Annotated in this window: 57 protein-coding genes (2 of these 57 running past the window's edge); 30 read left to right on the top strand and 27 right to left on the bottom strand. The window is 70.5% G+C overall.

Translation table 11 applies throughout. The annotated features are described in order from the left end of the window. Together ABEA34_RS20865 and ABEA34_RS20860 are read right to left on the bottom strand one after the other, a co-directional pair. Positions 1-493: the beginning of an acyl-CoA dehydrogenase family protein gene (locus tag ABEA34_RS20865; RefSeq protein WP_345523561.1), read on the bottom strand. It extends 620 nt beyond the left edge of the window; the window shows 493 of its 1,113 coding nt (coding positions 1-493); the start codon lies at positions 491-493; its stop codon lies beyond the left edge, outside the window. 4 nt (positions 494-497) lie between these two features. Then, on the bottom strand, positions 498-1,802 hold the full coding sequence (locus ABEA34_RS20860) for an acyl-CoA dehydrogenase family protein (protein WP_345523560.1): 1,305 nt from the start codon (positions 1,800-1,802) through the stop codon (positions 498-500). Between ABEA34_RS20860 and ABEA34_RS20855 the strand changes: the two genes are divergently transcribed. The 4 genes from ABEA34_RS20855 (at position 1,801) to ABEA34_RS20840 (ending at position 5,185) form a co-directional block, all read left to right on the top strand. Continuing rightward, positions 1,801-2,991, top strand: a complete 1,191-nt coding sequence (locus tag ABEA34_RS20855) for a 3-ketosteroid-9-alpha-monooxygenase, oxygenase component (RefSeq protein ID WP_345523559.1) — start codon at positions 1,801-1,803, stop codon at positions 2,989-2,991. The two genes, ABEA34_RS20860 and ABEA34_RS20855, sit on opposite strands and share 2 nt — an antisense overlap. Positions 2,992-2,994: 3 nt before the next feature. Continuing rightward, positions 2,995-3,288, top strand: coding sequence for a hypothetical protein (locus ABEA34_RS20850; protein WP_345523558.1), 294 nt, complete (start codon positions 2,995-2,997; stop codon positions 3,286-3,288). 5 nt (positions 3,289-3,293) lie between these two features. Next, positions 3,294-4,394, top strand: a complete 1,101-nt coding sequence (locus ABEA34_RS20845; protein WP_345523557.1) for a 2Fe-2S iron-sulfur cluster-binding protein — start codon at positions 3,294-3,296, stop codon at positions 4,392-4,394. Between the two features lie 140 nt (positions 4,395-4,534). Continuing rightward, positions 4,535-5,185, top strand: a complete 651-nt coding sequence (locus ABEA34_RS20840) for a hypothetical protein (protein WP_345523556.1) — start codon at positions 4,535-4,537, stop codon at positions 5,183-5,185. 119 nt (positions 5,186-5,304) lie between these two features. Here ABEA34_RS20840 and ABEA34_RS20835 read toward each other — a convergent pair whose 3' ends face one another. Together ABEA34_RS20835 and ABEA34_RS20830 are read right to left on the bottom strand one after the other, a co-directional pair. Then, a complete protein-coding gene (locus ABEA34_RS20835) occupies positions 5,305-5,979 on the bottom strand; it encodes an MBL fold metallo-hydrolase (protein WP_345523555.1) in 675 nt (224 codons plus the stop codon). A gap of 3 nt (positions 5,980-5,982) precedes the next feature. Beyond that, positions 5,983-6,693, bottom strand: coding sequence for a maleylpyruvate isomerase family mycothiol-dependent enzyme (locus ABEA34_RS20830; RefSeq protein ID WP_345523554.1), 711 nt, complete (start codon positions 6,691-6,693; stop codon positions 5,983-5,985). A 143-nt stretch (positions 6,694-6,836) separates the two neighbouring features. On the opposite strand from ABEA34_RS20830, the gene uvrA reads away from it, so the two are divergent. The 3 genes from uvrA (at position 6,837) to ABEA34_RS20815 (ending at position 10,923) form a co-directional block, all read left to right on the top strand. Beyond that, positions 6,837-9,893 carry an excinuclease ABC subunit UvrA gene (gene uvrA / locus ABEA34_RS20825; RefSeq protein WP_345523552.1) on the top strand — a complete coding sequence of 1,019 codons (3,057 nt, stop codon included), beginning with the start codon at positions 6,837-6,839 and terminating at the stop codon, positions 9,891-9,893. 100 nt (positions 9,894-9,993) lie between these two features. After that, positions 9,994-10,410: a Rieske (2Fe-2S) protein gene (locus ABEA34_RS20820; protein ID WP_345523550.1), complete on the top strand. Its 417-nt coding sequence runs from the start codon at positions 9,994-9,996 to the stop codon at positions 10,408-10,410. 27 nt (positions 10,411-10,437) lie between these two features. Then, positions 10,438-10,923, top strand: coding sequence for a Rieske (2Fe-2S) protein (locus ABEA34_RS20815; protein ID WP_345523548.1), 486 nt, complete (start codon positions 10,438-10,440; stop codon positions 10,921-10,923). Here ABEA34_RS20815 and ABEA34_RS20810 read toward each other — a convergent pair. After that, positions 10,916-12,217 (bottom strand): tetratricopeptide repeat protein, encoded by a 1,302-nt coding sequence (locus ABEA34_RS20810; protein ID WP_345523546.1) that lies wholly within the window; start codon positions 12,215-12,217, stop codon positions 10,916-10,918. The genes ABEA34_RS20815 and ABEA34_RS20810 overlap by 8 nt on opposite strands. An 83-nt stretch (positions 12,218-12,300) precedes the next feature. On the opposite strand from ABEA34_RS20810, the gene uvrC reads away from it, so the two are divergent. The 9 genes from uvrC to ABEA34_RS20765 all read left to right on the top strand — a co-directional run bounded on the left by uvrC (position 12,301) and on the right by ABEA34_RS20765 (position 20,985). Continuing rightward, positions 12,301-14,289 (top strand): excinuclease ABC subunit UvrC, encoded by a 1,989-nt coding sequence (gene uvrC / locus ABEA34_RS20805; RefSeq protein WP_345523544.1) that lies wholly within the window; start codon positions 12,301-12,303, stop codon positions 14,287-14,289. 3 nt (positions 14,290-14,292) lie between these two features. After that, on the top strand, positions 14,293-15,171 hold the full coding sequence (gene rapZ / locus ABEA34_RS20800; RefSeq protein ID WP_345523542.1) for an RNase adapter RapZ: 879 nt from the start codon (positions 14,293-14,295) through the stop codon (positions 15,169-15,171). A gap of 8 nt (positions 15,172-15,179) precedes the next feature. After that, positions 15,180-16,157, top strand: coding sequence for a gluconeogenesis factor YvcK family protein (locus tag ABEA34_RS20795; RefSeq protein ID WP_345523540.1), 978 nt, complete (start codon positions 15,180-15,182; stop codon positions 16,155-16,157). A 48-nt stretch (positions 16,158-16,205) separates the two neighbouring features. Further along, a complete protein-coding gene (gene whiA / locus ABEA34_RS20790; RefSeq protein ID WP_345523538.1) occupies positions 16,206-17,192 on the top strand; it encodes a DNA-binding protein WhiA in 987 nt (328 codons plus the stop codon). A 131-nt stretch (positions 17,193-17,323) separates the two neighbouring features. Then, a complete protein-coding gene (gene gap / locus ABEA34_RS20785; protein WP_345523537.1) occupies positions 17,324-18,319 on the top strand; it encodes a type I glyceraldehyde-3-phosphate dehydrogenase in 996 nt (331 codons plus the stop codon). A 2-nt stretch (positions 18,320-18,321) separates the two neighbouring features. Then, entirely contained in the window at positions 18,322-19,521 is a 1,200-nt protein-coding gene (locus tag ABEA34_RS20780) for a phosphoglycerate kinase (RefSeq protein ID WP_345523536.1), read from the top strand. Further along, a complete protein-coding gene (gene tpiA, locus ABEA34_RS20775) occupies positions 19,521-20,318 on the top strand; it encodes a triose-phosphate isomerase (RefSeq protein WP_345523535.1) in 798 nt (265 codons plus the stop codon). The genes ABEA34_RS20780 and tpiA overlap by 1 nt, the downstream gene beginning before the upstream one ends. A 30-nt stretch (positions 20,319-20,348) precedes the next feature. Continuing rightward, on the top strand, positions 20,349-20,579 hold the full coding sequence (gene secG / locus ABEA34_RS20770; RefSeq protein WP_345523534.1) for a preprotein translocase subunit SecG: 231 nt from the start codon (positions 20,349-20,351) through the stop codon (positions 20,577-20,579). Between the two features lie 46 nt (positions 20,580-20,625). Beyond that, positions 20,626-20,985 carry an RNA polymerase-binding protein RbpA gene (locus tag ABEA34_RS20765; protein WP_345523533.1) on the top strand — a complete coding sequence of 120 codons (360 nt, stop codon included), beginning with the start codon at positions 20,626-20,628 and terminating at the stop codon, positions 20,983-20,985. A gap of 127 nt (positions 20,986-21,112) precedes the next feature. Here the strand turns inward: ABEA34_RS20765 and pgl are convergent, their stop codons facing one another. The 6 genes from pgl to tkt all read right to left on the bottom strand — a co-directional run bounded on the left by pgl (position 21,113) and on the right by tkt (position 29,190). After that, entirely contained in the window at positions 21,113-21,835 is a 723-nt protein-coding gene (pgl, locus tag ABEA34_RS20760) for a 6-phosphogluconolactonase (protein WP_345523532.1), read from the bottom strand. Further along, entirely contained in the window at positions 21,835-22,743 is a 909-nt protein-coding gene (locus tag ABEA34_RS20755) for a glucose-6-phosphate dehydrogenase assembly protein OpcA (RefSeq protein ID WP_345523531.1), read from the bottom strand. Before ABEA34_RS20755 ends, pgl begins: the two co-directional genes overlap by 1 nt. Beyond that, complete coding sequence (gene zwf / locus ABEA34_RS20750) at positions 22,743-24,284, bottom strand: glucose-6-phosphate dehydrogenase (RefSeq protein ID WP_345523530.1); 1,542 nt, start codon at positions 24,282-24,284, stop codon at positions 22,743-22,745. Before zwf ends, ABEA34_RS20755 begins: the two co-directional genes overlap by 1 nt. Positions 24,285-24,351: 67 nt before the next feature. Then, the gene (gene pgi, locus ABEA34_RS20745; RefSeq protein WP_345523529.1) at positions 24,352-26,007 is read right to left on the bottom strand and encodes a glucose-6-phosphate isomerase; all 1,656 of its coding nucleotides are present in this window, start codon (positions 26,005-26,007) and stop codon (positions 24,352-24,354) included. Next, complete coding sequence (gene tal, locus ABEA34_RS20740; RefSeq protein WP_345523528.1) at positions 26,004-27,110, bottom strand: transaldolase; 1,107 nt, start codon at positions 27,108-27,110, stop codon at positions 26,004-26,006. The genes pgi and tal overlap by 4 nt, the downstream gene beginning before the upstream one ends. Before the next feature lie 49 nt (positions 27,111-27,159). Next, complete coding sequence (gene tkt / locus ABEA34_RS20735) at positions 27,160-29,190, bottom strand: transketolase (RefSeq protein WP_425576902.1); 2,031 nt, start codon at positions 29,188-29,190, stop codon at positions 27,160-27,162. A 181-nt stretch (positions 29,191-29,371) separates the two neighbouring features. Between tkt and ABEA34_RS20730 the strand changes: the two genes are divergently transcribed. Both ABEA34_RS20730 and ABEA34_RS20725 read left to right on the top strand, forming a co-directional pair. Beyond that, complete coding sequence (locus tag ABEA34_RS20730) at positions 29,372-30,316, top strand: heme o synthase (RefSeq protein ID WP_345523526.1); 945 nt, start codon at positions 29,372-29,374, stop codon at positions 30,314-30,316. Positions 30,317-30,500: 184 nt separating this feature from the next. Beyond that, entirely contained in the window at positions 30,501-31,370 is an 870-nt protein-coding gene (locus tag ABEA34_RS20725; RefSeq protein WP_345523524.1) for an MEDS domain-containing protein, read from the top strand. 23 nt (positions 31,371-31,393) lie between these two features. Here ABEA34_RS20725 and ABEA34_RS20720 read toward each other — a convergent pair whose 3' ends face one another. The 10 genes from ABEA34_RS20720 to dnaK form a co-directional block, all read right to left on the bottom strand. Next, positions 31,394-32,029, bottom strand: coding sequence for a histidine kinase dimerization/phospho-acceptor domain-containing protein (locus tag ABEA34_RS20720; RefSeq protein WP_345523522.1), 636 nt, complete (start codon positions 32,027-32,029; stop codon positions 31,394-31,396). A gap of 90 nt (positions 32,030-32,119) precedes the next feature. Beyond that, positions 32,120-33,079 carry an AraC family transcriptional regulator gene (locus tag ABEA34_RS20715; protein ID WP_345523520.1) on the bottom strand — a complete coding sequence of 320 codons (960 nt, stop codon included), beginning with the start codon at positions 33,077-33,079 and terminating at the stop codon, positions 32,120-32,122. 32 nt (positions 33,080-33,111) lie between these two features. Further along, complete coding sequence (locus tag ABEA34_RS20710) at positions 33,112-34,779, bottom strand: FAD-dependent oxidoreductase (RefSeq protein WP_345523518.1); 1,668 nt, start codon at positions 34,777-34,779, stop codon at positions 33,112-33,114. Beyond that, positions 34,757-35,035 carry a UBP-type zinc finger domain-containing protein gene (locus ABEA34_RS20705; protein ID WP_345523517.1) on the bottom strand — a complete coding sequence of 93 codons (279 nt, stop codon included), beginning with the start codon at positions 35,033-35,035 and terminating at the stop codon, positions 34,757-34,759. Before ABEA34_RS20705 ends, ABEA34_RS20710 begins: the two co-directional genes overlap by 23 nt. Then, a complete protein-coding gene (gene trxA / locus ABEA34_RS20700) occupies positions 35,032-35,484 on the bottom strand; it encodes a thioredoxin (protein WP_345523516.1) in 453 nt (150 codons plus the stop codon). The genes ABEA34_RS20705 and trxA overlap by 4 nt, the downstream gene beginning before the upstream one ends. Then, entirely contained in the window at positions 35,481-38,117 is a 2,637-nt protein-coding gene (gene clpB / locus ABEA34_RS20695; protein WP_345523514.1) for an ATP-dependent chaperone ClpB, read from the bottom strand. Before clpB ends, trxA begins: the two co-directional genes overlap by 4 nt. After that, positions 38,108-38,428: a chaperone modulator CbpM gene (locus ABEA34_RS20690; RefSeq protein ID WP_345523512.1), complete on the bottom strand. Its 321-nt coding sequence runs from the start codon at positions 38,426-38,428 to the stop codon at positions 38,108-38,110. Before ABEA34_RS20690 ends, clpB begins: the two co-directional genes overlap by 10 nt. Further along, entirely contained in the window at positions 38,425-39,387 is a 963-nt protein-coding gene (locus ABEA34_RS20685) for a DnaJ C-terminal domain-containing protein (RefSeq protein ID WP_345523510.1), read from the bottom strand. Before ABEA34_RS20685 ends, ABEA34_RS20690 begins: the two co-directional genes overlap by 4 nt. Further along, a complete protein-coding gene (locus ABEA34_RS20680) occupies positions 39,387-39,893 on the bottom strand; it encodes a nucleotide exchange factor GrpE (protein ID WP_345523508.1) in 507 nt (168 codons plus the stop codon). The genes ABEA34_RS20685 and ABEA34_RS20680 overlap by 1 nt, the downstream gene beginning before the upstream one ends. Positions 39,894-39,898: 5 nt before the next feature. After that, entirely contained in the window at positions 39,899-41,794 is a 1,896-nt protein-coding gene (dnaK, locus tag ABEA34_RS20675) for a molecular chaperone DnaK (protein WP_345523506.1), read from the bottom strand. Positions 41,795-42,055: 261 nt separating this feature from the next. Here dnaK and ABEA34_RS20670 point away from each other — a divergent pair, with 261 nt between their 5' ends. Both ABEA34_RS20670 and ABEA34_RS20665 read left to right on the top strand, forming a co-directional pair. Further along, positions 42,056-42,355, top strand: coding sequence for a putative quinol monooxygenase (locus tag ABEA34_RS20670; protein ID WP_345523504.1), 300 nt, complete (start codon positions 42,056-42,058; stop codon positions 42,353-42,355). Positions 42,356-42,393: 38 nt separating this feature from the next. Then, positions 42,394-42,972, top strand: coding sequence for an NADPH-dependent FMN reductase (locus tag ABEA34_RS20665; RefSeq protein ID WP_345523502.1), 579 nt, complete (start codon positions 42,394-42,396; stop codon positions 42,970-42,972). A gap of 40 nt (positions 42,973-43,012) precedes the next feature. On the opposite strand, the gene ABEA34_RS20660 is transcribed toward ABEA34_RS20665, so the two are convergent. The 4 genes from ABEA34_RS20660 to ABEA34_RS20645 form a co-directional block, all read right to left on the bottom strand. After that, positions 43,013-43,648 carry a hypothetical protein gene (locus ABEA34_RS20660; protein ID WP_345523500.1) on the bottom strand — a complete coding sequence of 212 codons (636 nt, stop codon included), beginning with the start codon at positions 43,646-43,648 and terminating at the stop codon, positions 43,013-43,015. 402 nt (positions 43,649-44,050) lie between these two features. Then, positions 44,051-44,929, bottom strand: coding sequence for a COX15/CtaA family protein (locus tag ABEA34_RS20655; RefSeq protein ID WP_345523498.1), 879 nt, complete (start codon positions 44,927-44,929; stop codon positions 44,051-44,053). Continuing rightward, positions 44,929-45,699, bottom strand: a complete 771-nt coding sequence (locus ABEA34_RS20650) for an ABC transporter permease (RefSeq protein ID WP_345523497.1) — start codon at positions 45,697-45,699, stop codon at positions 44,929-44,931. The genes ABEA34_RS20655 and ABEA34_RS20650 overlap by 1 nt, the downstream gene beginning before the upstream one ends. Continuing rightward, on the bottom strand, positions 45,696-46,505 hold the full coding sequence (locus ABEA34_RS20645; RefSeq protein ID WP_345523770.1) for an ABC transporter ATP-binding protein: 810 nt from the start codon (positions 46,503-46,505) through the stop codon (positions 45,696-45,698). The genes ABEA34_RS20650 and ABEA34_RS20645 overlap by 4 nt, the downstream gene beginning before the upstream one ends. 157 nt (positions 46,506-46,662) lie before the next feature. Here ABEA34_RS20645 and ABEA34_RS20640 point away from each other — a divergent pair, with 157 nt between their 5' ends. The 9 genes from ABEA34_RS20640 (at position 46,663) to ABEA34_RS20600 (ending at position 53,892) form a co-directional block, all read left to right on the top strand. Further along, positions 46,663-47,373 (top strand): helix-turn-helix transcriptional regulator, encoded by a 711-nt coding sequence (locus tag ABEA34_RS20640; RefSeq protein WP_345523495.1) that lies wholly within the window; start codon positions 46,663-46,665, stop codon positions 47,371-47,373. Beyond that, entirely contained in the window at positions 47,373-48,791 is a 1,419-nt protein-coding gene (sufB, locus tag ABEA34_RS20635; protein ID WP_345523493.1) for a Fe-S cluster assembly protein SufB, read from the top strand. The genes ABEA34_RS20640 and sufB overlap by 1 nt, the downstream gene beginning before the upstream one ends. Before the next feature lie 142 nt (positions 48,792-48,933). Next, on the top strand, positions 48,934-50,085 hold the full coding sequence (sufD, locus tag ABEA34_RS20630; RefSeq protein ID WP_345523492.1) for a Fe-S cluster assembly protein SufD: 1,152 nt from the start codon (positions 48,934-48,936) through the stop codon (positions 50,083-50,085). Next, the gene (locus ABEA34_RS20625) at positions 50,082-50,417 is read left to right on the top strand and encodes a non-heme iron oxygenase ferredoxin subunit (RefSeq protein WP_345523491.1); all 336 of its coding nucleotides are present in this window, start codon (positions 50,082-50,084) and stop codon (positions 50,415-50,417) included. Before sufD ends, ABEA34_RS20625 begins: the two co-directional genes overlap by 4 nt. After that, positions 50,414-51,172: a Fe-S cluster assembly ATPase SufC gene (sufC, locus tag ABEA34_RS20620; protein ID WP_345523489.1), complete on the top strand. Its 759-nt coding sequence runs from the start codon at positions 50,414-50,416 to the stop codon at positions 51,170-51,172. Before ABEA34_RS20625 ends, sufC begins: the two co-directional genes overlap by 4 nt. 1 nt (position 51,173) lies before the next feature. After that, entirely contained in the window at positions 51,174-52,424 is a 1,251-nt protein-coding gene (locus ABEA34_RS20615) for a cysteine desulfurase (RefSeq protein ID WP_345523488.1), read from the top strand. A gap of 3 nt (positions 52,425-52,427) precedes the next feature. Continuing rightward, the gene (gene sufU / locus ABEA34_RS20610) at positions 52,428-52,880 is read left to right on the top strand and encodes a Fe-S cluster assembly sulfur transfer protein SufU (protein WP_345523487.1); all 453 of its coding nucleotides are present in this window, start codon (positions 52,428-52,430) and stop codon (positions 52,878-52,880) included. Next, positions 52,873-53,244 carry a metal-sulfur cluster assembly factor gene (locus tag ABEA34_RS20605; protein ID WP_345523486.1) on the top strand — a complete coding sequence of 124 codons (372 nt, stop codon included), beginning with the start codon at positions 52,873-52,875 and terminating at the stop codon, positions 53,242-53,244. Before sufU ends, ABEA34_RS20605 begins: the two co-directional genes overlap by 8 nt. Before the next feature lie 21 nt (positions 53,245-53,265). Then, the gene (locus ABEA34_RS20600; protein WP_345523485.1) at positions 53,266-53,892 is read left to right on the top strand and encodes an acVLRF1 family peptidyl-tRNA hydrolase; all 627 of its coding nucleotides are present in this window, start codon (positions 53,266-53,268) and stop codon (positions 53,890-53,892) included. On the opposite strand, the gene ABEA34_RS20595 is transcribed toward ABEA34_RS20600, so the two are convergent. Beyond that, a complete protein-coding gene (locus ABEA34_RS20595) occupies positions 53,880-54,461 on the bottom strand; it encodes a hypothetical protein (protein ID WP_345523484.1) in 582 nt (193 codons plus the stop codon). The genes ABEA34_RS20600 and ABEA34_RS20595 overlap by 13 nt on opposite strands. Before the next feature lie 161 nt (positions 54,462-54,622). Between ABEA34_RS20595 and ABEA34_RS20590 the strand changes: the two genes are divergently transcribed. After that, complete coding sequence (locus ABEA34_RS20590) at positions 54,623-55,531, top strand: phosphotransferase (protein ID WP_345523482.1); 909 nt, start codon at positions 54,623-54,625, stop codon at positions 55,529-55,531. Positions 55,532-55,623: 92 nt separating this feature from the next. Here ABEA34_RS20590 and ypfJ read toward each other — a convergent pair whose 3' ends face one another. Further along, positions 55,624-55,740 carry the 3' end of a KPN_02809 family neutral zinc metallopeptidase gene (ypfJ, locus tag ABEA34_RS20585; protein ID WP_345523480.1) on the bottom strand. 792 nt of this gene lie beyond the right edge of the window, so the window shows 117 of its 909 coding nt (coding positions 793-909); the start codon falls outside the window, past its right edge; it ends in the stop codon at positions 55,624-55,626.

The following is a 55,740-nucleotide window of genomic DNA, read 5'->3' as shown; positions in this document are numbered from 1 at the left end:
GGAAGAGGTCGGCGTACGGGCCGGCCGGCACGATCGCCTTGCTCCCGGTCAGAACGTACGACGAGCCGTCGGGTGTCGCAACGGTGGTCGGCCGGACCGGGGAGTAGGCGCGCTCCTCGGCCACGGCTGCGGTCAGCACGTTGGCGCCCGACGCGGCGCCGGGCAGCCACTGCTGCTGATGCGCGTCCGAGCCGAGCTCGGCGATCAGCCGCGACGCCGGACCGTGGGCCGCGAGCGGGACCGGCGCGACCGTGCGGCCGACCTCGACCAGCACCCGGCAGAGCTCGATGATGCCGAGCCCGGCGCCGTCGTGCTCCTCCGGGAGCGCGAGCCCGAGCAGCCCGGCCGAGCCGAGCTCCGCCCAGAGATCGCGGTCGAAGCGGTCGCCGCCGGCGTCCACGGCCTTGAGCCGGTCGTTGGTGGTGCGGTCCTTGAGGATGCTGGCCGCCAGCTCGGCGGCCTCGTCCTGCTCCTGCGTGAAACGGAAGTCCATCTCGTCAGCTCCTCTTCGCTGCGGGGAGGCCGAGGCCGACGTACCCGATGATGTCGCGCTGGATCTCGTTGGTGCCGCCCCCGAAGGTCATCACGAGGGCCGAGCGGTAGAAGCGCTCGAGACGGCCCGCGAGGACCGCGCCCTCGGAGTCGCCGGTGATGCCGGCGTTGGGGCCGACGATCTCCATCAGGGACCGGTAGACCTCGGTGGCGAGCTCGGAGCCGTAGATCTTGGTGGCGGACGCCTCGGCGGGCGAGAGGTCGACACCGGCGTCGGCGTCGGCCGCGAGCTTCCAGTTGATCAGCGCGAGCGCCGTGGTGCGGGCGTGCGCCCGGCCGAGCGCGATCTGCACCCACTCGGAGTCGATCACCCGCTGGCCGTCGGGGTTCTTGGTCTCCTGCGCCCAGCGCCGGACCATGTCGATCGAGTAGGTCAGCGGCGCGGCCGACGTGAGCGCGACCCGCTCGTGGTTGAGCTGGTTGGTCATCAGCGACCAGCCGCCGTTGAGCTCGCCGACCAGGTTGGACGCCGGGACGCGCACGTCCTCGTAGTACGTCGCGCTGGTGCTGACGCCCGCGACCGTGTGCACCGGCGTGTACGAGAAGCCGGGGGAGTCGGCCGGCACCAGGATCATCGACAGACCCTTGTGGCGTGGCAGGTCGGGGTCGGTGCGGACGGCCATCCACAGCCAGTCGGCGTACTGGATGAGCGACGTCCACATCTTCTGGCCGTTGATGACCCATTCGTCGCCCTCGCGGACCGCTTTGGTCTTGAGCGACGCCAGGTCGGTGCCGGAGCCGGGCTCGGAATAGCCGATCGAGAAGTGCAGCTCGCCCTTGAGGATGCGGGGGAGGAAGTAGTCCTTCTGCTCGTCCGTGCCGTAGCGCATGATCGTCGGCCCGACGGTGTTGAGCGTCAGGTAGGGGATCGGGACGCCGGCAATGGCGGCCACGTCGGTGAAGATCAGCTGCTCGATCATCGAGCGGGCCTGGCCGCCGTACTCCTTGGGCCAGCCGATGCCCAGCCAGCCGTCGCTGCCGAGCTGGCGGATCACCTTCTTGTAGACGGCGTCGTCGCCGAACTCCCCGGTGGCGGCCGCGAGACCGGCCTTCACCTCGGGCGTGACCAGCGCGGCGAAGTACTCGCGGAGCTCGTCGCGCAGCCTCTCCTGGTCGGGCGTGAGGGCGATGTGCATCAGCAGCTCCCAAAAGAGGTCGGGCAGCGGGAAGGGCGGGGTGGCGCTGGATTCGGCGTCCCAAAAACTATAACCTGTTCTTGTTTTGGTCCACACCGTCTGGAGGAACGCCATGAGCGACACCACCACGAGTGTCCGAGCGCTCGACCACGGCACCCCGCCCGAGCGGTTCGCTCGCGGCTGGCACTGCATCGGTCTCGCCGACACGTTCCGCGACGGCAAGCCGCACCGGGTCGGCGCGTTCGGCGGCCAGCTGGTCGTCTGGGCGGACACGAAGGGCGACCTCCAGGTGCTCGACGGCTACTGCCGCCACATGGGCGGCGACCTGACGCAGGGCGAGGTCAAGGGCGACGAGATCGCGTGCCCCTTCCACGACTGGCGGTGGGGCGGCGACGGCAAGTGCAAGGCGATCCCGTACGCCCGCCGGGTCCCGCTGCGCGCGCGCACCCAGAAGTACGAGACCGCGATCGTCAACGACCAGCTGCTGATCTGGCACGACGTCGAGGGCTCCAAGGCCGACTACGACATCCTCCCGCCGCAGCTGCCGGGCCTCGCCGAGGGCGAGTACACCGACTGGGTCTGGGTCGCCGAGGAGATCGACGGCTCGCACTGCCGCGAGCTGATCGACAACGTCGTCGACATGGCGCACTTCTACTACGTCCACTTCGCGTTCCCCACGAGCTTCCGCAACGTCTTCGAGGGTCACGTCGCGACGCAGTTCATGGAGTCCAAGGGCCGCCCCGACAAGACCGAGGGGTACGGCGACGCCGAGCTCTTCCTCAAGTCCGAGGCGACCTACTACGGACCGTCGTACATGATCAACTGGCTCGACACCGACTACAAGGGCTTCAACACCGAGGTCGTGCTGGTCAACTGCCACGTCCCGACCGGCCCCGACTCCTTCCGGCTGCAGTACGGCATCACCGTCAAGAAGCCCGAGGGCCTCGACGACAAGACGACCGACTTCATCGCCAAGAAGTACGCCGAGATGTTCGGCAGCGGCTTCCTCCAGGACGTGCACATCTGGAAGAACAAGGTCCCGGTCCAGAACCCGCTGCTGTGCGAGGAAGACGGGCCCGTCTACCAGCTGCGTCGCTGGTACGAGCAGTTCTACGTCGACCAGGCCGACATCGCGCCCGAGATGGTCGACCGGTTCGAGTTCGAGGTCGACACCACGAAGGCCAACGAGTACTGGCAGGTCGAGGTCGCGGACAACCTGCGCAAGAAGGCCGAGGAGGACGGCGACCCGCACGGTGCCCCCGGCTCCGAGGCGGAGTCCCCGCAGATCATGTCGGGCACCTGAGCCATGCCCTCCTTCGTCCCCACCAGCGCCGACACGGTCGAGGACCAGCGCCTCTACACGGCGGCCCGGCTGGTCGAGGTCGAGTGCCTCGACTGCCTGGCGCGGGTGGGCGTGAAGAAGAACAGCGAGCACCACACGTCCATCCAGTGGACGACCGAGGCCCGCAGCCACTGCCCGGTGCTCGCCCGGCACACTGACCCCCGCGACATCAAGGAAGGCTGCCCGCGCCTGCTGTCGAGCATCGACGCTGCTGTCCGCGACGGGCAGGTCCCCATCGGAGCCGAGGACGGTTACTAACTCTCATGGTCGACGACGCCTTCGAGCTGAAGGTCGTGGACGTGGTCGAGGAGACCGCCGACGCGCACTCCATCTCCTTCGAGGTCCCCGCCGGTGCTGAGGAGCAGTTCGCCTACAAGCCGGGCCAGTTCCTGACCCTGGCGGTGCCGAGCGACCAGACCGGTGTCGCCGCGCGCTGCTACTCGCTGTCCAGCAGCCCGGTCGGCGGGGGACCGCTCACCATCACGGTGAAGCGCACCGTCGACGGCTACGCGTCCAACTGGGTCTGCGACCATCTCCGCGAGGGCGACAGCATCCACGTGCTGCCCCCGAGCGGCATCTTCACGCCGGCGTCGCTGAGCGCCGACCTGCTGCTCTTCGCCGGCGGCAGCGGCATCACCCCCGTCATCTCGATCACCCGGACGGCCCTCGAGCAGGGCACGGGCCGGATCGTGCTCTTCTACGCCAACCGCGACGAGGCGTCGGTGATCTTCGGTCGCGAGCTCACCGCGCTGGCCGCCGCGCACCCCGACCGCCTGCAGGTCGTGCACTGGCTCGAGTCGGTGCAGGGGCTGCCCAGCCAGGACCAGATGCGGGCGTTCGCCTCGGCGTACCCGTCGTACGACGCCTTCGTCTGCGGCCCGGCGCCGTTCATGAAGATGACGATCGCCGCGCTGAAGGAGCTGGAGTTCCCGCGTGAGCGCCGGCACCAGGAGAAGTTCGTCTCCCTGGGCGGCAACCCGTTCGGCGACCTGCACGACAAGGAGGTCGCCGAGCACGAGATCGAGGACGCGGAGAGCGATCCCGATGACGTGACCGAGGCGGCTCCGGGCGACCCGGGTCCCGAGGGACCGGTCAGGCTCGAGGTCGAGCTCGACGGCGAGAACTACTCCTTCGACGACTGGGCTCCCGGCACCAAGCTGCTGGACCACCTCGAGGCCAAGGGCGTGAAGGCGCCGTACTCCTGCCGCGAGGGGGAGTGCTCGGCGTGCGCCATCCGGCTGCTCGAGGGCGAGGTCAAGATGCTGCACAACGACGTCCTGGACGACGACGACCTGGCGGAGGGCATCCGGCTCGGCTGCCAGTCGGTCCCGGTGACGGACACCGTGAAGGTGACCTACCACTGAGTTCGGAGCGGCCCTTCTGCAAGATTGCCGCAAAAATTTCTGGTCTAGTCCCCTCCAGTTTTCCGCCCTCATGAGGGTCAGGCTGACCCCCTCAGGGGAACTTGCTGGTCCAACGGACCCACGACCAGAGGGAAAGCGATATGTATCTCGGACTCGGCCTGATCACCATGATCGCTGTGGTGTGGGCAATCACCGCACTTCCTACTCGGCCGAAGGCCGAGACCCCCCGGCCCCGCGACATGGAGCGCCGCGACGCGCAGCTCCGGGTCTGCCCCGAGCGGGTGACCCAGCTCGACGTCGAGCGCGTGCTCCGTGCCCACCCGCTCCGGGAGGACGCGATCGCCCGCGTGCTCGGGATCGCCGCCGAGCGCCGCATCAGCTCGCGCACCCTGTGGTCCTGGGCGGACCGCTTCGGTGCCGACAAGCTGGTGCTCGCGCTGGACGCCGACGTCGCCGAGCGCCGGCTGCGGCGCCACCTCGACGCCGGTACGACGCCGGACTGGGCCGCCATGATGGTCTTCGCTGACCTCAACAACGACACCGGCCCGGGCGCCATGCCGGTCCAGGAGATGCTCGACCTGGACTCCGTGCCGACGACCGACGAGCTGCAGTTCGACCTCTCGGGCTGGGAGACGCCCGACGCCCCGGCCATCGCCGTGCCCGACGTCGACCTCAGCCAGTTCGGCCCGCTGCCGCCGATCTACAACCCGGGCCTCCCGGTCACGCAGTCGACGGCCCCGCCGTCCGACGCGGGCAACGGCCGCGACAAGGGCTGGCCGCAGGTCGCCTGACCCGCCGTACGCCGGAGCTCGGGGTTTCTGCGGTCAGCGGTGCGTGGGCACCCGTTCGTCTGGGCAGATCGGCCGCATTCGGTTGCTGGCTCACCGCTGACCCGCGCCAGCCGCCCCGGTCACCAGCCGCGCTCGCGCCACTCCGGCAGGGACGCCCGCTCGGCGCCGAGGGTCGAGTCGCCGCCGTGGCCGGGGTAGAACCAGGTGTCGTCGGGCAGCCGGTCGAAGATCTTCGTCGACACCTCGTCGATGAGCTGGGCGAAGGCGTCCTTGTCGCCGAACGTGTTGCCGACCCCGCCCGGGAAGAGCGAGTCGCCCGTGAAGAGGTGCGGGTGCCCGTCCGGGTCCCGGTAGAGCAGCGCGACCGAGCCGGGGGTGTGGCCGGCGATGGCGATGACCTCGAGGGTGCACTCGCCGACGGCCACGGTGTCGCCGTGGGCCACGGAGCGGGTGACGGGCACGCCGGTCTGCTCCGTCACGGCCGCGGCGTCGGGCGCACCGACCACCACCGACGCCCCGGTCGCCGCGACGACGTCGGCGAGCGCCCGGTGGTGGTCCCAGTGCTGGTGCGTGGTGACGACGGACTGCAGCCCGGCGTCGCCGACCAGCGGCAGCAGGGTGGCGGCCTCGTCGGCCGCGTCGATGAGCACCTGGTCGCCGGTGTGGTGGCAGCGCAGCAGGTAGCAGTTGTTGGACATCTTCGGGTCCACCGCGACCTTCGTGATCGTCAGGTGGGTGAGCTCGCGGACGTCGGCGCTGCCGCCGGGAGTCACGTCGCCGGTGTAGTCAGCCATGGGTCACCACGTTCCGATCTGCGGCAGGGAGCCGCTGTCGCTGGTCAGTCCGTCGCCGGTCCCGCGCCCGGTGAGCCACCAGCCGAGGTCGGCGGCCGTGCCGGTGACGGTGGGGCCGCCCTCGCCGAAGGTCCACGTGCGGTCCAGGTCGCTCGCGTGGGCGTGGAAGGAGAGGTCGGCCGAGACGCCCTTCATGCTCAGCCCGTCGAGGAGCAGCACCGGGAACGCAGCGGGCCAGTCCGTCCGGGAGTAGCCCGCGGCCAGGTCGGCGTGGTGGATCTCGACCTCCTGGAGCCGCATCCGGGGGAGGTCACCCGCGGGGAAGGTGCGCCCGCCCGGGACCCGGTCGATGGTGGTGTCCCACTGGTCGTCGGGTACGGCGTCGAGCGCGTCCGCCAGGTCGGTCGTCGCGCCGAGGAGCCGCGCGCGGATCACGGTCGGCGACGCCACGGCGAGCTCGGCGATGTCGGCGTCCCGGGCCTCCTGCGAGGCGTACATCGGCGTCCGCTCGCCCTCGAGGATCCCGCCGATCGCCCCGGCCATGCCCTCGGCGTTGAGCGTGAGGTGGGCCAGCACGTGACCGCGGGTCCAGTCCGGGAGGCCGCTCGGACCGGCGTACTCCTCGTCAGCGAGGCCGTCCGTGGTCCGGATCAGCCGTCGCGTGGCCTCCGTCAGGAGGTCGTCCACGATGGCCTGGCTGCTCTGGTCGGGCATGGGTACATCCTGCCTGACGGGCCGGGCCCGGAGGACTGTCGGCGCCCCGTGAGATCCTGGGGAACACCGGCGCGTCCCGGGTGGTTGTCCCCACCGTGCGGCGGCTAGGATAGCGAACACATGTTCGAAGACGAGGGGTAGCAGTGATCGATCAGCTCATCATCCGAGGGGCTCGGGAGCACAACCTCAAGGACGTGTCGATCGACCTTCCCCGCGACTCGCTGATCGTGTTCACCGGGCTGTCCGGCTCGGGCAAGTCGTCGCTGGCGTTCGACACGATCTTCGCCGAGGGCCAGCGGCGGTACGTCGAGTCGCTGTCGGCGTACGCCCGCCAGTTCCTCGGCCAGATGGACAAGCCCGACGTCGACTTCATCGAGGGTCTGTCGCCCGCGGTCTCCATCGACCAGAAGTCGACGTCGAAGAACCCTCGCTCGACCGTCGGCACCATCACCGAGGTCTACGACTACCTCCGGCTGCTCTACGCACGCGCGGGCCGGCCGCACTGCCCCACCTGCGGCGCGCCGATCGAGCGGCAGACCCCGCAGCAGATCGTCGACAAGATCCTGTCGCTGGAGGAGGGCCGACGGTTCCAGGTGCTGGCCCCGGTGATCCGCGGCCGCAAGGGCGAGTACATCGAGCTCTTCAAGCAGCTCCAGACCCAGGGCTTCTCGCGTGCCCGCGTCAACGGCGAGACCTACTCGCTCGACGAGCCGCCCAAGCTCGACAAGCAGAAGAAGCACTCGATCGAGGTCGTCGTCGACCGGCTCGCGGTCAAGGAGTCGTCCAAGCGCCGGCTGACCGACTCGGTCGAGACCGCCCTGCAGCTCGCCGGTGGCCTGGTCATCTTCGACTTCGTCGACCTGCCGGCGAAGGACGCCGGCCGGGAGATGCGGTTCAGCGAGAAGATGGCGTGCCCCAACGAGCACCCGATCGACACGGACGAGCTCGAGCCGCGGTCGTTCTCCTTCAACTCGCCGTTCGGCGCCTGCCCGAAGTGCAGCGGCCTCGGCACCCGGATGGAGGTCGACCCCGAGCTGGTCGTCCCCAACCCGCAGGCGACCCTGGGCGAAGGTGCCATCCAGCCCTGGAGCCAGGCGCATGTCGCCGACTACTTCCTGCGGCTGATGGGCGCGCTCGGCGACGAGCTCGGCTTCGACCTCAACACCCCGTGGCAGGAGCTCAGCACCAAGTCGCAGCAGTCGATCCTGGACGGGCACTCCACCAAGGTCCACGTCGTCACGCGCAACCGCTACGGCCGCCAGCGCGCCTACTACGCCGAGTTCGAGGGCGTCCGGCCCTACATCGAGCGCCGGCACCGCGAGGCCGAGTCCGACACGAGCCGCGAGCGGTTCGAGGGGTTCATGCGCGAGGTGCCCTGCCCGGCCTGTGGCGGGAGCCGGCTCAAGCCGGTCTCGATGTCGGTGACGCTCGGCGGATCGATCCAGGACGGCGGCAAGAACATCGCCGAGGTCTGCCGGATGCCGATCAACGAGACCGCCGACTACCTGCGCAACCTCGAGCTGACCGCCCGCGAGCGCCAGATCGGCGAGCGGGTGCTCAAGGAGATCCAGGAGCGCCTCAACTTCCTGCTCGACGTCGGGCTCGACTACCTGTCGCTGGACCGTCCGTCGGGCTCGCTGTCGGGCGGCGAGGCCCAGCGGATCCGGCTCGCCACCCAGATCGGTGCGGGCCTCGTCGGGGTGCTCTACGTCCTCGACGAGCCGTCCATCGGCCTGCACCAGCGCGACAACCACCGGCTGATCGAGACGCTGATCCGGCTCAAGGACCTCGGCAACACGCTGATCGTCGTCGAGCACGACGAGGACACCATCCGGGTCGCCGACTGGGTCGTCGACATCGGGCCCGGCGCCGGCGAGCACGGAGGCCAGGTGGTGCACAGCGGCAGCGTCGCCGACCTGCTGACGCACCCCGACTCGATGACCGGCCAGTACCTCTCCGGTCGGCGCGAGATCCCCGTCCCCGCCGTACGCCGTCCGCGCACGACGGGCCGCGAGCTCACCGTTCACGGCGCCCGCGAGCACAACCTGCAGGACGTCGACGTCTCGTTCCCGCTCGGGCTGTTCGTCGCGGTGACCGGGGTCTCCGGCTCCGGCAAGTCCACCCTGGTCAACGACATCCTCTACACGTCGCTGGCCAAGCAGATCTACAACGCGCGGGCGGTGCCCGGCCGGCACCAGAAGATCACCGGCCTCGAGCACGTCGACAAGGTGATCCACGTCGACCAGTCGCCGATCGGCCGCACGCCGCGGTCCAACCCGGCGACGTACACCGGGGTCTTCGATCACGTCCGCAAGCTCTTCGCGTCGACGCCCGAGGCGAAGATGCGCGGCTACCTGCAGGGCCGGTTCTCCTTCAACGTCAAGGGCGGGCGCTGCGAGGCGTGCGCCGGCGACGGCACCATCAAGATCGAGATGAACTTCCTGCCGGACGTCTACGTCCCGTGCGAGGTCTGCCACGGTGCCCGCTACAACCGCGAGACGCTCGAGGTGCACTACAAGGGCAAGACCATCGCCGAGGTCCTCGACATGCCGATCGAGGAGGCCGCCGAGTTCTTCGCCGCGGTGCCCGCGATCGCGCGGCACATGAAGACCCTGGTCGAGGTCGGTCTCGGCTACGTCCGGCTCGGGCAGCCGGCCACGACGCTCTCGGGCGGCGAGGCGCAGCGCGTCAAGCTGTCGTCGGAGCTGCAGAAGCGCTCGACCGGTCGCACGGTCTACGTGCTCGACGAGCCGACGACCGGCCTCCACTTCGAGGACATCCGCAAGCTGCTGCTGGTGCTCGGGCGATTGGTCGACCAGGGCAACTCCGTGCTGGTGATCGAGCACAACCTCGACGTCATCAAGACCGCCGACTGGCTGATCGACATGGGTCCCGAGGGCGGTTCGCGCGGCGGCATGGTCGTCGCCGAGGGCACTCCCGAGGCCGTGGCCGCGACGCCGGCGAGCTACACCGGCCAGTTCCTCGCGCCGCTGCTCGAGGGCCGGGCCGCCAAGCAGCCGACCCGCAAGGTAGCGCCGAAGAAGGCACCGGTGCCGCTGCCGACCACCAAGGCCGCCAAGAAGGCGGCGGAGAAGGCCGTGGCCAAGAAGGCCGCCGCCAAGAAGACGGCTGCCAAGAAGACGGCCGCGGCGAAGAAGACGCCCGCCAAGGCGACCGCCGCCAAGCGTCGGGCGAGCTGACCCGAGCGGTTCTCACAGAACTCTCATCGCCCGGAGACAGGTATGCCCAGGTCCGCTGGCTAGGGTGAAACTTCAACGAGAGCCTGCCGAGAGGACCACCGTGAGCATCGACGGGATCACCCGCCGCACAACGTTGACCGGAGCCGCTGCCCTGGGCGTGGGCGTGCCCTTGCTCGCCGCGTGCGGCGGTGACTCGGGCGGCGGTACGGCGTCGGAGGCTCCGGCCGCCGGAGCGGAGCTCGGCTCGACCTCGGAGGTGCCGGTCGGTGGCGGCAAGGTGTTCGGCGACCAGAAGATCGTCGTGACCCAGCCGACCGAGGGCGACTTCAAGGCGTTCTCGGCGGTCTGCACCCACCAGTCCTGCCTGGTCTCGCAGGTCGCCGACGGCACGATCGACTGCCTGTGCCACGGCAGCAAGTTCTCCGACCAGGACGGCTCGGTCGTCAACGGACCGGCGACCTCCGCGCTGTCCGAGGTCACCATCGCCGTCGACGGCGACACCATCAGCACCGCCTGACCGGCGGTCGTCCCGAGAGGTTCCACCATGACGGACCCAGGCCTCACCCGGCGCCGCGCCCTGACCGGCGCGACGGTCGTGGGCGTCGGCGTGCCGCTGCTCGCCGCGTGCGGCGGTGACTCCGACAGCGGTACGGCGACCGACCCGGCCGCCTCGTCGAGCAGCCCCGGCGCGACACCGACGACCTCGGAGAGCACCTCCGCGAGCCCGTCGGAGTCGGCGGCGGCCGATGCCCTGACCACCACCGCCGACGTACCCCAGGGCGGGGGCACGATCTTCGCCGACCAGAAGGTCGTGGTCACCCAGCCGACGGCGGGGGAGTTCAAGTGCTTCTCCGCGATCTGCACCCACCAGGGCTGCGTCGTGTCGGGCGTCGCCGACGGCACCATCAACTGCGCGTGCCACGGCAGCTCGTTCTCGATCGAGGACGGGTCGGTCCAGGGCGGCCCCGCCAGCTCGGCCCTCGACGAGGTCCCGATCTCCGTCGACGGAGACGCGATCAGCCTCAGCTGACGGTCGAGGCCGACTCCGATCGCGCCGCTGCCGCACGCCACCGCCGGTCGCGCGGCGACTCCCGCCGGTCGAGGCGGCCGTCGAGCACCAGCCGCGCCTCGTCGAGCCGGCCGGACCGGAGCAGCGCGGAGATCCGCGCCTCCTCGATGATCTCCCGCTGGGCGTCGGACCCGCCGAGCCTCCAGAGGTGCGTGTCCAGGGCCGCGAGCCGGTCGGCAGCGGCCGAGCAGCTGCCCAGCGCCATGCTGCGCAGCGCCCCGGCCAGCGGAGCGACGACTTCGCGGTGGGTGGGGTGGTCGTGACGGGCGGCCCAGGCCTCGAGGTCGCCGAGCGCGGCCGCGTCGTCCTGCGCGAGGTGCAGCACGGCCGAGTGCATGGCGAGGAACGGCGTCGCCGGGTGCCGCAGCGTGGTCTCGGGCGTCGCTGCGGCGACGGCCGCCATCGGGGGTACGTCGTGCGCGTCCGGCGTCAGGGCCCAGCGGAAGAGCAGGGAACCGGTGTCGACCAGGGCGCGGCATCCGAGCGCGCCGTCCGGTCGCAGCTGCGACTCGTAGCGGCGGCGTACGGCGTCCATGTCGCCGAGCGAGAGCTCGTGCAGGGCCGCGTGCCAGGCGAAGTGGCTCAGGCTGTCCGTGCCGGCCCCGTCGCCGCGGACCCAGTCGTCCATCCAGGCGAGACCGGCGTCGTGGTCGCCGGTCTCGTAGTGCGCGTGTGCCCGCGCGTGGGCGGAGTGCCCGGCCGACGGCTCCTCCGCCAGCGAGCGGCAGGAGAGGTCCATCGCCTCGTCGAAGCGCCGCTGCTCCTGGCGGATGAAGGCGAGCAGGCCGGTGAACCACCAGTCGTCGCCGTACGCCGGGATCGCCCGCTCGACGATCTGCCACGCCTGCGCCGGGACCTCGGTCACGCCGGCGAAGGCGATCGTCGGCACCGCGGTCGACAGGAGGACCGCGTCGCGGGGGTAGGTCTCGAGGTGCTGGATCAGCGGGCGAGAGTCGCCGGAGAGGTGGGAGGCGATGGCGTGGACGTGGCTGCGCTCGCGCTCGGTGGCGCGCGGTGCCAGCGTCAGGGCGTCCCTCATCCGCGAGTCGACGTCGACCGCGACGCACATCTCGTGACCCAGCAGGGCGAGCGTCGCGTGCCCCACGGCGAAGGTGGGGTCCAGCGCGAGTGCGGTGGCGACTCCCTGCTCGGCTCCGCCGTGGAGCCGGAGCAGACCCTGGACGCCGCGGTTGAAGGCGGAGGCGGCCTCGGGAGAGCACGTGAGCTCATAACCGTAGGGGTCCCGACATCGCATGAAAGGATAGTAAACCACTGCACATATCAACGGTGGATCCCCGCGCCGGGGGCGGTGTCGGTGCCGGCCCGTAGGGTTGTCGCGTGCCTCCTGCTCCGCCCCCGCGCTCGACCCGAGGCCCGCTGTCCTACCGCCCCGAGCCCGGGTCGATCCCGACGCTGCCCGGGGTCTACCGGTTCCGTGACTCCAAGGGCCGGGTGATCTACGTCGGCAAGGCGAAGAGCCTGCGCCCGCGGCTCTCGTCGTACTTCCAGGACGTCGGCAACCTGCACCCCCGCACCGCCACCATGGTCACCACCGCCGCGAGCGTCGAGTGGACGACGGTCAAGACCGAGGTCGAGGCGCTGCAGCTGGAGTACTCCTGGATCAAGGAGTTCGACCCGCGGTTCAACGTGAAGTACCGCGACGACAAGTCCTACCCGTGGCTCGCGGTGACCGTCGGCGAGGAGTTCCCCCGCGTGATGGTCGGCCGCGGGGCCAAGCGCAAGGGCACCCGCTACTTCGGGCCCTACGGCCACGCCTGGGCGATCCGCGAGACCGTCGACCTCCTGCTGCGGGTCTTCCCGATGCGGTCGTGTAGCAACGGCGTTTTCAAGCGGTCCAGCCAGATCGGCCGGCCGTGCCTGCTCGGCTACATCGACAAGTGCGCGGCCCCGTGCGTCGGCAACGTCAGCGCCGAGGAGCACCGCGCCATCGTCGACGACTTCTGCGACTTCCTCGCCGGGCAGACCACGTCGTTCGTGCGCCGGGTCGAGAAGGAGATGTACGCCGCCTCCGACGCGCTCGACTTCGAGAAGGCGGCCCGCCTCCGCGACGACCTCGGCGCGCTCAACAAGGCGCTCGAGAAGCAGGCCGTCGTGCTCGGCGACGGCACCGACGCCGACGTGATCGCCCTCGCCGAGGACCCGCTCGAGGTCGCGGTCCAGATCTTCTACGTGCGCGGTGGCCGGATCCGCGGCCAGCGCGGCTGGGTCGCCGACCGCGTCGACGAGGGCGGCACCGACAAGCTGGTCGACGACTTCCTGCTCCAGCTCTACGCCGGCGCGACCGCCGACGAGATACCGCGCGAGATCCTGGTGCCCGCGCTGCCGCCCGACGTGGCGACGTACGAGACCCTCCTCAGCGACCTGCGCGGCTCCAAGGTCGCGATCCGGATCCCGCAGCGCGGCGACAAGCGGGCCCTGCAGCAGACCGTCGCGCAGAACGCCGCGCAGTCGCTGATGCTGCACAAGACCAGGCGCGCGAGCGACCTGACCACCCGCAACCGGGCGCTCGAGGAGATCCAGGACGCGCTCGGTCTGGACGAGGTGCCGCTCCGGATCGAGTGCTACGACGTCTCCAACCTCCAGGGCACCGAGGTCGTCGCCTCGATGGTGGTCTTCGAGGACGGCCTAGCCCGCAAGAGCGAGTACCGCCGCTTCGTGATCAAGGGCGTCGACGGGCAGAACGACGTCGCGTCCATGGATGAGGTGATCACCCGGCGGTTCCGTCGGCTGCTGGACGAGCAGTCCACCAGCACCGAGGTCGCGGGTGACAACGGGCCGATGCTGGTCGACCCGGAGACCGGACGCGCGCGCAAGTTCGCCTACGCGCCCGGCCTCGTCGTGGTCGACGGCGGGCCGCCGCAGGTCGCCGCGGCCCAACGGGCACTGACGGAGCTGGGGATCGTCGACATCCCGGTGTGCGGCCTGGCGAAGCGTCTCGAGGAGGTCTGGCTCCCCGACCAGGAGGACCCGGTCATCCTCGCCCGCTCCAGCGAGGGTCTCTACCTGCTGCAGCGGATCCGCGACGAGGCGCACCGCTTCGCGATCACCCACCACCGGTCGCGTCGGTCGAAGACGATGGTCGAGAGCCTGCTCGACGACGTGCCCGGCCTCGGTGAGGTGCGCCGCAAGACCCTGATGAAGTACTTCGGCTCGCTGAAGAAGCTCCGTGAGGCGACCGTCGAGGAGATCGCGATGGTCCCGGGCATCGGCGAGCGCACGGCGGGCGCCATCAAGGAGGCGGTCGAGCAGCGGAGCGGCAAGACTGTCTCCGTCAACACGGCCACCGGCGAGATCGAGGAGGGCTAGGCCATGTCTGCCGACCCGCAGGACCAGCACGGCGAGCTCGTCGTCGTCACCGGGATGACCGGTGCGGGCCGCAGCACCGCGGCCAAGGAGCTCGAGGACCTCGGCTACTACGTCGTCGACAACATGCCGCCGAGCCTGCTGCGCGACGTGGTGCGCCTCGTCGACGAGAGCCGTGGCATCCAGCAGCCCGTGGCGGTCGTCGTCGACGTCCGCTCCGGCTCGTTCTTCGAGACCCTGCAGGCCAACCTCGCGCTCGGAGCGACCGGGCGGCACGCCACGCTGGTCTTCCTCGAGGCGACCGACGACGTGCTCGTGCGCCGCCAGGAGGCCGCCCGGCGGCCGCACCCGCTCCAGGGGACCGGCCGGCTGCTCGACGGACTGCAGCGCGAGCGGGACGTGCTGGCCGAGCTGCGCAGCGACGCGGACCTGGTCATCGACACCTCCGCGCTCAACGTGCACCAGCTCACCGACCGGATCGCGGAGGCCTTCGGCACGCCCGACACGCGCCGGCTCAAGGTGACCGTGACGAGCTTCGGCTTCAAGTACGGCATCCCGGTCGACGCCGACTTCGTCGCCGACATGCGCTTCCTGCCCAACCCCTACTGGATCCCCGAGCTCCGCGACGGGACCGGCCGGGACCCCGAGGTGGCGTCGTACGTGATGTCCCAGGCGGGCGCCGCGGAGTTCCTCGACGGCTACGTGCCCGTGCTCGAGCGCGTGGCCGAGGGCTACCGGCGGGAGGGGAAGCGCTTCATGACCGTCGCGATCGGCTGCACCGGCGGCAAGCACCGCAGTGTGGCGATGACCGAGGAGATCGCCCGGCGGCTGAGCGCCGCGGGCTTCGAGGCGCGACCGACCCATCGCGACCTCGGCCGGGAGTGACGTCCGGGGTGCTGCCGTCCAGCGAGCGGGCGCAGTCCGTGGTCGCCTTCGGCGGCGGACACGGGCTGTCGGCGTCCCTGCACGCCCTGCGCCTGCTGGTCGCCGACCTCGTCGTCGACGACCTGACGGCCGTCGTCACGGTCGCGGACAACGGCGGGTCGTCCGGTCGGCTGCGCGGAGAGTTCGGGGTGCTCCCGCCCGGCGACCTGCGGATGGCGCTGGCGGCGCTCTGCGGCGACCACCCGTGGGGCGACACCTGGGCCCGGGTGCTCCAGCACCGGTTCGCCGGTCAGGGGGAGATGAACGGCCACGTCATCGGCAACCTGCTGATCGTCGGCCTCTGGGAGCAGCTCGGCGACCCCGTCGCCGCCCTCGACTGGGTGGGCCGCCTGCTCGGTACGACGGGCCGCGTGCTGCCGATGGCGCTGACCCCGCTCGACATCACGGCGCAGGTGCGCGGCACCGAGCCGGCGGACCCCGCCGCCCTGGCGACGGTGCGCGGCCAGGTCGAGGTCGCGACCACCTCCGGGGAGATCGTGTCGATCGCGCTGGACCCGCCCGACCCCGTGCCGTGCCCAGAGGCGCTGGCCGCGGTGGACGCGGCCGACTGGGTGGTGCTCGGACCGGGCTCGTGGTTCACGTCCGTGATGCCGCACCTGATGGTGCCGCAGATCCGCGACGCGCTGGTGCAGACCGACGCCCGCCTCGTCGTGGTGCTCAACCTCGTCGACGAGGCTGGCGAGACCGACGGCTTCGGGCCGGCCGACCACCTGGCGGCGCTGGTCGAGCACGCTCCGGACCTGCGCATCCACACGGTCCTCGCCGACGCCGACAGCGTCGGCGAGGGTGCTGCCGATCTCCACGCCGCGGTCGCGTCCTACGGCGCCGTCCTGCACCTCGCCGACGTCGCCCTCCACGACGGCAGCCCGCACCACGACCCGGCTCGCCTGGCCGCGGCGTACACCCGGATCATGACCGGCACCTGACGTCAGGGTCATGACGAGGGTCGTTGACTCGCGTGGCAGGATCGGGCCATGGCGATGACGGCACAGGTGAAAGCAGAGCTGTCGAGCACTCCGGTGACGAAGACCTGTTGCCGCAAGGCGGAAGTGGCCTCGATGCTGCGCTTCGCCGGCGGTCTGCACATCGTCAGCGGGCGCATCGTGGTCGAGGCCGAGTTCGACACCGGCGCCGCGGCCAGGCGGCTGCGCACCAACATCGCCGAGGTCTACGGGCACCAGTCGGACGTCGTCATGGTGCAGGGCAACGGGATCCGCAAGGGCAGCCGCTACATCGTGCGCGTGGTGAAGGACGGCGAGGCGCTCGCCCGCCAGACCGGCCTGCTCGACCAGCGCGGCCGCCCCGTCCGGGGCCTGCCGCCAGCGGTCGTCTCCGGTGGCGGCTGCGACGCCGTCGCCGCCTGGCGCGGCGCCTTCCTCGCCCACGGCTCCCTGACCGAGCCGGGCCGGTCCTCGGCCCTCGAGGTGACCTGCCCCGGACCCGAGGCGGCGCTCGCGCTCGTCGGTGTCGCGCGACGCCTCGGCATCCACGCGAAGGCCCGGGAGGTCCGCGGCGTCGACCGGGTCGTGATTCGCGACGGCGACGCCATCGGCCAGCTGCTCACCCGCCTCGGCGCGCACGAGTCCCTGATGGCCTGGGAGGAGCGCCGGATGCGCCGCGAGGTGCGCGCGACGGCCAACCGTCTCGCCAACTTCGACGACGCCAACCTGCGCCGCTCGGCGCGCGCCGCCGTGGCCGCGGGGGCCCGCGTCGACCGGGCCATGGAGATCCTCGGCGACGAGGTCCCCGACCACCTCAAGCTCGCCGGGCAGCTCCGGCTCGAGCACAAGCAGGCCTCCCTCGAGGAGCTCGGCCAGCTGCACGACCCGGTGCTCACCAAGGACGCGATCGCCGGCCGGATCCGCCGCCTCCTGGCGATGGCCGACAAGCGCGCCGAGGAGCTCGGGATCCCCGACACCGAGGCCTCGCTGACGCCGGAGATGCTCGCGGACGAGGGCTGACGGCTCGCGTCCTCGGGACCTTCGTCGGTTACCGGCACGTACGTCGGACGGGCAGGCTGGAGCCGTCGACCCAAGCGATAGGGTCGGGACGTCCCCTTGCATGAGCCGACTGACAACGCAGGAGCACCGCAGTGACTGTTCGAGTAGGTATCAACGGATTCGGCCGGATCGGCCGCAACTTCTTCCGTGCCGTCGTCGCCTCTGGCGCTGACATCCAGATCGTCGCCGTCAACGACCTGACGGACAACAAGACGCTGGCGACGCTGCTCAAGTACGACTCCACCCTGGGTCGGCTCGAGGGCGACGTGTCGCACACCGACACCGACATCACCGCCGCCGGCCAGACCTTCAAGGTCTTCGCGGACCGCGACCCCGCTGCCCTGGACTGGGCCGGCGTCGGCGCGGACATCGTGATCGAGTCGACCGGCTTCTTCACCGACGCGACCAAGGCGAAGGCGCACATCGACGGTGGCGCCAAGAAGGTCATCATCTCGGCCCCCGCCAAGAACGAGGACGTCACGATCGTGATGGGCGTCAACGAGGCCGACTACGACCCGGCCGCGCACACCGTGATCTCCAACGCCTCCTGCACCACCAACTGCCTCGCCCCGATGGCGAAGGTCCTCAACGACGAGCTCGGCATCGTCAAGGGCCTGATGACGACCATCCACGCCTACACCGGCGACCAGAACCTGCTCGACGGCCCGCACAGCGACCTGCGCCGGGCCCGCGCGGCCGCGCTCAACATCGTGCCGACCTCGACCGGCGCCGCCAAGGCGATCGCCCTGGTGCTGCCCGAGCTCAAGGGCAAGCTCGACGGTTACGCGCTGCGCGTCCCGGTCCCGACCGGCTCGGTCACCGACCTCACCTTCGAGGCCGGCCGCGAGACCACGGTCGAGGAGGTCAACGCGATCATGAAGGCGGCCGCCGACGGCCGCATCCTCAAGTACAACGAGGACCCGATCGTCTCGGCCGACATCACCACCGACCCGGCGTCGTGCATCTTCGACGCGCCGCTGACGAAGGTCATCGGCAACCAGGTCAAGGTCGTCGGCTGGTACGACAACGAGTGGGGCTACTCCAACCGCCTCGTCGACCTCGTCAACCACGTCGGCGCCTCGCTCTGATCGTGGGCGACTACTCCTCCTTGGGTGACATCGCCGGCAAGCGGGTGCTCGTCAGGTCCGACCTGAACGTCCCGCTCGACGGCACCACGATCACCGACGACGGTCGGATCCGGGCCAGCGTCCCGACGATCCGGGAGCTGGCCGCGGCCGGCGCCCGGGTCGTCGTGACCGCCCACCTCGGTCGCCCCAAGGGCGCACCGGAGGACCGCTACTCGCTCCGTCCGGTCGCCGCCCGCCTCGGTGAGCTGCTCGGCCAGGAGGTCGCGTTCGCGACCGACACGGTGGGGGAGAGCGCGCGGGCCACGGTCGCCGCGCTCTCCGATGGCCAGGTCGCGGTGCTGGAGAACGTCCGGTTCAACCCGGGCGAGACCAGCAAGGACGAGGCCGAGCGCGGCGCCTTCGCGGACCAGCTCGCCGGGCTCGCCGACGCGTTCGTCTCCGACGGCTTCGGCGTCGTGCACCGCAAGCAGGCGTCCGTGTACGACGTGGCGCAGCGGCTGCCGCACGCGATGGGCCAGCTGGTCGCCACGGAGATCGGCGTGCTGCGCCGGCTCACCGAGGACCCGGCGCGCCCGTACGTCGTCGTGCTCGGCGGCTCGAAGGTCTCCGACAAGCTCGGCGTGATCGACAACCTGCTCGGCAAGGCCGACAAGCTGCTCATCGGCGGCGGCATGGTCTTCACCTTCCTCAAGGCCCAGGGCCACGAGGTCGGCAAGAGCCTGCTCGAGGACGACCAGCTCGACGTGTGCCGTGCCTACCTGGAGCGGGCCGGGCAGACCGGCGTCGAGATCCTCCTGCCGACCGACATCGTGGTCGACACCGCGTTCCCCAGCGGGGACCGCACGCCCGAGCCCCGCGTCGTACCGTCCGGCGAGATCCCGGCGGACGCCCTCGGCCTCGACATCGGCCCGGACTCCGCGGCGGCGTTCGCGGCCGCCCTGGCAGACGCGCACACGGTCTTCTGGAACGGCCCGATGGGGGTCTTCGAGGTGGACGCGTTCGCCGCGGGCACCCGGGCCGTCGCCGAGGCGCTGACGAAGGTCGACGGCCTCTCGGTCGTCGGCGGCGGCGACTCCGCGGCCGCCGTACGCACGCTCGGCTTCGACGAGGCCGCGTTCGGACACATCTCCACCGGTGGTGGCGCCAGCCTCGAGTACCTCGAGGGCAAGACGCTCCCCGGCATCCAGGTCCTGGAGGACTGATGGCCAAGAACGCCCGCACCCCGCTGATGGCGGGGAACTGGAAGATGAACCTCAACCACCAGGAGGCTCTCGTCCTGGTGCAGAAGCTCGCGGTGACGCTGGCGGACAAGAAGCACGACTACAGCAAGGCCGAGGTGGTCGTCCTGCCGCCGTTCACCGATCTGCGGTCGGTGCAGACGCTGGTCGACGGCGACCGGCTGCAGATCCGGTACGGCGCGCAGGACGTGTCGACGCACGACTCCGGTGCCTACACGGGCGAGATCTCCGCGGCCATGCTGGCCAAGCTCGGCTGCTCGTACGTCGTGGTCGGCCACAGCGAGCGGCGCGAGTACCACGCTGAGACCGACGCCGTCGTCAACGCCAAGGCGCACAAGGCCCTGGCCGCGGGCATGGTGCCGATCGTGTGCGTGGGCGAGGGTCTTGGCGTCCGGCAGGCCGGTGAGCACGTCCCGCACTGCCTCGCGCAGGTCGACGGCTCGCTCGAGGGGTTCACCGCCGAGCAGGTCGCGGGGCTGGTCGTCGCCTACGAGCCCGTCTGGGCCATCGGCACCGGTGAGGTGGCGACGCCCGAGGACGCCCAGGAGGTCTGCGCGGCCATCCGGGCGCGGATCCGTGAGGTCCACGGGGACGGCGCGGCCGACGCCGTACGCGTGCTCTACGGCGGTTCGGTGAAGGCCGGCAACGTCGGCGGGATCATGGTCCAGCCCGACGTCGACGGCTGCCTGGTCGGCGGCGCGAGCCTGCAGGTCGACGAGTTCGGTGGGATCTGCCGCTATTACGACATGCCGGTCCTGTGATCTCCGGCGACCTGACGTAGGCTCTGCGCCGTGGAACTGATCTTCACTATCGTGCTCATGATCGCCAGCGGGCTGATGATCCTGCTGGTGCTCCTTCACAAGGGTCGTGGCGGCGGCATGTCGGACATGTTCGGCGGCGGCGTCTCCAGCTCCTTGGGAGGGTCTTCTGTCGCAGAGCGGAACCTCGACCGGCTCACCGTCGGCATCGGCGTCATCTGGTTCGCCTGCATCATCGCTCTCGGATTGCTGAAGGCTTACTGACTCACCCGTTCAGACCTGTCCTAGAGCTTCGAAAGGGATTACGCCGGTGGCTGGTGGAGGAAACGCGATTCGCGGTAGTCGGGTCGGTGCTGGCCCGATGGGCGAGGCGGAGCGTGGCGAGGCCGCGCCGCGCCAGACCGTCACGTACTTCTGCGCCCGCGAGCACCGCTCCGTCGTGGCGTTCTCGACCGAGGCGACGGTCCCGGAGTCGTGGGACTGCCCGAAGTGTGGTCTGCCCGCGAGCCTGGACTCGGACAACCCGCCCCCGGCGCCCAAGATCGAGCCCTACAAGACGCACCTCGCCTACGTGAAGGAGCGGCGCTCCGACAAGGAGGCCGAGGACATCCTCGACGAGGCCCTCAGCCTGCTGCGCACCCGCCGGAAGTCCGGCGACATCATCTTCTAGCCGCCAAGAGGTCGAGTCGGGACTTCTGACGCTTCAATCGGGACTTCCCCAGGTTGAGTCGGGATTTCTGGTCGCTCCCACGCACTGGAACTCCCGACTCAACGGTCAGAACTCCCGACTCGACTCGCTAGAGCTCGGAGGCCGCCTCGCGGTCGAGGAACCAGATCGTCTCCTCGCGACCGACCACGCCGGCTGCGGGGGTCTCGTGGAGGTCGGCGCCGCCGAGGGCGGAGGCGACCGCGGCGGCCTTGCCGGCACCGCTGACCAGGAACCACACCGACCGGGCGCGGTTGAGCGCCGGGAAGGTGAGGCTGATCCGCTCCGGCGGTGGCTTCGGCGAGCCGGTGACGCCGACGGCGATCGCGTCGGAGTCGAGCTGGGGGAAGCCCGGGAAGAGCGAGGCGATGTGGCCGTCGGGACCGATCCCGAGCATCACGATGTCGAACTCGCCGGCGCCGTGCGTCCGCAGCGTCTCGGCGTACGCCGTCGCGCCGGCCTCGACGTCGGTCGCGTCCGCCGTCGACGGCATCGCGTGGACCTTGGCCGGGTCGGCACCGACCGCGTCGAGGAACGCGGCCTGGGCCTGGCCGCTGTTGCGGTCGGGGGAGTCTGGGGCGACGAAGCGCTCGTCGCCCCACCAGATCACGACCTGCGACCAGTCCACCTCGGAGCCCGGGGAGAGCCGGGCGAGCTCGCGGTGGATGTCCTCGGCGATGGTGCCGCCGGTCAGGGCGATCTGCGGGATCCCGCCGGCCGCCTGGGCGTCGGCCAGCCGGCTGAGCAGCTCGCCGGCGACGGCGGTGGCGAGCGCCGCGGAGTCGTCGTGGACCTCGATGAGGGGCTCGGCCATCAGCTGCGTCCGATCTTGACCAGCCGGCGCGCCGTCTCGGCGTACACGTCGTCCTCGTCGAGGCGCCGGAGCTCCTCGGCCAGGAGCTCGGGCAGCTCGCGCCGCTTGAGGGCGATCGGGCGGTCGGGGTGGCCGGGCGAGCGGTAGGTCGCCAGCCTGCCGTCGGAGCGCGAGATGCTGATCGGCCCCTCCTTGGTCTCGAGCACCACCTCGGTGATGCCGGGGCCGGACGAGCTCTTGCGGACGACCGGGACCTTCAGCCGGTCGTGGAGCCAGGCGCCGAGCAGGTCGGCGCTCGGGCTGATCCGCTCGGCCGTGACGGACGCGCCGGTGACCTTGAGGTGGTGCTGGTCCAGGGCCGCGGCGAGCAGGGCGCGCCACGGCGTGATCCGGGTCCAGGCCAGGTCGGTGTTGCCCTTCGTGTACGACGCGCACTGGGTGTGGATCGCCTTGCCCTTGCCGCGCTTGGCGCCGGCCGCGTCGGTGATCCGCCGCTGGGCGAGCGCCCCCAGCGGGTCCTGCGCGGTGTCCTCGGGCGGGTCCGCGGGCCAGTAGATCGCGACGGGGGAGTCCGGGAGCAGCAGGGGCAGCACCACCGACTCGGGGTGCTTGACGACCTCGCCCTTGAGGCGGATCAGCGCGGTCTCGCCGGACCAGCCGGCCCCGGCGCCCACCTGGGCGTTGACCTGCGAGGCGCCGCGACCGTCGCCGAGGATCACGCCGAGGACCCGCGCGGGGTGCTCGTGGGACGCCTCGCGGGCGACGGCCATCACGTCGGTGGCGATGTCCTCGTCGACGACGACGACCATGGTCATCACCATGCCCATCGCCGGGCTGCCGGCCCGCTTGCGGGCGCGGACGAACTCGCTCGCGATGGCGGCGGAGTTGGTGTCGGTGAGCTCGATCATTACGGCCTCCTCCAGGTGCGGCCGTCGCGGGCGAGCATCGCGTCGGCGGACTTCGGACCCCAGGTCCCGGACTCGTACGTGTCCGGCTTCCCCTTGCCGGCGGCGTCCTGCTTGGCCCAGTGCTCGAGGATCGGGTCCAGGATCTTCCAGGACAGCTCGACCTCCTCGTGCCGGGGGAAGAGCGGCGGATCACCGAGCAGTACGTCGAGGATCAGCCGCTCGTACGCCTCGGGCGACGACTCGGTGAAGGACCCGCCGTAGGCGAAGTCCATGTTGACGTCGCGGATCTCCATGGCGGTGCCGGGGACCTTGGAGCCGAACCGCAGGGTCACGCCCTCGTCGGGCTGGATCCGGATGACCAGGGCGTTCTCGGTGAGGTCCTCGGTCGAGGAGGCGCTGAACGGCTGGTGCGGCGCCTTCTTGAAGACGATCGCGACCTCGGTGACCCGCCGGCCGAGCCGCTTGCCGGTGCGCAGGTAGAACGGCACCCCGGCCCAGCGCCGGGTGTCGATGTTGAGGGTGACGGCAGCGTACGTCTCGGTGGTGGAGGACTTCTTGATGCCCTCCTCCTGCAGGAAGCCGGCGACCTTCTCGCCGCCGGCCCAGCCCTCGGCGTACTGCGCCCGGGCGGTCGTCAGGTCGAGACGGCGGGGGAGCACCACGCTCGAGAGCACCTTCTGCTTCTCGATGCGCAGGCTCTCCGCGTCGAACGACGTCGGCTCCTCCATCGCGACCAGCGACATCAGCTGCAGCAGGTGGTTCTGGATCACGTCGCGGGCGGCGCCGATGCCGTCGTAGTAGCCGGCGCGGCCGCCGATGCCGCCGTCCTCGGCCATCGTGATCTGCACGTGGTCGACGTAGTTGGCGTTCCAGATCGGCTCGAACATGGTGTTGGCGAAGCGCATCGCCAGGATGTTCTGGACCGTTTCCTTGCCGAGGTAGTGGTCGATCCGGAAGATCGAGCCCGACGGGAAGACGTCGGCCAGCACGGCGTTGAGCTCGCGCGCCGACTCGAGGTCGTGGCCGAACGGCTTCTCCACCACGACGCGACGCCACGAGTCGGGGCCACCGCCGTCGGCGAGGCCGTGCTCCTTGAGCTGGCCGACGACGTTGCCGAAGAAGCCGGGCGGGATGGCCAGGTAGAACGCGTGGTTGCCGTCCGTGCCGCGGGCCAGGTCGAGCTCCTCGATCGTGCGGCGCAGCTGGTCGAACGCGACGTCGTCGTCGAAGTCGCCGGGCACGAACCGGAAGCCCTCGGCGAGCTGCTGCCAGACCTCCTCGCGGAACTCCGTGCGCGCGTAGGACTTCACCGAGTCGTGGACGACCTGGGCGAAGTCCTGGTCGGCCCAGTCGCGCCGGGCGAAGCCCACCAGGCTGAAGCCCGGCGGCAGCAGGCCGCGGTTGGCGAGGTCGTAGATCGCCGGCATGATCTTCTTGCGCGACAGGTCACCGGTGACGCCGAAGAGCACCAGGCCGCACGGCCCGGCGATCTGGGGCAGGCGCCGGTCCTGCGGATCACGCAGCGGGTTCGTGTAGGTCATTCGGGGTCCCCGCGGAAGTGTGGGCTGGAGGAGCGAAGCGGGGGAAGCCCGCAGTTTCGTGGGGTGATCACTTGGTCCGGTGCTTCCTGTAGTAGGCGATGAGGGCCTGGGTCGAGGCGTCCTGCTCGGCCAGCGCGTCGGTGTCGCCGGCGATGGCCGGTCCGACCTTCTGGGCGAGCTGCTTGCCCAGCTCGACGCCCCACTGGTCGAAGCTGTCGATGCCCCACACGACGCCCTCGGTGAACGTGAGGTGCTCGTAGAGGGCGACCAGCTGGCCGAGCACGGACGGGGTCAGCGCCGGCGCCATGATCGACGTGGTGGGCCGGTTGCCGGTGAAGACGCGGGCCGGTACGACGGCCTCGGCCGTCCCCTCGGCGCGCACCTCGTCGGCGGTCTTGCCGAAGGCGAGCGCGGCGGTCTGCGCGAGGAAGTTGGCGAGGAACAGCTCGTGGACGTCCTGGGCACCGTCGACGAGCGGGTACGACGGCTCCGCGAACGCGATGAAGTCCGCCGGGATCAGCCGCGTGCCCTGGTGGATCAGCTGGTAGAACGCGTGCTGACCGTTGGTGCCCGGCTCGCCCCAGTAGATCTCGCCGGTGTCGGTCGTGACAGGGCTGCCGTCCCAGCGCACGCCCTTGCCGTTGGACTCCATGGTCAGCTGCTGGAGGTAGGCAGGGAACCGGTGCAGGAGCTGTGCGTAGGGGAGCACGGCGTGGGTCTCGGCGTCGAGGAAGTTGGTGTACCAGACGTTGAGCAGGCCCAGCAGCAGCGGGACGTTGCGCTCCGGGGGCGCCGTACGGAAGTGCTCGTCCATCGTGTGAAAGCCGGCGAGCAGCTCTGCGAACCGCTCCGGCCCGATCGCGACGGCCAGCGAGGTCCCGATCGCCGAGTCGACCGAGTAGCGCCCGCCGACCCAGTCCCAGAAGCCGAAGGCGTTGGCCGGGTCGATCCCGAAGTCGGCGACCTTGTCGAGCGCGGTGGAGACGGCGACGAAGTGCTTCGCGACCGCGTCGGTCGGGTCGGCGGACGCGAGCCCGTCGAGCAGCCAGGCCTTGCACAGCCGCGCGTTGGTGAGCGTCTCGAGGGTGCCGAAGGTCTTGCTCGACACGATGAAGAGCGTGGTCGCCGGGTCGAGCCCGGCCAGGGTGGTCGCCGCGTCGGTCGGGTCGATGTTGCTGATGAAGCGGCACTCCAGGCCATCCTGGCGGTACGCCGCCAGCGCCTCGTACGCCATCACCGGGCCGAGGTCGGAGCCGCCGATGCCGATGTTGACGACCGTGCGGATCCGCTCCCCGGTGACGCCCGTCCAGGCACCGCTGCGCACCTGGTCGGCGAACGCGTAGACCCGGTCCAGGACCTCGTGGACGTCCGCGACGACGTCCTGCCCGTCGACCTCCAGCGTCGCGTCGGCGGGCAGGCGCAGCGCCGTGTGCAGCACCGCCCGGTCCTCGGTGACGTTGATGTGCTCACCGGCGAACATCGCGTCGCGGCGCGCGGCGACGCCGACCTCGTCCGCCAGCGCGAGCAGGGCGGGGAGGACGGCGTCGTCGAGCAGCGCCTTGGACAGGTCGACGTGGAGGTCGCCTGCGTCGTACGTGAGCCGGTCGACCCGGTGCGGGTCCTCCTCGAACCACCGGCGCAGGTCAGGTGTGAAGTCCGCAGCCAGGGCGGTCAACCGTCCCCACGCCGCGGTCGAGGTCGGGTCGACGGGCGCGTCGGTCACGCGGCCGCCTTCTCCATCTGGCCCTGGACGGTCTCGGTCAGCTCGGTCCACGACTTCTTGAACTTGTCGACACCCTCGTGCTCGACGGTGACCAGCACGTCCTCGAAGTCGATGCCGACCGCGGCCAGCTGGTCGAAGACCGCCTGGGCCTCGTCGGCCTTGCCGGTGACCTGGTCGCCCTGGACCTCACCGTGGTCGGCGAACGCGTCCATGGTCTTCTCGGGCATCGTGTTGACCGTGTTCGCGACGACGAGCTCGGTGATGTACATCGTGTCGGAGTAGTCGGGGTTCTTGACGCCGGTGGAGGCCCACAGCGGACGCTGCGGGTTGGCGCCCGCCGCCTCGAGCTGCTTCCAGCGGTCGCTGGCGAAGACCTCCTCGTACGCGGCGTACGCGATCCGGGCGTTGGCCACGGCGGCCTTGCCGCGCAGGGCGAGCGCCTCGTCCGAGCCGATCTTCTCCAGGCGGGCGTCGACCTCGGTGTCGATGCGGGACACGAAGAACGACGCCACGGACTGGATGCGGCTGAGGTCCAGGCCGGCGTCACGCGCGGCCTCGAGCCCGGTCAGGTAGGCGTCCATGACCTCCTGGTAGCGGACCTTCCCGAAGATCAGCGTCACGTTGACGCTGATGCCCTCGGCGATCGCGGCCGTGATGGCCGGCAACCCCTCCTTGGTGGCGGGGATCTTGATCAGCACGTTGGAGCGGTCCACGGCCGACCACAGGGCGCGCGCGGACGCGATGGTGCCCTCGGTGTCGTTGGCCAGGGTCGGCTCGACCTCGATCGAGACCCGGCCGTCCGCCGACTCCTCGCCGGCCAGCGGCTCGAAGATGTCGCAGGCGTTGCGGACGTCCTCGGTGGTGAGCTCGAAGATCACCCGGTCCACCGGCTCGCCCTGCTCCACGAGCTTGCGGACCTGTCCGTCGTAGCGCTCCCCGTTGGCGATGGCCGCCGCGAAGATCGTGGGGTTGGTGGTCACTCCGACCACCGACTTCTCCTTGATTAGGTCGGCGAGGTTGCCGGTCTCGATCCGTTCGCGGGACAGGTCGTCGAGCCAGATCGACACCCCCGCGTCTGCGAGCTTCTTCAAACGATCACTCATGGTGCGTTCCTCCCTTGGAAGACTGTGGGGTACCCGGGCCGGCGGACGTTCAGACGCTCGCCGCCAGGATCGAGTCGTGCGCTGCGGAGACGACGGCCTCGGCCGTCACCCCGAACTCCTGGTAGATCCGTGCGTAGTCGGCCGAGGCGCCGTAGTGGTCGATCGAGACGATCCGGCCGTGGTCGCCGACGTACTCGCGCCAGCCCTGCTTGACGCCGGCCTCGACGGAGACGCGCGCCTTGACGATCGGCGGGATCACGGTGTCGCGGTAGGACTGGTCCTGGGCCTCGAACCACTCCTGGCACGGCATCGACACGACCCGGGCCTGGACACCCTTCTCCGCGAGCTGGGTGCGTGCCTCGACCGCGAGCTGCACCTCGGACCCGGTGGCGATCAGCACCACGTCGGGAGCTCCGCCCTCCGCGTCGATCAGGACGTAGCCGCCGCGGTGGACGTCGCTGGTCTCCGCGAACCCGTCCTCGCCCCGCGGGAAGACCGGCACGTTCTGGCGGGTCAGCGCCAGGGCCGCCGGCCGGTCGGTGTGGCCGAGGATCGTGTGCCACGCGGCGGCCGTCTCGTTGGCGTCCGCCGGGCGTACGACGTCGAGGCCGGGCATGGCGCGCAGGGCCGCCAGGTGCTCGATCGGCTGGTGGGTCGGGCCGTCCTCGCCGAGACCGATCGAGTCGTGGGTCCAGACGTAGGTGACCGGCAGCTGGCTCAGGGCCGCGACCCGGACCGCTCCGCGCATGTAGTCGGAGAAGGTCAGGAACGTGCCACCGAAGACGCGGGTCAGCGCGTCCGCCGCGATGCCGTTCATGATCGCGCCCATGCCGTGCTCGCGAATGCCGAAGTGCAGCACCCGGCCCTGGTAGGGGTCGGCCGTCCACTCCTCGACGCTGCGGCTCTTGGGCAGGAACGACGGGGCCGACTTGATCGTCGTGTTGTTGGAGCCCGCGAGGTCGGCGGAGCCGCCCCACAGCTCGGGCATCAGCGGCGCGATCGCGTTGATCACGTCGCTGGACGCGGTCCGGGTCGCGACGCCCTTGGCGCTCGCCTCGAACACCGGCAGCGCCTCCTCGAGGCCCTCGGGCAGCGCCCGGGACTTGAGCCGGTGCAGCAGCGTGGCCTTGTCGGGGTTGGCGTCCGCCCAGGCGGCGTACTGCTCGTCCCAGGCAGCGCCCCACTCGGCGCCGCGCTCGCTCAGCTTGCGGGTGTGCGCGATGACGTCCTCCGGCACCTGGAAGGTGAGCGCCGGGTCCCAGCCGAGCACCTCCTTGGTGGCCGCGACCTCGGCGTCGCCGAGCGCGCTGCCGTGGGCCTTCTCGGTCCCCTGCGCGTTGGGCGCGGGCCACGCGATGATCGTGTCGAGCACGATGAGCGAGGGCTTGTTCTTGACCTTGCCCGCAGCGACGACGGCGTCGTAGAGCGCCGGCACGTCCTCGACGTACTTCTTGCCGCCGTTGGTCCAGTCGACGACCTGCACGTCCCAGCCGTAGGCCTCGTAGCGGGCCGCGACGTCCTCGGTGAAGGCGATGTCGGTGTTGCCCTCGATCGAGATCCGGTTGCGGTCGTAGATGACCGTCAGGTTGCCGAGCTCCTGGGTGCCGGCGATCGAGCTGGCCTCGCCGCTGACGCCCTCCTGGAGGTCGCCGTCGGAGCACAGGGCGTAGACGTGGTGGTCGAAGACGCTCTTGCCGGGCGCGGCGTCGGGGTCGAGCAGGCCGTGCACGCGGCGGGCCTCCATGGCCATGCCGACGGCGTTGGCGACGCCCTGGCCGAGCGGGCCGGTGGTGACCTCCACGCCGGCGGTGTGGTGGAGCTCGGGGTGGCCCGGGGTCTTGGAGCCCCAGGTGCGCAGCGCCTTCAGGTCCTCGAGCTCGAGGCCGAAGCCGCCGAGGTAGAGCTGCGTGTAGAGCGTGATGCTCGAGTGCCCGCAGGAGAGGACGAAGCGGTCGCGCGCGATCCAGCGGGAGTCCGCCGGGTCGTGGCGCATCACCTTCTGGAAGAGGAGGTACGCCGCAGGGGCGAGGCTCATGGCGGTGCCGGGGTGGCCGTTGCCGACCTTCTGCACCGCGTCCATCGCCAGGACCCTGGCGGTGTCCACCGCCTTCCTGTCGAGATCGGTCCAGTCGAGGGCAGGGGGGTTGCTCACAAGGTTCCTTTCGGAGGTTCGGCCAATGCCGAGCCTACTCACGTCGGGCGTTAGACTCCCACTCGTCCAAGCACCGTCCCGGTGCCCGCATTCCCGCTCGAGGATCCCTGTGACGTACGTCGGCCAGTCGGCCTCTGCTGCCCAGCAGCCGGAGGCCGAGAGGACGACCGTGAAGGACGTCGTCGCGGCGTACGTCGGGCTCACCAAGCCGCGGGTCATCGAGCTGCTGCTCCTGACCACCGTGCCGGTGATGTTCTACGCCGCCCGCGGCGTCCCTGACCTGGGCCTGGTGGTCGCGACCGTGGTCGGCGGGACGTTCTCGGCCGGCTCCGCGTCGGTCTTCAACTGCGTCTACGACCGGGACATCGACGAGCAGATGCGGCGGACGCGGCGGCGTGCCTTGCCGCGCCACATCGTGACCGCGCGGTCGGCGCTGGTCTTCGGCTTCGTGCTGGGGATCCTCTCCACGGTGATCCTCTACCTCTGGGTCAACCCGCTCTCCGCGCTGCTGTCGGTCACCGCGATCGCGTTCTACGTGTTCGGCTACACGATGCTGCTGAAGCGGCGTACGACGCAGAACATCGTCTGGGGCGGGATCGCCGGCTGCTTCCCGACGCTGATCGGCTGGACCGCCGTCACCGAGTCGCTCTCGTGGACGCCGGTGGTGCTGTTCATGGTCGTCTTCTTCTGGACGCCGCCGCACACCTGGGCCCTGGCGCTGCGCTACCGCGAGGACTACGCCAACGTCGACGTGCCGATGCTGCCGGTGGTCAAGCCGGCCGCCGAGGTGGGCCGCCAGATCGTGCTCTACAGCTGGGTGATGGTCGCGACGTCCCTGGTGCTGTGGCCGGTCGCCGACACGAGCCTCTTCTACCCGCTGGCTGCCGCCGCCCTCGGTGCGGTCTTCCTGGTGCAGGCGCACCGGATGTGGGCTCGCGCCCGCGGCACCGAGAGCCTCTCGGTGATCCAGCCGATGCAGCTCTTCCACACCTCGAACCTCTACCTGTCGCTGCTCTTCGTCGCCGTCGCGATCGACCCGCTGATCTCGCGCTAGCGAGAAGGCAACCGATCCACTCCCCGACGCGTCTGAGGTGGTGGACGGCGGCCGTCCTCATCACGGGGGTACGGGACGGCCGCCGTCACCAGGCGCCGCGGCAGACGTCCGCGGATCGGTCCCCGGCTCGCGGCGCTTTCGTCCGGCTTCGCTAGTACGCTCGTCATAACCAAGGGACGAAAACATGAATATCGTCGACATCGGAATCCCAGGCGTGGACGGGATCCCGCGCGGTACCCATCTGTGTGCCCTCTACTCCGGTTCCGCCGAGCGTGACGATCTGTTGCTCCCCTTCCTGCGCGAGGGGCTCCGTGACGGTGACACCTGCCTGTGCTACGTCGACGGACTCGACCCGTCGGCCATGCGTGCGCGGGTGATCACCGACGCCGGCGTCGGCGATCCTCCGACGGACCGGTTCGACGTGCGTCCGGCGTCGGAGGTCTACCTCCAGTCCGGGAAGTTCTCGGTCGAGCACATGACCTCGGTGCTGTCGGACTGCGTGGACCAGGTGGCCGCCGAGGGCTCCGGTCTGCTGCGGGCCACCGGGGAGATGCCGTGGCCCGGGGTGTTGCTGCAGCCTCATGGAGCCGATGACTTCTTCGTCTACGAGGCTGCCGTCAACGAGGTCGTGGACCAGAAGCCAGCGGTCTTCATGTGCATGTACGACCTGCAGCGTTTCGGGTTGGACATGCTGGTGGCCGTGCTCAAGACCCACCCCATGGTGCTCCTGGACCAGACGGTCCTCGACAACCCTCACTTCGCGACTCGGGCCGAGGGTCACGCTGATGCGGCAGCCCCCGCGGTCAGCCGTCCCCTCGACACCAGATCCCCGCCCGCGCACCAGCCGGACACCTGGCCGTCGCTGACCCCGAGCGAGCTGCGGATAACGGCGTCCGTCGCCAAGGGCCTGACCAACAAGGACATCGCCCAGCAGTTGTTCGTGTCCCCGCACACCGTCGACGCCCACCTGAAGCACATCTACACGAAGCTCGGCATCCACTCCCGCGTCGAGCTGACTGTCCTGGCCATGCAGCACCGCACCCCGCTTTCCTGAGACCGACCCGGATCCCGATGACGTCAGTCGCGCTGGTCCCGGCCGTCGAGCATGGCGGGCACCGAGTCGAGCGCACGTCTGAGACGTTCGCCGGCCCGCGCCATGCATTCCAGCGACTTCACCACCTCCTCCGGCAGCGCGTCCGTGTGGTCCTGGAGGAGCTCGGCGTGGCCGAGGAGCGCAGTGAGCGGGGTGCGCAGCTCGTGCTGCAGTGCATCGAGCCGCTGTCGACGCAGCTCGGCAGGCAGTGACGCGATCGGCTGCTCGTCAGTCGCGTCGGTGGCGACGAGCAGCGCTCCGCGGATCTCCCCAGCGGGGCCACGCAGCGGAGCCGCGGTGCAGCGCAGCAACCGGACGGGGCCGCCCTTCGGCTTCACCGTGACGTACGAGTCCTGGACGCTCTCGCCCGCGCAGGCGCGCACCAACGTGAGCTCGCCCGGGACCAGGGCGCGGAGCCCTGACGCGTCGTGGAGGTTGAAGTACGCCGGGACGCGGTCACACGGGATGGGCTCGAATCGGGTGTCCGCGAGGCTCTCGAGAGCGGGGCTGACATGGACGAGCCAACGGGAGGCGTCCATCACGGCCATCGGCAGGGCGAGCTCGCCCAGCACCGTGTGGAGCAGGTCCCACCCACTCGAGCCCGATTGCAGGTCATCCATATACCCAGGGTCGTCCCGGTAGGACCGCACACGCCGCGTTCCCCGCCTCAGGCGCGCAAATCGGCTCGGGAGCCGCGCAGATCGGCCAGGTCACCCGGGGGTGTTCAGGGTGTCCGACGGGAGCTCCCCGAAGGCATCACGGTAGGCGGCCGCGAAGCGGCCCAGGTGGTTGATGCCGACCTGGGTCGCGACCTGGGCGACCGTGGTCCGGTCGGGGGTCGCCACGCCGAGCAGGTCGCGGGCGCGGTGCAGTCGGACATCACGCACGTAGGACATCGGCGGCATGCCGACCTCGCGGTGGAATCCCTCTTGCAAGGCCCGCACGCTGAGATGGACCTCGTTCGCCAACCGAACGGTCGACCACGGCTCGTCCGACCGGTCGTGCACGAGGTCGATCGCGCGGGCCACGGCCGATGTCGGCGCGGGGGACGTGGCGGCGTCCATCTCGTCGGTGTAGGTGTGGTGCTGCCCGATCAGCAGACCGTCGATGACCAGGCCTCGGACATGACGGCCCACAGACGGGCGGTCGATCAGGCCCGGACCGCCTGCGACCTCCCCGGCCAGTACGCCGAGCAGCCCCCGCCACGCGCGGCTGGTCGGCGAGGCGAGGTCCATGGCGGGGTCGAAGTCCAGGCGGGCCCGGAGGGAGTGGCCCAGCAGGGTCTCGAGCTCGGTCTCGACGTCGGAGCGGGAGATCATCAGGCAGAGCTGGGTGCAGCTCGCCGCCCAGGCGATCTGTGCTGGACGCCCGGGCCCGAACACCGCGGCCGTTCCTGGCGCCGTCTCGATTGCCGGGCCCGGCCAGCCGCCGGACGATCGAGCGCGACCGGACAGCGGGGCGTTGACGTGGAAGTCGTCGGCCTCGGCGGTCGTCACCGTGACCGATCGACCGTAGGACAGCCTCCCCACGGTCAATCCGTCCAGCCGGATGCCGGAGATGTGCATGTCGAGCGGTTCGCGCCCGTGCCCGAGGTCGAGGCGGTTGGGCAGGAACAGCTCGCCGACGACGCTCTCGGCGTGGTCTCGGTCCTGGGCTCGCGCTGTGGTCACCGGCGATCGACGACGGTCGGACGGGGCACTGCTCATCGTCGACCCGCACTCTCGAGGTACTCGTGGACGAGACGGACGGCCATGGCACCCTCGCCGACGGCGGAGGCGACCCGCTTGACCGACCCGCTGCGGACGTCACCCACGGCGAACACGCCGCGGCGGCGCGTCTCGAACGTCCCGTCGGGGCGGCCGGCGGCGGGTCCGGTGAGCACGAATCCCTTGTCGTCCAGGGCGATCTCCCCGTCGAGCCAGCCGGTGTGGGGGGCTGCGCCGATCAGCACGAACAGTGCCGTCGTCGCCACGCGCTCCATCTCGCCTGACCGGAGGTCGCGCAGCACGACCTCGTCGAGCCCGGCGTCCCCGATGAGCTCCGCGACCTCGCGGTGGCGCCAGATCGTGATGCGCGGTGACTGCTCCACGCGGTCGGCGAGGTAGCGGGACATGTCCCTGCCGAGGTCGTCGTGTCGGATGACCAGGTTGACCTCGGGCGCACGGCGGGCCAGGAAGCAGGCAGCCTGGCCGGCCGAGTTGCCGCCGCCCACGACCGTGACGGGGTCCTGTCGACACAGCCGAGCCTCGAACTCCGTCGCGGCGTAGTAGACGCTGCTGCGCTCGAGGCGGTCCATCCCGGGGAGGTCGAGACGTCGGTAGCGCGCACCCGTGGCAACGAGGACGGCGTGTGCGACCAGGTCATCTCCCTCCGCCAGGCCCACCACGTGGTAGCCCTCGACCTGGGTCAGGGAGGTCGCCTCGCCGGGGACGCTGAAGGCCGCCCCGAACTTGCGGGCCTGGACGACGGCCCGGTCTGCCAGCTCGGCGCCGGAGATGCCAGCCGGGAACCCCAGGTAGTTCTCTATCTGGGAGGAGGTTGCCGCCTGCCCACCGGTGGCGAACTCGTCCAGGACCACCGTGGAGAGCCCCTCCGAGGCGGCGTAGACCGCCGCGGCCAGACCGCCCGGGCCCGCGCCCACGACGACGAGGTCGTACGCCGACCGGCTGGGCGCTGCCCGGAGCCCGAGGAGGTCGGCCAGCTCGGTGGTGCTGGGGTTCCGCAGCACGGTCTGCCCCTTCCAGATCACCACGGGCGTCTGGTCGGGTGGGATGTCCAACGCCCGCAGCGTGAGCTCGGCGTCGGGATCCTCCTCCAGGTCCTCCCATCGGCACGGGATGCGGTTGCGGCTCGCGAAGTCCCTCAACCGGCGGGTGTCGGCCGAGTAGCGGGAGCCGATGATGCGGAGGCCCGCGCCGAGGTCGGCATGGATACTGCGTCGGAGGATGAAGGCGCGCAGGATCAGGTCTCCGAGCGCCTGGTCCTGGGTCACTGCCTCCCTGAGCCGGTCATAGCCCACCTCGAGGACCTCGACATCGGTCTGGGCGACGGCGGTGACGTAGACAGCCTGGCCGGTGAGCATCGACAGGTCACCCACGAAGCGCCCTCGTCCATGGACGGCGAGCACTCGCGACGCGCCCTCGGAGGCCTCCTCCTGGACGACCTGGACCTTGCCGTCCAGGACGACGAACAGGCCGCAGTCGCGGTCTCCCGCGCAGAACAGCGTGGTGCCCGTCGTCAGGGTCCTCCGCTCGCCGTACTGCGAGAGCAGCATGATCTGCTCGTCGGTGAGCCGCGGATAGGCCCCCGTGACATCGGGGGTCTCGGGCAGGTCCGGGAGCCGGCGCTCAGACGAACTGCTCGTCGACATAGCACCACCTCCAGCTCTCCCCGGGTTCGATCGACCGCACGATGACGTGGCCCGTCGTGGCGGCATGACCGCGTGCGTGCCGCATCGGCGAGGAGTCGCAGCAGCCGACCTGGCCGCAGGTCAGGCACTGGCGCAGGTGCACCCACGGGGTGCCGAGCTGCACGCACTCGGCGCAGGCGCGCCGGGCGGGTGGCGGGACGGGCTGGATGATCGCGAGGTGCGGGTCCGCGGCGAGCCCGACCGGGTTGGCGGTCATGACGCGCTCGCCGGGAGGCGGGGCTCGAGCCAGGAGCGGAGCTGGTGCTCCGGGAGGGCGCCGATCTGCTTGTCGGCGACCTCGCCGTGGTCGAGGAGGACGAGCGTGGGGATCGCCTGGACCTCGAACCGTCGGCTCACCTCCGGGTTGTCGTCGGCGTTGACCTTGACCAGCTTGAGCCTGCCGGCCAGCTCACCGGCCAGCTTCTCCAGGGCTGGGCTCACCATCCGGCAGGGCCCGCACCACGGAGCCCACACGTCGACCAGCACGGGCAGGCTCGACTCGTCGGCGACGGCGTGGAACTCCTCGTCGTTCGCGTCCACCACCCAGCGCAGCGGCGTGCTGCACTTCGCGCAACGGGGCACCCCCTGGGCGACTGCTGGGACCCGGTTCTTGGTTCCGCAGTTGTCGCACGTGACCTTCGTCGACTTCTGGTCGGTCGCGGTCATGCCACTGCCCGCCTCTCCGGCGCGTCGCCGGTCGCGGTCACGGTGATCTCCCCGTCGACGACGTCGACCGAGATCGTGCCGCCGTCGGCCGCATCGCCGCGCAGCAGCGCCCGGCCGACCTGGGTCTCCACCTCGCGGGAGATGTAGCGCCTCAGCGGCCGGGCGCCGTACGCCGGGTCGAACCCCTGGTCCGCGATGAAGCGGGACGCCTCGGTCGTGACCTCGAGGGTGATCCGCATGTCGGCCAGCCGCTGGCGCAGCTCGTCGAGCTGGAGGTCGACGATGCGCTCGATCTCGGCGAGTGTCAGGGGCTTGAACATGACGATCTCATCGACGCGGTTGAGGAACTCCGGGCGGAAGTGCGACTGCAAGGCGCGCATCACGAGGGAGCGCGCCTCGTCCTTGACCTCGCCGGCCGCGGTGACCCCCTCGAGCAGGTGTTCCGAGCCGATGTTGGAGGTCATGATCAGCACGGTGTTGCGGAAGTCGACCGTCCGGCCGTGGGAGTCGGTGAGGCGGCCGTCGTCGAGCACCTGGAGCAGCGTGTTGAAGACATCGACGTGGGCCTTCTCGATCTCGTCGAGCAGCACCACCGAGTAGGGCTTGCGACGCACGGCCTCGGTGAGCTGACCGCCCTCCTCGTAGCCGACGTAGCCGGGCGGCGCGCCGACCAGGCGGCTGACCGTGTGCCGCTCCTGGTACTCGCTCATGTCGATCCGGACCATGTTCTCCGCGGTGTCGAACAGGGCCGCCGCCAAGGTCTTGGCCAGCTCCGTCTTGCCGACGCCGGTGGGGCCGAGGAAGATGAACGATCCGATGGGCCGCTGGGGGTTCTTGATGCCGGAGCGGGCGCGGACGACGGCGTCCGCCACCAGCTGGACCGCCTCGTCCTGGCCGATGACGCGTTCGTGCAGCACCTCGTCGAGCCGCAGCAGCTTGTCGCGCTCGCCCTCCTGGAGCCGGGTGACCGGGATACCGGTCCAGCGGGCCACGATGTCGGCGATCTCGTCGGCGGTCACGACCTCGCGCAGCAGTCGCCGGCCGCCCTGCTTGCTCGCGAGCCGGGACTCGGCCGCCTCCAGGCGCCGTTGGATCTCCGGGAGCTGACCGTGGCGCAGGGACGCCGCTCGGTTGAGGTCGTACTCGCGCTCGGCGCGCTCGCTCTCCAGCCGGACCTGTTCCAGCTCCTGGCGTAGGGACTGCACCTCACGCAGCGCCGACCGTTCGGCCTCCCACTGCGCCCGCAGGGCATCGGCCTCCGCCCGGGCGTCGGCCAGCTCCTTGCGCAGCTCCTGGAGGCGGGCCCTGCTGGCGGCGTCCTCCTCCTGCGCGAGAGCCGCCTCCTCGATCTCCATGCGGGTCACCCGCCTGGTGAGCTCGTCCAGCTCGGCCGGCATCGAGTCGATCTCGGTACGCAGCATCGCGCAGGCCTCGTCGACGAGGTCGATGGCCTTGTCGGGCAGGAAGCGGTCGGAGATGTAGCGGTGGCTCAGCGTCACCGCCGCCACCAGCGCACCGTCGTGGATCTTCACGCCGTGGAAGACCTCGAACCGTTCGCGCAGCCCCCGCAGGATCGAGAGGGCGTCCTCCTCCGTGGGTTCGCCGACGAGGACCGGCTGGAACCGGCGCTCGAGGGCTGCGTCCTTCTCGATGTGCGTGCGGTACTCATCGAGGGTGGTCGCGCCGATCATGTGCAGCTCGCCGCGCGCCAGGAGCGGCTTGAGCATGTTGCCGGCGTCCATCGCACCCTCGCCTGCACCGGCGCCGACGACGGTGTGCAGCTCGTCGACGAACAGCAGGATGTGGCCCTCGGCGCTCTGCACCTCGTTGAGCACGGCCTTCAGCCGCTCCTCGAACTCGCCGCGGTACTTCGCTCCGGCGATGAGGGCGCCCATGTCCAGGGCGAAGACGGTCTTGTCCAGCAGGCCCTCGGGCACGTCGCCGTCGGCGATCCGCTGGGCGAGACCTTCGACGATCGCGGTCTTGCCGACGCCGGGCTCGCCGATCAGCACCGGGTTGTTCTTGCTCTTGCGCGACAGGATCTGGACGGTCCGACGGATCTCCGAGTCCCGGCCGATCACCGGCTCGAGCTTCCCGGCCGCCGCCGCCGCGACGAGGTCGCGACCGTACTTCTCCAGTGCCTCGTAGGTCCCCTCCGGCGTCGCCGACGTCACCCGCTGGTGACCGCGCACCTCGGTCAGCGCGGCCAGGAAGCTGTCACGGGTCAGTCCCTGCGCCTTGAGGAGCCGCCCGGACGCGGAGCCCGAGCCCTCCTCCAGCAGGGCGATCACGAGGTGCTCGACGGACACGTACTCGTCCTTGAGCCTGCGGGCCTCGCGGTCGGCCGTGTCGAGCAGCCGCGAGAGCCGCTGGGTGATCTGCACCTGCCCGGGCGTCACGCCGGGTCCGGTGACCCGGGGACGGCGGCCGAGGTCGGCCTCCAGGGCCTCGCGCAGGCGGTCCGGATCGCCTCCCGCCCGTGCCAGCAGCGGCGCGACCAGGCCTTCTTCCTGGTCGAGCAGGGCCAGGAGCAGGTGCTCCCCGTCCACCTCGATGTGGCCGAAGCGCAACGCCTTGGTCTGGGCGTCGTGCAGAGCCTCCTGCGACTTCTGGGTCAGTCTGTTCATGTCCATGGAGCGCCTCCTCGTCGTGAGATCCGCCGCTGTGCCTGTTCCAGCTCCGCGATCCGGTCGAGCAGCTCGACGACCAGGCCGATGGCGGAGTAGCTGAGGTTCAGGCCCATCCGCAGTCGCTGGATCCGCGCCATCTCCCGCACCTGGGACGGGTCGAACCACAAGCGCCCCTGCGCGTCGCGGGTGACCTCCAGCAACCCCATGGCGACCAGGCGGCGCACCAGCTCGGGATGCAGGCCGGTGGCCTGCCCATAGCTGTCGAGGCTGAGCCGGTAGGGCCGAGCGAGGGCGTAGTGGGTGACCGTGGTCATGGTCGACTCCTCGGGTCGAAGGTGGAGGTCTTCGCGAGCTCCTCGAAGAGCCGCTGCTCCTCAGCGCTGAGGGTTCCGGGCACGCGGATCTGCAGCTCGGCGTAGAAGTTGCCCGGCTTGCCGTGTCTGTCGGGGAGCCCGCGGCCCCTGAGCCGCAGCCGCCGGTGGCTGGACGAGCCGGCCGGGACCTTCACGGCGGCGACGCCTCCGGGGGTGTCGACGGAGACCGACGCGCCCAGGGCAGCCTCCCACGGAGCGATCGGCACGAGAGCGTGCAGGTCGCGACCGTCGACCCGGTAGCGAGGGTGGTCGGCGATCCGGACCACCAGGTAGAGGTCTCCGGCGGCCGCAGAGCCGCTGCCCTGGCCACCTTGGCCGCGCAGTCGGATCCGCTGCCCGTCGACCACGCCCGCCGGGATGGTGACGTCGAGGGTTCGGGGACCGTCGGGTCCGTTGATCGTCAGGCTGCGCTCGGTTCCGCCGTAGGCCTCCTCGACGGACACCTCCACCTCGGCCTCGTGGTCGGAGCCCGGGACCCGGCCTGGTCCCCAGCCGCCTCGCCCGCGGCCGCCGAAGATTCCCCCGAGCAGGTCCTCGATGTCGACGCCGTCACCGAAGTCGCCTGCGCCGAAACCCCTCGATGAGCCGGATCCGGACGACCAGCCCCCGCGCGCGCCAGCACCGGCATCGGCGTACGCCCGGGCCTGGCGCCAGGCCGCCGGATCGGTCTCGGGAGGGACGCGTCGGAAGTCCTCGCCGAAGGCGTCGTACCTGCGACGCTGCTCGGGATCCGACAGCACGTCGTAGGCCTCGGCGATGTCCTTGAACCGCTCCTCGGCCCCCGAGTCCTTGTTGACGTCGGGGTGGTTCTGCCGGGCCAGCCTGCGGTAGGCCCGTTGGATGTCGTCGGGGTCGGCGTCGCGGGAGACTCCGAGCACCTCGTAGAAGTCTCGGGCCATCAGGATGCCCTCGTGGCCACCACGACCGCCGCCGGTCGCAGGATCCTGTCGTCAGGCCCGTACCCGGGACGCACGACATGAGCGACAGTGCCTGGCACCGACCCCTCTTCGTACACCGTGCCGACCGCCTCGTGCACGGCCGGGTCGAAGGCCCGGCCGGCGTCGTCGCGTTGCGGGTAGCCGAGGTCGGCCAGGACGCCGACCGCCTGCGCGAGCACGGCTCGCACGCCCTCGACCACGGAGTCGGAGTCGGACGACGCGTGCTCGAGCGCCCGCTCCAGGTTGTCCACGACGGGCAACCAGCTGGCTGCCACGGCAGCCCGTTCCTGCTCTCGGCCGCGCAGCACGTCACGCGCGCAACGCTTGCGGACGTTGTCCAGCTCGGCAGCCGTACGCCGCCACGCGTCCTCCAGCTCCGCGACCTGACGCGCCTGGTCGACGTGCTCGGCCGCGTCGTCTACGCCCTCTGGAGCCTCGTTCGTCGGGGCCACCTCGTGGTCGGACATGGCGGTCACTGGGACGTGAACTCGGCGTCGATGACGTCCTCGTCATCGCTGTCAGAGCTCACGTCGTCGCGGGCGCCGGCCGACCCTGTCGAGGATGCCCCGTCGCCTCGGGCCGCAGTGCTCAGCACCTGGCTCATCTGGTGGAGCTCCCCGGTGAGGGCACGGAGACGCTCGACGGGTTCGTCACCCTCGACGGCCTGCCTGGCCTCCTCGACCAGCATCTCGGCACGGGCACGATCGTGCTGGGGCACGGACGCGCCGCCCTCGTCGAGAGCCTTGCGGACCTGGTAGGCCACGGAGTCGAGCTCGTTGCGAGCGTCGACCCTTTCGCGCAGGGCTGCGTCCTCACCGCGGTGAGTCTCGGCGTCCTCGATCATCCGGTCGATCTCCCTCTGGTCGAGCGTGGAGGTCTCGCTGATGGTCACCTCCTGCTCGACACCGGTGTCCTTGTCGCGCGCCGAGACGTGCAGGATGCCGTTGGCGTCGAGGTCGAAGGTCACCTCGACCTGGGGTACGCCGCGAGGCGCCGGACGGATGTCCTCCAGCCGGAACCGGGCCAGCACGCGGTTGTCGGCGGCTCTCTCCCGCTCACCCTGGAGGACGACGACGTCGACCGCGGACTGGTTGTCCTCCGCGGTGCTGAACACCTCGGTCCGCCGAGCGGGAATGGTGGTGTTGCGCTCGATGACCTTGGTCATCACACCGCCCATCGTCTCGAGCCCCAGCGAGAGCGGGGTGACGTCGAGGAGCAACACGTCCTTGACGTCCCCCTTGATGATCGCCGCCTGGACGGCGGCGCCGATGGCGACGACCTCGTCGGGGTTGACGGTCATGTTGGGGTCCTTGCCACCGGTCAGGCGGCGGACCAAGGCCTGCACGGCCGGGATCCGGGTCGAGCCGCCGACGAGGATGACCTCGTCGATGTCGTCAGCGGTGACCTTCGCGTCCTCCATCGCCTGCTTGACCGGATCGAGGCAGCGCTCGACGAGGTCGGCGGTGAGCTGCTCGAACGTCGACCTCATCAGGTTGACGTTGAGGTGCTTGGGCCCGGAGGCGTCGGCCGTGACGAAGGGGAGGTTGACGGCGGTCTGGGTCACCGCCGACAGCTCCACCTTGGCCTTCTCCGCAGCTTCGAACAGGCGTTGCAGGGCCTGCGAGTCCTCGCGGAGATCGATGCCGTTGGACTTCTTGAACTCGTCAGCCAGGTGGTCGACGAGGCGCCGGTCGAAGTCGTCCCCGCCCAGGTGCGTGTCACCGGCGGTCGACCTGACCTCGACCACGCCCTCGCCGACCGTCAGGATGCTCACGTCGAACGTGCCACCGCCGAGGTCGAAGACGAGCACGGTCTCGTTCTCGAGCTTGTCCATCCCGTACGCGAGGGCAGCGGCTGTCGGCTCGTTGATGATCCGGAGGACCTCGAGCCCGGCGATCCGGCCGGCGTCCTTGGTGGCCTGGCGTTGCGCGTCGTTGAAGTGCGCCGGGACGGTGATGACCGCTTCGGTGACCCGCTCGCCGAGGAACTTCCCGGCGTCGTCGACCAGCTTCCGAAGCACCTGTGCGGAGATCTCCTCCGGCGCGTAGAGCTTGCCGTTGACCTCGAGTCGCGCCGTGCCGTCGGGACCGGCGACCACGTCGAACGAGACGGCCGACAGCTCGCTGCTGACCTCGTCGTACCTGCGGCCGATGAAGCGCTTCGCGGAGTAGATCGTCCCCTTGGGGTTCAGGATCGCCTGTCGTCGGGCCATCTGGCCGACGAGTCGCTCGCCGTTCTCCAGGAAGGCGACGACCGACGGCGTGGTCCGGTTGCCCTCCACGTTCGGGATGACCTGCGGCTGACCACCGTCCATCGCCGCGATCACCGAGTTCGTCGTGCCGAGATCGATACCGACTGCCCTGCCCATGGCCCGCTCCTTCGCTCGATGTCTGCCGGATCCCCCATGCTGTGTGGCGGGGGTTCGGCCGGCATCCCGTGTACGGGTTAGTTCCGAGAATCCCGGCTGAGCAACTGGACCGTCGTCGCTCGGTGAGCTGGCAGGGGTACCCGTTCACGGGATGCGGGTGAGCTGCGCGACTGAGAAGCATGGGCGGGGACAGGTGTTCGGGGTGGTGTCCACTCGCGGCCGACCGGCGGCGTCGTCCCCCGAGACGAAGGAGCCCGACCCATGCTGACCAAAGCCCTCCTCGTGCGACTCGAGGCACTGCCGGGAAAAGAGACGGAGCTCGCCGACTTCCTCACCGAAGCGCGGTCGATCGTCATGGACGAGCCCGGCACCGTCGCCTGGTTCGCCATCCGGTTCGGGCCCTCGACCTTCGGCGTGTACGACGTGTTCCCGGACGACGAGGCCCGAGACGCCCACCTCGCCGGCGGTGTGGGCCAGGCCCTCGGGCCCAATACCGGAGTCCTCTTCTCCGAGCCGCACATCGAAAAGATCGACGTCCTCGCTGACAAGCTCCCCGCGTAGCCCACCACACCAAGGCCTCACGAAAACCAGGAGGAACCATGACCACCTACAAGGTCGGCTACTTCGTCGGCAGCCTGTCCTCGACGTCGATCAACCGCATCCTCTCCAGGGCCCTCATCCGGGTCGCTCCGGACGACCTGGAGTTCAGCGAGATCCCCATCGGCAACCTGGCGCTGTACAGCCCGGACTTCGACGACGACTACCCGCCCGAGGCCCGAGCGCTCAAGGCTTCGATCGCTGCCGTCGACGCGGTGCTCTTCGTCGCCCCTGAGTACAACCGCTCGATCCCCGGGGCGTTGAAGAACGCGATCGACTGGGCGTCCCGACCATGGGGACAGAACTCCTTCGACCACATCCCGGCCGCGGTCATCGGAGCCTCCGTCGGACAGATCGGCACCGCCATCGGCCAACAGAGCCTGCGCGCTGTGCTCAGCTTCTGCAACGCCCGCCAGATGACCTCACCCGAGGCCTACATCCACTACTCCGCCGATGTCTTCCAGGCAGACGGCGAGGTCACGGACGACTCCACCGAGGCCTTTCTCCGCGCCTACATGGCCGAGTTCCGCACCTACATCGGCATGGTCCTGACCGTCCTGCCACGCCCGCAAGAGCAGTGAGACGGCCAGGTCGCCTGCAGTCCAGCCTGGGCTCGGATCGCTAGGACGAGTCTCGGTCGTGCGCGAGGCGCTCGCGGCGGTCCTCCTCGCGCTTGGAGTAGGCAGCGGCGCGGATCGCCTCGTCCGTCTCCAGACCGGAGCCGAGTCCACCGCCGACGGTGGCCGCCGACGCCACGAACCAGGCCAGGACGAACAGCTCGCGGTAGCTGACGGCCGCGTTGAGATAGCCGCCCATGAGATCGGGGTCGAGGATGAAGAACGCCCACGCCAGGTTCAGGGCGTAGAGCGCCACGTAGCAGATCAGCACGCCAGCCATCAGGGTCAACAGGGTCGACGCGTTGTAGAGGCGCGATCTCTCCCGTGCCTGCGGCGAGTCGTCGTCGGGGCGGTCCCAGAGCTCGCCGTCGATCACGAGCCAACCCACGACGAGGGCGATCGAGCCGATCGTCGCCACCACGAGGCGCCACCAGGACAGCGAGTCCGCAAGGAGCCAGACCGTCGAGTTGACGGTCGCCACAGCCCCGGTCGCCAGGGCCGCCACGAGAGCAGACTTCAGGCCCGGGACCAGCAGCCACGGACGGTTGGCGAGCACCATGCCCAGGAGCAGGCGCCACCGGCCGCCGAACTGAGGCAGGACGACCCGCTGCTCTCCGTCCTCGGTCCTGGGCTCCGACATCGCGCTGAGCAGTGAACGCAGCGCTCGGCGGGATCGAGCATGTGTCCGGATCCCGCCGAGTGCAGGCAGGGAGAGCACCGCGGTCCGCTGCGCCCGATCGGTTTGGACCAGCAGGTGCCGACCACCGTCGTCGTGAAGCGGGAGCTCGGTCAGGCCGACGACGAGATCCCATTCCCGCTCGCGGGCCCGGTCCTGCAATCGACCCACGGCGGTCCCAACGTCTTCAGACCCGGTCGTGAACGGCTCACTCACGACAGTGATCTCCCACGAGACGTCCCCGTGAGGAGGACTCACATCAGAGATCCTCCGCGCGATCGCGGTCGGTGCGGCTGGATCTGCAACGAGGCCGACCCGGATGTTCTTCATAGAACATGACACCGCATCGGTCGCGGGATCGCGAACCTACGACTCGCGCACCTCGAGCAGCGCCTGGGTGACGGTCGCCGAGATGATCGCGGCGCCGAGCATGTGGAAGCCGACGAGCACGACGGGCAGGTCGGTGAAGTACTGCACGAACCCGATCAGGCCCTGGGCCAGCTCGACGACGAGCAGCACCACGACGGCCCGGCGTACGGCGGCCGGCCGCTTGGCCGCGACCACCGCGAGCAGCAGGCCGATGGTGAGGCCGACCAGCAGGAAGACCAGGTCCGCGTGCACCTGGCTCATCTGCAGCGGGTCGAGCCCGTTGCGCTTCGCGTCCCTGTCGCCGGCGTGCGGGCCGGAGCCGGTGACGACCGTGCCGACGTAGAGCACCGCCCAGGCGGTGGCGAACGTCGACCAGGCGAGGGCCACCAGGGCTCCGCGCGGGGCGACCTCGGGTGCCGGCCGGTCGAGCCGCCAGCGCAGCAGCACCGCGACGCCGATGATCGCCATCGAGCAGAGCAGGTGGAAGGACACGATCCACGGGTTCAGGTCGGTCAGCACGGTGATGCCGCCGATGACCGCCTGCGCGGGGATGCCGAGCGCGATGACCAGGGCGAGCCGGCGCAGGTCGCGGCGTCCTGCCTGCCAGGTCGCGACGAACGTGCCGATCGCGACCACGACGAGCACGTAGGTCAGCATCCGGTTGCCGAACTCGATCGCCGAGTGCACGTCGTACGCCCCGTGCGGGGTGAAGGACCCGGCGTGGCACTCCGGCCACGTGGGGCAGCCGAGCCCGGAGCCGGTCAGCCGGACGACGCCGCCGGTGACGACGATGCCGATGTTGACCACGATCGACGCCCAGGCCCAGCCACGCAGCCAGTCGTCGAGGTGCCGGACGCGATAGCGAAGGCGTTCCATCACTCCCACTTGAAGGTCTTGGCGGTGAGGACGGTGCCGAGCGCCGCCCAGACGAGCAGCACGCCGAGGTCGCGCCACGCGACCGCACCGTCGATGAAGCCGGTGCGCATCGCCTCGCCGAGGGCGGCGGACGGGAGCCACTGCAGGAACGGCCGCGCGTCGCCGTACGCCGTCAGCGGGAGGACGACGCCGCCGCCGGTCATCAGCAGCAGGTAGATCAGGTTGGCCGCGGCGAGCGTCGCCTCGGCCCGGAGCGCGCCGGCGACGAAGAGACCGAGCGCGGCGAAGGCGGCGGTGCCGAGGAGGATCGCGAGCGCGACGCCGAGCACGCCCGGCTTGGGCGTCCACCCCAGCAGCTGGCCGACGCCGCCGATGATGATGACCTGGACGAGCTGCACGAGGAGCAGCGCGCCGACCTTGCCGGCCAGCAACCCGGACCGGGGGAGTGGTGAGCTGCCGAGCCGCTTGATCACGCCGTACCGGCGCTCGAACCCGGTCGCGATCGCGAGCGAGGTGAACGAGGTCGACATCACCGCCAGGGCGATCACCCCGGGGGTGAAGATGTCGACGAGCGGGTGCGAGGACGGCAGGTCGAGGTTGAGGTGCTCACCGGCGGTGACCGCACCGAAGAGGACCAGCACCGGGATGACGACGGCCAGCAGCAGCTGCTCGCCGTTGCGCAGCATCAGCCGCGCCTCCATCCGGGACTGCGCCAGCACCTGCTGGTGCAGCGGCGCCGCGCCGGGCTTCGGGGTGAAGGTGCCGCTCACGGCTCGAGCTCCCGTCCGGTGAGCTCCAGGAAGACGTCCTCGAGGGTGCGCGAGCCGAAGCTGATCGACCGCACCCCCACACCGTGCTCGCCGCTCCACCGGTCCACCGACGCGCGCAGCGCGGCCTCCGCGTCGCCGGGCAGCTCCTGGTCGACGACGAGACGCACGGTCGCCGACGTGCCGCGGGTCAGCTCCTCCGGCGTCCCCGAGGCGATCAGCCGGCCCCGGTCGATGATGTGGATCTGGTCGGCGAGCCGCTCGGCCTCGTCCATGTAGTGGGTGGTGAGCACGACCGTGACCCCGTCGCCGCGCAGCTCCTCGAGCAGCTCCCACGTCGTCCGCCGGGCCTGCGGGTCCATGCCGGCGGTCGGCTCGTCGACGAACACGATCTCGGGGCGCCCGACGATCGCCATCGCCAGGCCGAGGCGCTGCTGCTGACCGCCGGAGAGGCGTCGGTACGGCGTACGCCCGCAGTCGCCGAGCCCGAGCCGCTCCGCGAGCATGTCGGTGTCGAGGGGGTGGGCGTGCAGGCGGGAGACGTGGGTGAGCATCTCCATCGCGCGGACGCCGCTCCACGCACCGCCACCCTGGAGCATCACGCCGATGCGGGGGAGCAGGTCGCGGCGCTCGCGGACCGGGTCGAGGCCGAGCACCCGGACGGTGCCGTGCTGCGGCTTCCGGTAGCCCTCGCAGGTCTCGAGCGTGGTGGTCTTGCCGGCACCGTTGGGGCCTAGCACGGCGGTGATCGTGCCCCGGTCGACCGTCAGCGAGAGACCGTCGACGGCGACCTTCTCGCCGTACCTCATCACCAGGCCGTCGACGGAGACGGCAGGGGAGGTGTCGGGCACGCCCGTCAGTGTAGGGAGAGCCGGCCTGTGGCCCGGCTCACGCCCTCCGCCCGCGAGCGGCAGGTAAGGGTCGCCTTCCTTGAAGCGGCGAAAACAATAAGGGCACACTGGTGTTGTGGAAATCAACGAGGTGCCCGTTCCCGGGCACGACCAGACGACGCGTCAGCGCGTCGCCCGGTCGATCCTCGTCAACGGACCCTCGACCGCCGCGGCGCTCGCCGAGCGGCTCGACCTCACCCCGGCCGCCGTACGCCGTCACCTCGACCAGCTGCTCGAGGAGGGCCTCGTCGAGGCGCGGGAGCCGCGCAGCCAGGCCACCCGCGGGCGCGGCCGGCCGGCGAAGGCCTTCGCGCTGACCGAGTCCGGTCGCGACGGCTTCGACCAGCAGTACGACGACCTCGCGGCGCAGGCGCTCCGCTTCCTGGCGGAGACCGGTGGCGACGAGGCCGTCCGGGAATTCGCCGCCCGCCGCTGGGCGTTCATCCCGGAGAGGTTCGAGGGGATCCGGGCGGAGCACCCCGAGCTGGGGTCCGCCGAGGTCCTGGCCCAGGTGTTCACCGCCGAGGGGTACGCCGCGACGGTTCGCGACAGCCCGGTCGGGGAGCAGCTGTGCCAGCAGCACTGCCCGGTTGCCCACGTAGCCCACGAGTTCCCGCAGCTGTGCGAGGCCGAGACCGAGGCGATCAGCCTGGTCCTCGGCAGCCACGTCCAGCGGCTGGCCACGATCGCCCACGGCGACGGGGTCTGCACCACCTGCATTCCCAGCAGCACCGTTACCGGCACAGCGAAGAGCACACCCACCAAGACGAAGGAGACGGTCAGCTGATGACCACCATCGACGAGCGCAACCCCGAGCTCGAGGGCATCGGACGCTACGACTTCGGTTGGGCCGACTCCGACGTGGCCGGCGCCACCGCCAAGCGCGGGCTGAGCGAAGAGGTCGTCCGCGACATCTCCGCGAAGAAGAGCGAGCCGCAGTGGATGCTCGACCTGCGCCTGAAGGGCCTCAAGCTCTTCGGCCGCAAGCCCATGCCCAACTGGGGCTCGGACCTGTCGGGGATCGACTTCGACAACATCAAGTACTTCGTGCGCTCCAGCGAGAAGCAGGCGGCGACGTGGGACGACCTCCCCGAGGAGATCAAGAACACCTACGACCGGCTCGGCATCCCGGAGGCGGAGAAGCAGCGCCTGGTCTCGGGCGTCGCGGCGCAGTACGAGTCCGAGGTCGTCTACCACTCGATCCGCGAGGACCTCGAGGAGCAGGGCGTCCTCTTCCTGGACACCGACACGGCGCTCAAGGAGCAGCCGGAGCTCTTCCAGGAGTACTTCGGCACCGTGATCCCGGTCGGCGACAACAAGTTCGCCGCGCTCAACACCTCGGTGTGGTCGGGTGGCTCCTTCATCTACGTCCCGCCGGGCGTCCACGTGGACATCCCGCTGCAGGCCTACTTCCGGATCAACACCGAGAACATGGGTCAGTTCGAGCGCACCCTGATCATCGTCGACGAGGGCGCCTACGTGCACTACGTCGAGGGCTGCACCGCGCCGATCTACTCCTCCGACTCGCTGCACTCGGCCGTCGTCGAGATCATCGTGAAGAAGGGCGGCCGCTGCCGCTACACGACCATCCAGAACTGGTCCAACAACGTCTACAACCTCGTCACCAAGCGCGCCGTCTGCGAGGCCGGCGCGACCATGGAGTGGGTCGACGGCAACATCGGCTCCAAGGTGACGATGAAGTACCCGGCCGTCTACCTGATGGGCGAGCACGCCAAGGGCGAGACGCTCTCCATCGCGTTCGCAGGCGAGGGCCAGCACCAGGACGCCGGCGCCAAGATGGTCCACGCGGCGCCCAACACGAGCTCGAGCATCCTGTCGAAGTCGGTGGCGCGTGGCGGCGGACGTACGTCGTACCGCGGCCTGATCCAGATCAACGAGGGCGCGCACGGCTCCAAGTCCAACGTGCTCTGCGACGCGCTCCTGGTCGACCAGATCAGCCGCTCGGACACCTACCCGTACGTCGACATCCGCGAGGACGACGTGTCCATGGGTCACGAGGCCTCGGTCTCGAAGGTCTCCGACGACCAGCTCTTCTACCTGATGTCGCGCGGCATGGAGCAGGACGAGGCCATGGCGATGATCGTCCGCGGCTTCATCGAGCCGATCGCCAAGGAGCTCCCCATGGAGTACGCCCTCGAGCTCAACCGGCTCATCGAGCTGCAGATGGAGGGCGCGGTGGGCTGAGCGCGCAAGCGCGCTGCAGCCCACCGCCCCCCGCTCCTCCTCGCCTAGCGGCTCGTCGTCGTGTGGTTGCGGAGGACTTGGATCTCATCTACCGATACTGAAAGCCGATTCATTGACTGTCACCGATGCTGCCCGCGAGAGCGTGGCGGACTCCCTGGAGCTGGGTGCTGGCTTCAGCCACCTGAACCCGCCCCCGTCGTACGACCTCGCCGACCACCCCGTGCCCACCGGGCGCGAGGAGATCTGGCGCTTCACGCCGCTCAAGCGGCTGCGCGGCATCCTGGACGGCGACGCGTCCGACGCCCGCCTGACCTGGGACACCACGCTGCCCGAGGGCGTCACCCTCACCGAGGTCACTGCCGACCAGGCGCGTGAGCTCGGTGAGCTGGCTCCCAACGACCGGCCGTCCGCGCTCGCCGCGGCCAACGCCGGCGGCGCGATGCTGCTCGACGTCCCGGCCGAGGCCGAGATCGCCGAGCCGATCGTGCTGCGGCTGCACGGCAGCTCGGTCGAGGACCTGGTCTGGGGCCAGCTGGTCATCCGGGTGGGCCGGCACGCCAAGGCGACCGTCCTGGTCCTGCACACCGGCACGGCGCGCTACTCGGCGATCACCACGGTGCTCGCGGGCGACGCGTCCGACGTCAACGTGCTCTCGTTGCAGGACTGGGACGACGACGCGGTGCACCTCGGCCGCGACGCGATCCAGGTCGGCCGCGACGCCAGCGTCAAGCACACGTCGATCTCGTTCGGCGGCGACCTGGTCCGGATGCACGCCAACGTCGAGTACGCCGGGCCCGGCGGCTCGGCCGAGCTCCTCGGCCTCTACTTCGCCGACGAGGGCCAGCACCTCGAGCACCGCCTCTTCGCCGACCACACGGCGCCGCGGACCAAGAGCCACGTGCTCTACAAGGGCGCGCTGCAGGGCCAGGGCGCGCACACGGTCTGGATCGGCAACGTGCTGATCCGCAAGGTCGCCGAGGGCATCGAGACCTACGAGGAGAACCGCAACCTGGTCCTCTCCGACGGCTGCCAGGCCGACTCGGTCCCCAACCTCGAGATCGAGACCGGCGAGATCGAGGGCGCGGGCCACGCGTCCGCGACCGCGCGGTTCGACGACGAGCAGCTCTTCTACCTGCGCTCGCGCGGCGTCTCCGAGAAGGAGTCGCGCCGACTGGTCGTGCACGGCTTCTTCAACGACCTGATCCGCAAGGTCGGCATCCCCTCGATCGAGGCCCAGCTGCTCGAGACCGTCGAGGCCGAGCTGGCCAAGAACGTGCTGAAGGACTTCCAGTGACCTTCGAACGGGCCTGTGCGGTCGCCGACGTCCCCACCGACGAGGCGCTCGGCGTCACGGTCGGTGCGTACGACGTCGCGGTCGCTCGTGACGGCGACGAGTTCTTCGCCATCCAGGACCTGTGCTCGCACGCCGCCGTCGCCCTGAGCGAGGGCGAGGTCGCCGACTGCACGGTCGAGTGCTGGCTGCACGGCTCGCGCTTCGACCTCCGGACCGGCAAGCCCACCGGGCTGCCCGCCACCGAACCCGTCGCGACCTTCCCGATCGAGGTCCGCGACGACTCGATCTTCATCGACACCACCACCACCCTGAACGGAGTCACCCCCTCATGAGCGAGCTGATCATCAAGGACCTGCAGGTGTCCGTCGACACCGAGGACGGTCCCAAGGAGATCCTCAAGGGCGTCACGCTGACCATCAAGGACGGCGAGACCCACGCGATCATGGGTCCCAACGGGTCGGGCAAGTCGACGCTGGCCTACTCGATCGCGGGCCACCCGAAGTACACCGTCACCGGCGGCACCGTCACGCTCGACGGTGACGACGTGCTGGCGATGACCGTCGACGAGCGGGCGCGCGCCGGGCTGTTCCTGGCGATGCAGTACCCCGTCGAGGTCCCCGGCGTCTCGGTGTCCAACTTCCTGCGGACGGCGAAGACCGCCCTCGACGGCGAGGCACCCAAGCTCCGCACCTGGGTCAAGGACGTCAACTCGGCGCTCGAGAAGCTCAACCTGGACCCGACGTTCGGCACCCGCTCGGTCAACGAGGGCTTCTCCGGCGGCGAGAAGAAGCGCCACGAGATCGCCCAGCTCGAGCTGCTGAACCCGAAGGTCGCGATCCTCGACGAGACCGACTCCGGCCTCGACATCGACGCGCTCAAGATCGTGTCCGAGGGCGTCAACCGGTTCCGGGCCCAGGAGGGCAAGGGCGTCCTGCTGATCACGCACTACACGCGGATCCTGCGCTACATCGAGCCCGACTTCGTGCACGTCTTCGTCGACGGCAAGATCGCCGAGCAGGGCGGGCCCGAGCTCGCCGAGCAGCTCGAGGCCGAGGGCTACGAGAAGTACCTCACGGCGGCGGTCTGACATGACGACGACCCAGCTGGCAGGGCTCCTCCCCGAGCTGGAGGTGATCCGCGCCGACTTCCCGATCCTGGATCGCACCGTCGCGGGTGGCCTGCCGCTGGTCTACCTCGACAGCGCCAACACCTCGCAGAAGCCCCAGGTGGTCATCGACACGATGGTCGACCACCTGGAGCGGCACAACGCCAACGTCGCGCGCGCCATGCACACGCTGGGCGCTGAGTCGACCGAGGCGTTCGAGGGTGCGCGCGACAAGGTGGCGGCGTTCCTGAACGCGCGGTCGCGCAACGAGGTGGTCTTCACCAAGAACGCCACCGAGGCGCTCAACCTGCTCGCGCGCACGATCGAGCTCGGCCCCGGCGACAACGTCGTGATCACCGAGATGGAGCACCACTCCAACATCGTGTCGTGGCAGCTGGCGTGCGAGCGCTCCGGTGCCGAGCTGCGCTGGTTCGGGCTGACCGACGACGGTCACCTCGACCTGTCCAACGCCGACGCGCTGATCGACGAGCACACCAAGGTGGTCGCCTTCACCTGGGTCTCCAACATGCTCGGCACGATCAACCCGGTGACCGACCTGGTGGCGCGCGCGAAGGCATTCGGCGCCTACTCGGTCATCGACGCCTCCCAGGCGGCACCGCAGCTGCCGGTCGACGTCGCCGCGACCGGCTGCGACTTCCTGGTGTTCACCGGTCACAAGGTCGTCGGGCCGACCGGCATCGGCGTGCTGTGGGGCCGCGAGGAGCTGCTCAACGCGCTCCCGCCCTTCCACGGCGGCGGCGAGATGATCGAGACCGTGACGATGGCGCGCTCGACGTACGCGCCGGCCCCGCACCGCTTCGAGGCGGGCACCCCGCCGATCGTCGAGGCCGTCGGGCTCGGTGCCGCGGTCGAGTACCTCTCCCACATCGGGATGGACGCGATCCACCGCCACGAGCAGACGATCACGGCGTACGCGCTCGAGGGCCTGGCCACCGTGCCCGGCCTGAAGGTGCTCGGGCCGCTGGACGCCGCCGAGCGCGGGGGAGCGATCTCGTTCGAGATCGACGGCGTGCACCCGCACGACGTCGCCCAGGTGCTCGACTCGCGCGGCGTCGCCGTGCGCGCCGGCCACCACTGCGCGAAGCCGGCACACGCGCGTTTCGGCGTGCAGAGCTCGACCCGGATGTCGTCGTACCTCTACACGACGCCCGCCGAGATCGACGCGCTGGTCGAGGGCCTGGAATACACCCGTTCGTACTTCAAGTTGGGTTGATTGATGGCATCCGAACTCGACACCCTCTACCAGGAGATCATCCTGGACCACTACAAGCACCCCCACCACGCGGGTCTGCGCGACCCGTTCGAGGCCGAGGTGCACCACGTCAACCCGACCTGTGGTGACGAGGTGACGCTGCGCGTCCACGTCGCCGACGGCGTCGTGCAGGACGTGTCGTACGACGCGGTCGGCTGCTCGATCTCGCAGGCCTCCGCGTCGGTGCTGACCGACCTCGTCATCGGCAAGCCGGTCGACGAGGCGATGACGATCCACGAGACGTTCCTGACCCTGATGCAGGGCAAGGGCACCGTCGAGCCCGACGAGGACGTCCTCGAGGACGGCATCGCCTTCGCCGGTGTCGCGAAGTTCCCGGCACGCGTCAAGTGCGCGCTGCTGTCCTGGATGGCCTGGAAAGACGCCACCGCCCGATCCCTGGAGGAATCCCATGGCTGACCACAGCGACCTGCCCGACGTCCCCGAGGCCGCCGGCGGCGGCGTCGGCACCTCCACCGTCTCGGTGGACGACGTCACCGAGGCGATGAAGGACGTCGTCGACCCCGAGCTCGGCATCAACGTCGTCGACCTCGGCCTCGTCTACGGCGTGCACATCGACGAGGACAGCAACGCCGTCATCGACATGACGCTGACGTCTGCGGCCTGCCCGCTCACCGACGTGATCCAGGACCAGACCAACAGCGCCCTCGAGGGGCTCGTCGCCGATGTCCTGATCAACTGGGTCTGGATGCCGCCGTGGGGCCCGGACAAGATCACCCCCGACGGCCGCGAGCAGCTGCGGGCGTTGGGCTTCAACGTCTGACTGGATCAGTAGTCTCGGCGCATGCCGACCTTGCAGGTACCTCGCGAGCGGCTGGTTCGCTGGGTGGCGAACTTCGAGGAACGCCACGGTGTGACCGCTCTCCACGTCGCGGACGGGGCCCTGACCGGGACGGCTGAGGACGGCTCGACGTTCGCAGCACACCCGCCCTTCGCCGCGGCGTACGCCGGGGAGCCGGAGGCGACCGCCTTCGCCGCCGCGACCACGCTGCCCGAGGACTGGGGCGTGCTCCTGGTCCGCAAGGGCGGCTTCGCCATCGCCCGGCTGACGGGGGAGCGGACGGTCGACTCCAAGACCGGGCAGCGCCACGTCCAGGGCCGCACCAAGGCGGGCGGCCAGAGCCAGCAGCGGTTCGCCCGGCGCCGGGACAACCAGGCACGGCAGGCGTACGAGGCGGCGGCCGAGCACGCCGCCCGCATCCTTGCCGGGCTGACCGGCCCGCTCGTGACCGGCGGCGACCGCCCGGCGGTCGACGAGGTGCTCGCGGACCCGCGCCTGCGCGCGCTGACGGTCGTCGAGCCGTGGCTCGCCGTGCCGGATCCACGCCGCGGCGTGCTCGAGCAGGCGGTCCGGGACGCTGCCGCCGTCCGCGTCGCCGTGCGCAACGCGGACCAGGGTCAGCCGCAGTAGGTCGCGTCCTGGGTCCCGGAGATACCGTGCCAGGCGCGCTCCATCGGCGTCTCCCAGCGCTGGGTCACCGAGGTGAACGCGCGCGGGGTGCGGATCGGGTCGCCCGGCGGGTTGGTCGAGCGGGCGTGCACGACCGTGATCCGAAGGGTCGCCTTGTCCGACTCGGTGCCGGCCCAGCACGCCGAGGCCCGCTTCTTCTGCTTGGCGATCGCGTTGGTCACCCGGTCGCCGACGCGCTCGCCGGCGTAGCGGAACGCCACCGTCGGGACGTAGCCGGCGCCGCCGTCCCACGGGGCGATCACGGTGATGCTGAGACCGTGCGTGCGGCTGGTCGGGATGTTCCACGACACGGAGCCGTCCTTGACCGTACGACCCTTGGCCTGCCAGACGTTCCGGCGACCGTTCAGGGCCTGGGTGAGCCCGATGTGGCACCCCTCGCACCCGGTGACCCGCAGCGTCAGATGGGTGCGCGGCGTCGCCGGCCGCGCGTCGGCCGAGGAGGAGAGGCCCGTGAGGGAGCCCCCGAGCAGAGCGGCGGCGAGCAGGGCGGTCAGTACCCGAGAGGTCATGGCAGATCCTTCGTCGATGGGTCGCCCGGCGGTTCCGGGCACTCAAGGGGGGAGACGTGCGCCACGGGCCATCGGTTGCCGCCTTGCCGACATTTCGTGGCAGCCGGGCGACACCGCGTGGTGGCGCTACCTCGCGCGCGACATCGGCTAGCGTCCGACGCATGTGGCAGCCCGAACCCGGGTGGCACGCGCTCCCCGGCGGGAGCGGTGCCTCGACGGTTGGCGTCTGGAGGACCGTCCTGGGCGACCAGCCCGTCGTGGTCAAGCGGGTGGCCCGGCCGGCGGCCGACGACCCGGCGGAGCTGACCAACCCGCGTCACTTCGCCTACTGGCGGCGCGCGGCCGACGTCGTCACCGCCGGCACCGTCGTCGACACGCCCGGCTTGCGCGCGGCCGGGCTCGGCGCCGTCGAGGAGGACGAGGACGGCATCACGATCACCCAGGAGTGGGTCGAGGACGCGTCGAGCAGCGGGCTCTTCTGTGCACACGCGATGGGCCGGTTCGCCGGGGCGCACCTCGCCGCCGCGCCCTGGCTGGCCCGCAACCAGCTGCGCGACCGGCTCGCCCGCGTCGAGAGGCACGGCGGGTGGCAGACCCTCGCGCGGACCACGGTCGCCGACGTGGCGGACCACCTGTGGGGCCGCCGCGTCGAGCTGCTGGCGGCCGCCGACGCACTGGTCCAGGTGCCGCAGCACGGCGACGCCGTACCCGCCAACCTGCTGGGGCGCTCCGGCGACGACGCGATCGCGATCGACTGGTCGACGCTCGGCACCGGCCCGGTCGGCGCCGACCTGGGCTACTTCGCCCTCGCCGCCCGCGAGGAGCTCGAGCCGCTCATCGACGCCTACCTGCTCGGCATGCCCGAGGGGCTCGCGACCCGCGAAGAGGTCACCCTGGGCGCCCGGGTCACCGCCGTCTACACGGTCCTCAACCGGGCGGAGTGGGCATTGGCCCGGGCCGCCCAGGGCGAGGGTGCGCTGGCCGGGAAGTTCCGGCACCCCGCCGTCGCGCCGCACCTGCGGGCGCTGCAGCGGCAGTTCGCCCACATCGAGGCGCTGGTCGAGGGCTGAGCGGTCGTCGAGTGACGCGAGATCGCCCTGAAATCACGCGGCCGGGGGCCAATCGGCGTCACTCGACGAGCTCGGGCAGTGCCTGAGCGAGCTCAGAGAGCCCCGGCAGCGAACGTGTCGCACGCGTCGAGGGTGCCCTTGCTGTAGCCGGTCCGGAACCACTGCACCCGCGACTTCGCCGAGCCGTGGGTCCACTTCTCCGGGTCGAC

The sequence above is a fragment of the Nocardioides conyzicola genome (assembly GCF_039543825.1).
Lineage (GTDB): Bacteria > Actinomycetota > Actinomycetes > Propionibacteriales > Nocardioidaceae > Nocardioides > Nocardioides conyzicola.
Note: the sequence above shows the minus strand (reverse complement) of the source record. Positions and strands in the feature narration are given on the sequence as shown.

Excerpts from the sequence above, each read along its gene's own strand:
- ABEA34_RS20815 (WP_345523548.1), top strand. The coding sequence starts at position 10,438 with ATGACGGACCCAGGCCTCACCCGGCGCCGCGCCCTGACCGGCGCGACG.
- ABEA34_RS20840 (WP_345523556.1), top strand. The coding sequence starts at position 4,535 with ATGTATCTCGGACTCGGCCTGATCACCATGATCGCTGTGGTGTGGGCA.
- ABEA34_RS20850 (WP_345523558.1), top strand. The coding sequence starts at position 2,995 with ATGCCCTCCTTCGTCCCCACCAGCGCCGACACGGTCGAGGACCAGCGC.
- pgl (WP_345523532.1), bottom strand. The coding sequence starts at position 21,835 with ATGGCCGAGCCCCTCATCGAGGTCCACGACGACTCCGCGGCGCTCGCC.
- ABEA34_RS20660 (WP_345523500.1), bottom strand. The coding sequence starts at position 43,648 with ATGTCGGAGCCCAGGACCGAGGACGGAGAGCAGCGGGTCGTCCTGCCT.
- ABEA34_RS20680 (WP_345523508.1), bottom strand. The coding sequence starts at position 39,893 with ATGTCCGACCACGAGGTGGCCCCGACGAACGAGGCTCCAGAGGGCGTA.
- rapZ (WP_345523542.1), top strand. The coding sequence starts at position 14,293 with ATGTCTGCCGACCCGCAGGACCAGCACGGCGAGCTCGTCGTCGTCACC.
- ABEA34_RS20665 (WP_345523502.1), top strand. The coding sequence starts at position 42,394 with ATGACCACCTACAAGGTCGGCTACTTCGTCGGCAGCCTGTCCTCGACG.
- ABEA34_RS20855 (WP_345523559.1), top strand. The coding sequence starts at position 1,801 with ATGAGCGACACCACCACGAGTGTCCGAGCGCTCGACCACGGCACCCCG.
- tkt (WP_425576902.1), bottom strand. The coding sequence starts at position 29,190 with ATGGACGCGGTGCAGAAGGTCGGCAACGGCCACCCCGGCACCGCCATG.
- ABEA34_RS20755 (WP_345523531.1), bottom strand. The coding sequence starts at position 22,743 with ATGATCGAGCTCACCGACACCAACTCCGCCGCCATCGCGAGCGAGTTC.
- ABEA34_RS20830 (WP_345523554.1), bottom strand. The coding sequence starts at position 6,693 with ATGCCCGACCAGAGCAGCCAGGCCATCGTGGACGACCTCCTGACGGAG.
- sufB (WP_345523493.1), top strand. The coding sequence starts at position 47,373 with ATGACCACCATCGACGAGCGCAACCCCGAGCTCGAGGGCATCGGACGC.
- tpiA (WP_345523535.1), top strand. The coding sequence starts at position 19,521 with ATGGCCAAGAACGCCCGCACCCCGCTGATGGCGGGGAACTGGAAGATG.
- zwf (WP_345523530.1), bottom strand. The coding sequence starts at position 24,284 with ATGACCTACACGAACCCGCTGCGTGATCCGCAGGACCGGCGCCTGCCC.
- ABEA34_RS20720 (WP_345523522.1), bottom strand. The coding sequence starts at position 32,029 with ATGGATGACCTGCAATCGGGCTCGAGTGGGTGGGACCTGCTCCACACG.
- ABEA34_RS20645 (WP_345523770.1), bottom strand. The coding sequence starts at position 46,505 with ATGAGGTACGGCGAGAAGGTCGCCGTCGACGGTCTCTCGCTGACGGTC.
- ABEA34_RS20600 (WP_345523485.1), top strand. The coding sequence starts at position 53,266 with ATGCCGACCTTGCAGGTACCTCGCGAGCGGCTGGTTCGCTGGGTGGCG.
- ABEA34_RS20845 (WP_345523557.1), top strand. The coding sequence starts at position 3,294 with ATGGTCGACGACGCCTTCGAGCTGAAGGTCGTGGACGTGGTCGAGGAG.
- trxA (WP_345523516.1), bottom strand. The coding sequence starts at position 35,484 with ATGACCGCGACCGACCAGAAGTCGACGAAGGTCACGTGCGACAACTGC.
- ABEA34_RS20725 (WP_345523524.1), top strand. The coding sequence starts at position 30,501 with ATGAATATCGTCGACATCGGAATCCCAGGCGTGGACGGGATCCCGCGC.
- ABEA34_RS20690 (WP_345523512.1), bottom strand. The coding sequence starts at position 38,428 with ATGACCACGGTCACCCACTACGCCCTCGCTCGGCCCTACCGGCTCAGC.
- ABEA34_RS20835 (WP_345523555.1), bottom strand. The coding sequence starts at position 5,979 with ATGGCTGACTACACCGGCGACGTGACTCCCGGCGGCAGCGCCGACGTC.
- ABEA34_RS20595 (WP_345523484.1), bottom strand. The coding sequence starts at position 54,461 with ATGACCTCTCGGGTACTGACCGCCCTGCTCGCCGCCGCTCTGCTCGGG.
- ABEA34_RS20590 (WP_345523482.1), top strand. The coding sequence starts at position 54,623 with ATGTGGCAGCCCGAACCCGGGTGGCACGCGCTCCCCGGCGGGAGCGGT.
- ABEA34_RS20655 (WP_345523498.1), bottom strand. The coding sequence starts at position 44,929 with ATGGAACGCCTTCGCTATCGCGTCCGGCACCTCGACGACTGGCTGCGT.
- ABEA34_RS20605 (WP_345523486.1), top strand. The coding sequence starts at position 52,873 with ATGGCTGACCACAGCGACCTGCCCGACGTCCCCGAGGCCGCCGGCGGC.
- tal (WP_345523528.1), bottom strand. The coding sequence starts at position 27,110 with ATGAGTGATCGTTTGAAGAAGCTCGCAGACGCGGGGGTGTCGATCTGG.
- ABEA34_RS20685 (WP_345523510.1), bottom strand. The coding sequence starts at position 39,387 with ATGGCCCGAGACTTCTACGAGGTGCTCGGAGTCTCCCGCGACGCCGAC.
- ABEA34_RS20860 (WP_345523560.1), bottom strand. The coding sequence starts at position 1,802 with ATGGCGTTCCTCCAGACGGTGTGGACCAAAACAAGAACAGGTTATAGT.
- sufU (WP_345523487.1), top strand. The coding sequence starts at position 52,428 with ATGGCATCCGAACTCGACACCCTCTACCAGGAGATCATCCTGGACCAC.
- ABEA34_RS20710 (WP_345523518.1), bottom strand. The coding sequence starts at position 34,779 with ATGTCGACGAGCAGTTCGTCTGAGCGCCGGCTCCCGGACCTGCCCGAG.
- ABEA34_RS20705 (WP_345523517.1), bottom strand. The coding sequence starts at position 35,035 with ATGACCGCCAACCCGGTCGGGCTCGCCGCGGACCCGCACCTCGCGATC.
- ABEA34_RS20810 (WP_345523546.1), bottom strand. The coding sequence starts at position 12,217 with ATGCGATGTCGGGACCCCTACGGTTATGAGCTCACGTGCTCTCCCGAG.
- dnaK (WP_345523506.1), bottom strand. The coding sequence starts at position 41,794 with ATGGGCAGGGCAGTCGGTATCGATCTCGGCACGACGAACTCGGTGATC.
- sufC (WP_345523489.1), top strand. The coding sequence starts at position 50,414 with ATGAGCGAGCTGATCATCAAGGACCTGCAGGTGTCCGTCGACACCGAG.
- whiA (WP_345523538.1), top strand. The coding sequence starts at position 16,206 with ATGGCGATGACGGCACAGGTGAAAGCAGAGCTGTCGAGCACTCCGGTG.
- clpB (WP_345523514.1), bottom strand. The coding sequence starts at position 38,117 with ATGGACATGAACAGACTGACCCAGAAGTCGCAGGAGGCTCTGCACGAC.
- ABEA34_RS20615 (WP_345523488.1), top strand. The coding sequence starts at position 51,174 with ATGACGACGACCCAGCTGGCAGGGCTCCTCCCCGAGCTGGAGGTGATC.
- ABEA34_RS20670 (WP_345523504.1), top strand. The coding sequence starts at position 42,056 with ATGCTGACCAAAGCCCTCCTCGTGCGACTCGAGGCACTGCCGGGAAAA.